At 71.8% G+C, this 57,192-nt stretch carries 51 protein-coding genes and 1 pseudogene (2 of these 52 cut by a window edge); 22 read left to right on the plus strand and 30 right to left on the minus strand.

Going from position 1 to position 57,192, the window contains the following annotated elements; translation table 11 throughout:
- From AB0O15_RS39470 to clpS, 3 genes and pseudogenes are all read right to left on the minus strand, one after another.
- Window positions 1–363 (minus strand): annotated as a pseudogene (locus AB0O15_RS39470) (M67 family metallopeptidase) (it extends 125 nt beyond the left edge of the window).
- Window positions 364–422: 59 nt separating this feature from the next.
- Complete coding sequence (locus AB0O15_RS39475) at window positions 423–923, minus strand: DUF2017 domain-containing protein (protein ID WP_364330302.1); 501 nt, start codon at window positions 921–923, stop codon at window positions 423–425.
- A 13-nt stretch (window positions 924–936) separates the two neighbouring features.
- A complete protein-coding gene (gene clpS, locus AB0O15_RS39480) occupies window positions 937–1,227 on the minus strand; it encodes an ATP-dependent Clp protease adapter ClpS (protein WP_364330305.1) in 291 nt (96 codons plus the stop codon).
- Between the two features lie 136 nt (window positions 1,228–1,363).
- Here clpS and AB0O15_RS39485 point away from each other — a divergent pair, with 136 nt between their 5' ends.
- From AB0O15_RS39485 to AB0O15_RS39505, 5 genes are all read left to right on the plus strand, one after another.
- The gene (locus AB0O15_RS39485; RefSeq protein ID WP_364330308.1) at window positions 1,364–3,973 is read left to right on the plus strand and encodes a LuxR C-terminal-related transcriptional regulator; all 2,610 of its coding nucleotides are present in this window, start codon (window positions 1,364–1,366) and stop codon (window positions 3,971–3,973) included.
- A 9-nt stretch (window positions 3,974–3,982) separates the two neighbouring features.
- A complete protein-coding gene (locus AB0O15_RS39490; protein WP_364330311.1) occupies window positions 3,983–5,260 on the plus strand; it encodes a nicotinate phosphoribosyltransferase in 1,278 nt (425 codons plus the stop codon).
- Between the two features lie 9 nt (window positions 5,261–5,269).
- Window positions 5,270–5,851 carry an isochorismatase family protein gene (locus tag AB0O15_RS39495; protein ID WP_364330314.1) on the plus strand — a complete coding sequence of 194 codons (582 nt, stop codon included), beginning with the start codon at window positions 5,270–5,272 and terminating at the stop codon, window positions 5,849–5,851.
- Window positions 5,852–5,920: 69 nt separating this feature from the next.
- Entirely contained in the window at window positions 5,921–7,291 is a 1,371-nt protein-coding gene (locus tag AB0O15_RS39500; RefSeq protein ID WP_364330317.1) for an MFS transporter, read from the plus strand.
- A gap of 477 nt (window positions 7,292–7,768) precedes the next feature.
- Window positions 7,769–8,008 (plus strand): hypothetical protein, encoded by a 240-nt coding sequence (locus AB0O15_RS39505; protein WP_364330320.1) that lies wholly within the window; start codon window positions 7,769–7,771, stop codon window positions 8,006–8,008.
- A gap of 19 nt (window positions 8,009–8,027) precedes the next feature.
- Here the strand turns inward: AB0O15_RS39505 and AB0O15_RS39510 are convergent, their stop codons facing one another.
- From AB0O15_RS39510 to AB0O15_RS39520, 3 genes are all read right to left on the minus strand, one after another.
- Window positions 8,028–8,693 (minus strand): uridylate kinase, encoded by a 666-nt coding sequence (locus tag AB0O15_RS39510; RefSeq protein ID WP_364330323.1) that lies wholly within the window; start codon window positions 8,691–8,693, stop codon window positions 8,028–8,030.
- Window positions 8,694–8,818: 125 nt separating this feature from the next.
- Window positions 8,819–10,579, minus strand: coding sequence for a cytochrome c oxidase subunit I (gene ctaD / locus AB0O15_RS39515; protein ID WP_364330326.1), 1,761 nt, complete (start codon window positions 10,577–10,579; stop codon window positions 8,819–8,821).
- A gap of 123 nt (window positions 10,580–10,702) precedes the next feature.
- Window positions 10,703–11,812, minus strand: coding sequence for an FAD-dependent monooxygenase (locus AB0O15_RS39520; RefSeq protein ID WP_364330329.1), 1,110 nt, complete (start codon window positions 11,810–11,812; stop codon window positions 10,703–10,705).
- Window positions 11,813–11,953: 141 nt separating this feature from the next.
- Between AB0O15_RS39520 and AB0O15_RS39525 the strand changes: the two genes are divergently transcribed.
- Window positions 11,954–12,343: a VOC family protein gene (locus AB0O15_RS39525; protein ID WP_364330332.1), complete on the plus strand. Its 390-nt coding sequence runs from the start codon at window positions 11,954–11,956 to the stop codon at window positions 12,341–12,343.
- Between the two features lie 111 nt (window positions 12,344–12,454).
- On the opposite strand, the gene AB0O15_RS39530 is transcribed toward AB0O15_RS39525, so the two are convergent.
- Window positions 12,455–13,123, minus strand: a complete 669-nt coding sequence (locus AB0O15_RS39530) for a helix-turn-helix transcriptional regulator (RefSeq protein WP_364330335.1) — start codon at window positions 13,121–13,123, stop codon at window positions 12,455–12,457.
- Between the two features lie 66 nt (window positions 13,124–13,189).
- On the opposite strand from AB0O15_RS39530, the gene AB0O15_RS39535 reads away from it, so the two are divergent.
- On the plus strand, window positions 13,190–14,260 hold the full coding sequence (locus tag AB0O15_RS39535) for a DNA polymerase ligase N-terminal domain-containing protein (RefSeq protein ID WP_364330337.1): 1,071 nt from the start codon (window positions 13,190–13,192) through the stop codon (window positions 14,258–14,260).
- Between the two features lie 138 nt (window positions 14,261–14,398).
- Entirely contained in the window at window positions 14,399–15,745 is a 1,347-nt protein-coding gene (locus tag AB0O15_RS39540; protein WP_364330340.1) for a trehalase family glycosidase, read from the plus strand.
- A gap of 3 nt (window positions 15,746–15,748) precedes the next feature.
- On the opposite strand, the gene AB0O15_RS39545 is transcribed toward AB0O15_RS39540, so the two are convergent.
- Together AB0O15_RS39545 and AB0O15_RS39550 are read right to left on the minus strand one after the other, a co-directional pair.
- Window positions 15,749–16,330: an MBL fold metallo-hydrolase gene (locus tag AB0O15_RS39545; protein ID WP_364330343.1), complete on the minus strand. Its 582-nt coding sequence runs from the start codon at window positions 16,328–16,330 to the stop codon at window positions 15,749–15,751.
- Window positions 16,330–17,415 (minus strand): S-(hydroxymethyl)mycothiol dehydrogenase, encoded by a 1,086-nt coding sequence (locus AB0O15_RS39550; RefSeq protein ID WP_364330346.1) that lies wholly within the window; start codon window positions 17,413–17,415, stop codon window positions 16,330–16,332. Before AB0O15_RS39550 ends, AB0O15_RS39545 begins: the two co-directional genes overlap by 1 nt.
- A gap of 280 nt (window positions 17,416–17,695) precedes the next feature.
- Between AB0O15_RS39550 and AB0O15_RS39555 the strand changes: the two genes are divergently transcribed.
- Window positions 17,696–19,876, plus strand: coding sequence for a TPM domain-containing protein (locus AB0O15_RS39555; RefSeq protein ID WP_364330349.1), 2,181 nt, complete (start codon window positions 17,696–17,698; stop codon window positions 19,874–19,876).
- 7 nt (window positions 19,877–19,883) lie between these two features.
- Here AB0O15_RS39555 and AB0O15_RS39560 read toward each other — a convergent pair whose 3' ends face one another.
- From AB0O15_RS39560 to AB0O15_RS39570, 3 genes are all read right to left on the minus strand, one after another.
- Entirely contained in the window at window positions 19,884–20,336 is a 453-nt protein-coding gene (locus AB0O15_RS39560; protein ID WP_364330352.1) for a MarR family transcriptional regulator, read from the minus strand.
- A gap of 197 nt (window positions 20,337–20,533) precedes the next feature.
- The gene (locus AB0O15_RS39565; RefSeq protein ID WP_364330355.1) at window positions 20,534–20,923 is read right to left on the minus strand and encodes a cupin domain-containing protein; all 390 of its coding nucleotides are present in this window, start codon (window positions 20,921–20,923) and stop codon (window positions 20,534–20,536) included.
- 41 nt (window positions 20,924–20,964) lie between these two features.
- Window positions 20,965–22,671: an EAL domain-containing protein gene (locus tag AB0O15_RS39570; RefSeq protein ID WP_364330358.1), complete on the minus strand. Its 1,707-nt coding sequence runs from the start codon at window positions 22,669–22,671 to the stop codon at window positions 20,965–20,967.
- A 320-nt stretch (window positions 22,672–22,991) separates the two neighbouring features.
- Here AB0O15_RS39570 and AB0O15_RS39575 point away from each other — a divergent pair, with 320 nt between their 5' ends.
- Window positions 22,992–24,590 (plus strand): restriction endonuclease, encoded by a 1,599-nt coding sequence (locus AB0O15_RS39575; RefSeq protein WP_364330361.1) that lies wholly within the window; start codon window positions 22,992–22,994, stop codon window positions 24,588–24,590.
- Here the strand turns inward: AB0O15_RS39575 and AB0O15_RS39580 are convergent.
- Together AB0O15_RS39580 and AB0O15_RS39585 are read right to left on the minus strand one after the other, a co-directional pair.
- On the minus strand, window positions 24,562–28,668 hold the full coding sequence (locus tag AB0O15_RS39580) for an AAA domain-containing protein (protein WP_364330364.1): 4,107 nt from the start codon (window positions 28,666–28,668) through the stop codon (window positions 24,562–24,564). The genes AB0O15_RS39575 and AB0O15_RS39580 overlap by 29 nt on opposite strands.
- A gap of 175 nt (window positions 28,669–28,843) precedes the next feature.
- Window positions 28,844–29,590: an SDR family oxidoreductase gene (locus AB0O15_RS39585; protein ID WP_364330367.1), complete on the minus strand. Its 747-nt coding sequence runs from the start codon at window positions 29,588–29,590 to the stop codon at window positions 28,844–28,846.
- A gap of 167 nt (window positions 29,591–29,757) precedes the next feature.
- Here AB0O15_RS39585 and AB0O15_RS39590 point away from each other — a divergent pair, with 167 nt between their 5' ends.
- Window positions 29,758–31,959, plus strand: coding sequence for a glycoside hydrolase family 9 protein (locus AB0O15_RS39590; RefSeq protein WP_364330370.1), 2,202 nt, complete (start codon window positions 29,758–29,760; stop codon window positions 31,957–31,959).
- A 145-nt stretch (window positions 31,960–32,104) separates the two neighbouring features.
- On the opposite strand, the gene AB0O15_RS39595 is transcribed toward AB0O15_RS39590, so the two are convergent.
- Window positions 32,105–32,773 (minus strand): hypothetical protein, encoded by a 669-nt coding sequence (locus AB0O15_RS39595; protein WP_364330373.1) that lies wholly within the window; start codon window positions 32,771–32,773, stop codon window positions 32,105–32,107.
- Between the two features lie 280 nt (window positions 32,774–33,053).
- On the opposite strand from AB0O15_RS39595, the gene AB0O15_RS39600 reads away from it, so the two are divergent.
- Complete coding sequence (locus tag AB0O15_RS39600; protein ID WP_364330376.1) at window positions 33,054–33,254, plus strand: hypothetical protein; 201 nt, start codon at window positions 33,054–33,056, stop codon at window positions 33,252–33,254.
- Window positions 33,255–33,295: 41 nt separating this feature from the next.
- Here the strand turns inward: AB0O15_RS39600 and AB0O15_RS39605 are convergent, their stop codons facing one another.
- The 6 genes from AB0O15_RS39605 to AB0O15_RS39630 all read right to left on the minus strand — a co-directional run bounded on the left by AB0O15_RS39605 (window position 33,296) and on the right by AB0O15_RS39630 (window position 37,354).
- A complete protein-coding gene (locus tag AB0O15_RS39605) occupies window positions 33,296–33,769 on the minus strand; it encodes a hypothetical protein (RefSeq protein ID WP_364330379.1) in 474 nt (157 codons plus the stop codon).
- A gap of 17 nt (window positions 33,770–33,786) precedes the next feature.
- Window positions 33,787–35,013 carry a WXG100 family type VII secretion target gene (locus tag AB0O15_RS39610; RefSeq protein ID WP_364330380.1) on the minus strand — a complete coding sequence of 409 codons (1,227 nt, stop codon included), beginning with the start codon at window positions 35,011–35,013 and terminating at the stop codon, window positions 33,787–33,789.
- A complete protein-coding gene (locus tag AB0O15_RS39615; protein WP_364330383.1) occupies window positions 35,013–35,360 on the minus strand; it encodes a type VII secretion target in 348 nt (115 codons plus the stop codon). Before AB0O15_RS39615 ends, AB0O15_RS39610 begins: the two co-directional genes overlap by 1 nt.
- The gene (locus AB0O15_RS39620) at window positions 35,353–35,718 is read right to left on the minus strand and encodes a YbaB/EbfC family DNA-binding protein (RefSeq protein WP_364330385.1); all 366 of its coding nucleotides are present in this window, start codon (window positions 35,716–35,718) and stop codon (window positions 35,353–35,355) included. Before AB0O15_RS39620 ends, AB0O15_RS39615 begins: the two co-directional genes overlap by 8 nt.
- Window positions 35,719–35,809: 91 nt before the next feature.
- The gene (locus AB0O15_RS39625; protein ID WP_364330387.1) at window positions 35,810–36,484 is read right to left on the minus strand and encodes an activator of HSP90 ATPase; all 675 of its coding nucleotides are present in this window, start codon (window positions 36,482–36,484) and stop codon (window positions 35,810–35,812) included.
- A gap of 27 nt (window positions 36,485–36,511) precedes the next feature.
- The gene (locus AB0O15_RS39630; protein WP_364330390.1) at window positions 36,512–37,354 is read right to left on the minus strand and encodes a bifunctional DNA primase/polymerase; all 843 of its coding nucleotides are present in this window, start codon (window positions 37,352–37,354) and stop codon (window positions 36,512–36,514) included.
- 84 nt (window positions 37,355–37,438) lie between these two features.
- Here AB0O15_RS39630 and AB0O15_RS39635 point away from each other — a divergent pair, with 84 nt between their 5' ends.
- Window positions 37,439–38,737 carry an AAA family ATPase gene (locus tag AB0O15_RS39635; protein ID WP_364330519.1) on the plus strand — a complete coding sequence of 433 codons (1,299 nt, stop codon included), beginning with the start codon at window positions 37,439–37,441 and terminating at the stop codon, window positions 38,735–38,737.
- Here AB0O15_RS39635 and AB0O15_RS39640 read toward each other — a convergent pair whose 3' ends face one another.
- The 4 genes from AB0O15_RS39640 to AB0O15_RS39655 all read right to left on the minus strand — a co-directional run bounded on the left by AB0O15_RS39640 (window position 38,738) and on the right by AB0O15_RS39655 (window position 42,537).
- Complete coding sequence (locus tag AB0O15_RS39640) at window positions 38,738–39,295, minus strand: hypothetical protein (protein WP_364330393.1); 558 nt, start codon at window positions 39,293–39,295, stop codon at window positions 38,738–38,740. It lies immediately after the preceding gene.
- A 4-nt stretch (window positions 39,296–39,299) separates the two neighbouring features.
- Window positions 39,300–40,712 (minus strand): hypothetical protein, encoded by a 1,413-nt coding sequence (locus tag AB0O15_RS39645; protein ID WP_364330396.1) that lies wholly within the window; start codon window positions 40,710–40,712, stop codon window positions 39,300–39,302.
- Window positions 40,709–41,755, minus strand: a complete 1,047-nt coding sequence (locus AB0O15_RS39650) for a hypothetical protein (protein ID WP_364330522.1) — start codon at window positions 41,753–41,755, stop codon at window positions 40,709–40,711. Before AB0O15_RS39650 ends, AB0O15_RS39645 begins: the two co-directional genes overlap by 4 nt.
- Window positions 41,756–41,832: 77 nt before the next feature.
- On the minus strand, window positions 41,833–42,537 hold the full coding sequence (locus AB0O15_RS39655) for a hypothetical protein (protein WP_364330398.1): 705 nt from the start codon (window positions 42,535–42,537) through the stop codon (window positions 41,833–41,835).
- A 152-nt stretch (window positions 42,538–42,689) separates the two neighbouring features.
- On the opposite strand from AB0O15_RS39655, the gene AB0O15_RS39660 reads away from it, so the two are divergent.
- On the plus strand, window positions 42,690–42,974 hold the full coding sequence (locus AB0O15_RS39660) for a DUF427 domain-containing protein (protein WP_364330401.1): 285 nt from the start codon (window positions 42,690–42,692) through the stop codon (window positions 42,972–42,974).
- A 47-nt stretch (window positions 42,975–43,021) separates the two neighbouring features.
- Here the strand turns inward: AB0O15_RS39660 and AB0O15_RS39665 are convergent, their stop codons facing one another.
- Entirely contained in the window at window positions 43,022–43,402 is a 381-nt protein-coding gene (locus AB0O15_RS39665; protein ID WP_364330404.1) for a hypothetical protein, read from the minus strand.
- Between the two features lie 61 nt (window positions 43,403–43,463).
- A complete protein-coding gene (locus AB0O15_RS39670; protein ID WP_364330407.1) occupies window positions 43,464–43,943 on the minus strand; it encodes a hypothetical protein in 480 nt (159 codons plus the stop codon).
- Between the two features lie 246 nt (window positions 43,944–44,189).
- Here AB0O15_RS39670 and fxsA point away from each other — a divergent pair, with 246 nt between their 5' ends.
- The 3 genes from fxsA to AB0O15_RS39685 all read left to right on the plus strand — a co-directional run bounded on the left by fxsA (window position 44,190) and on the right by AB0O15_RS39685 (window position 47,746).
- Window positions 44,190–44,375 carry an FxSxx-COOH cyclophane-containing RiPP peptide gene (gene fxsA, locus AB0O15_RS39675; protein WP_364330410.1) on the plus strand — a complete coding sequence of 62 codons (186 nt, stop codon included), beginning with the start codon at window positions 44,190–44,192 and terminating at the stop codon, window positions 44,373–44,375.
- 79 nt (window positions 44,376–44,454) lie between these two features.
- Window positions 44,455–46,026, plus strand: coding sequence for an HEXXH motif-containing putative peptide modification protein (locus AB0O15_RS39680; protein ID WP_364330413.1), 1,572 nt, complete (start codon window positions 44,455–44,457; stop codon window positions 46,024–46,026).
- 52 nt (window positions 46,027–46,078) lie between these two features.
- Window positions 46,079–47,746, plus strand: a complete 1,668-nt coding sequence (locus AB0O15_RS39685; RefSeq protein WP_364330416.1) for a bifunctional diguanylate cyclase/phosphodiesterase — start codon at window positions 46,079–46,081, stop codon at window positions 47,744–47,746.
- Here AB0O15_RS39685 and fxsT read toward each other — a convergent pair.
- The gene (gene fxsT / locus AB0O15_RS39690; RefSeq protein WP_364330419.1) at window positions 47,732–50,149 is read right to left on the minus strand and encodes an FxSxx-COOH system tetratricopeptide repeat protein; all 2,418 of its coding nucleotides are present in this window, start codon (window positions 50,147–50,149) and stop codon (window positions 47,732–47,734) included. The two genes, AB0O15_RS39685 and fxsT, sit on opposite strands and share 15 nt — an antisense overlap.
- 68 nt (window positions 50,150–50,217) lie before the next feature.
- Here fxsT and AB0O15_RS39695 point away from each other — a divergent pair, with 68 nt between their 5' ends.
- A complete protein-coding gene (locus AB0O15_RS39695; RefSeq protein ID WP_364330422.1) occupies window positions 50,218–50,520 on the plus strand; it encodes an STAS domain-containing protein in 303 nt (100 codons plus the stop codon).
- Window positions 50,521–50,560: 40 nt separating this feature from the next.
- On the plus strand, window positions 50,561–51,094 hold the full coding sequence (locus tag AB0O15_RS39700) for a GNAT family N-acetyltransferase (RefSeq protein WP_364330525.1): 534 nt from the start codon (window positions 50,561–50,563) through the stop codon (window positions 51,092–51,094).
- An 80-nt stretch (window positions 51,095–51,174) separates the two neighbouring features.
- Here AB0O15_RS39700 and AB0O15_RS39705 read toward each other — a convergent pair whose 3' ends face one another.
- Both AB0O15_RS39705 and AB0O15_RS39710 read right to left on the minus strand, forming a co-directional pair.
- A complete protein-coding gene (locus tag AB0O15_RS39705) occupies window positions 51,175–52,440 on the minus strand; it encodes an ATP-binding protein (protein WP_364330425.1) in 1,266 nt (421 codons plus the stop codon).
- A 118-nt stretch (window positions 52,441–52,558) separates the two neighbouring features.
- Complete coding sequence (locus AB0O15_RS39710) at window positions 52,559–53,968, minus strand: MFS transporter (RefSeq protein ID WP_364330528.1); 1,410 nt, start codon at window positions 53,966–53,968, stop codon at window positions 52,559–52,561.
- 19 nt (window positions 53,969–53,987) lie between these two features.
- Between AB0O15_RS39710 and AB0O15_RS39715 the strand changes: the two genes are divergently transcribed.
- From AB0O15_RS39715 to AB0O15_RS39725, 3 genes are all read left to right on the plus strand, one after another.
- Window positions 53,988–54,968 (plus strand): helix-turn-helix domain-containing protein, encoded by a 981-nt coding sequence (locus AB0O15_RS39715; protein ID WP_364330428.1) that lies wholly within the window; start codon window positions 53,988–53,990, stop codon window positions 54,966–54,968.
- A 49-nt stretch (window positions 54,969–55,017) separates the two neighbouring features.
- Window positions 55,018–56,685: a GspE/PulE family protein gene (locus tag AB0O15_RS39720; protein WP_364330431.1), complete on the plus strand. Its 1,668-nt coding sequence runs from the start codon at window positions 55,018–55,020 to the stop codon at window positions 56,683–56,685.
- A 119-nt stretch (window positions 56,686–56,804) separates the two neighbouring features.
- Window positions 56,805–57,192, plus strand: the start of a protein-coding gene (locus AB0O15_RS39725; protein ID WP_364330530.1) for a type IV pilus twitching motility protein PilT. Its footprint extends 743 nt past the window's final position; 388 of the gene's 1,131 nt are visible here — the first part of the coding sequence; the start codon lies at window positions 56,805–56,807; its stop codon lies beyond the right edge, outside the window.

The raw sequence follows: 57,192 nt of genomic DNA on the forward strand, positions 1-57,192 counted from the left end.
GATACGGAACGACCGGATCTCCTCAAGCTCGGGATCACGTGTCGAGACGAGCAGGTAGTGGGCGCCGGGCTCACCGGCGAAGGAGATGTCGGTTCGCGACGGATAGGCCTCGGTGGCCGTGTGGGAGTGGTAGATGACGACCGGTTCCTCGTCGTTGTCGTCCATCTCGCGCCAGACCCGCAGCTGTTCCATCGAGTCGAACTCGTAGAAGGTCATCGAGCGGGCGGCGTTGTCCATCGCGATGTGCCGGGTCGGCAGGTCGCTCCCGATCGGGCCGGCGACGACGCCACAGGCCTCGTCGGGGTGGTCCCGGCGGGCGTGGTCGACGATCGCCTTGACGATCGCGCTGTCGATGGTGAGCACGCTTTTCACATTACCGTGGGATTTCCGGTCGCCGCGCGTGGCCGTGACCACACGCCGCGCTAGTCGATCTCGGGCAGCGCGTTCAGCAGCGATTCCTGCAGATAGCCGAGGTACGCGTACACCGACAGCTGGAAGACCCGGCTGGAGGCGGGGTCGTGCAGCACCGCGTCGTCCAGCTCGTCGCCGAGGTCGGTGTCGGCGCTGACATCCAGGCGGGTGCCCATGGCCAGCCGCGCGTCGTTGATCGCCCGCAGCCAGGCCTCGGCCGTCTCGGCGTCGAGGCGAACCTCACCCGGGCCGTCGCTCGGCAGCGCGGCCAGGATCGCGCCGGCCTGGTCGATCTTGCCGGTCTTGAGCTCGCCCTCGGTGTACTGCCGGAACTCGGCCGAGTCTTCGGGCAGATCGGGGTAGATGTCCGGGAAGAGCCGGTCGACCACCGGGTCGGTCCGGTCGAAGCCGTCGGTGAGCAGGTCGACAACCTCACCGGCGACCTTGCGGAGCACCCGCACCTCGTCGATGGCGAACGCGGCCACACACTCGCCGCCGCTGCGTCGGAACATGTCTAGTCCACCCTCACGCCCGGTCGACCGTCGCCCACAGACCGTATCCGTGCAACTGCGAGGCGTCCAATTCCATCCGCTCGCGGGCACCGGTGGAAACCACCGCCTTGCCCTTGTGATGCACGTCCAGCATGAGCTTCTCGGCCTTTTCCCGGCTGTAGCCGAACTGCTTCTGGAAAACCCAGGTCACGTACGACATCAGATTGACCGGGTCGTCCCAGACAATCGTCACCCAGGGCCGGTCGTCCGCCGGTACTTCCTCGACCTCCGGCGTCTCAACGGGAGCGACCTGGGGCAGCGCCATGCCCACCATCGTGCCACCGGAAGGGCCGAACCGTGGAATGTGGCCCCTCAATCGCAGGTCACGAAGCGATCTACAGTCCGATTGCCAGAGCCACAGGTAGTGACATGACCGTGACGGATCTCGATATGCTGGCCGGGTGGGCAACTGGGACTTCGTCGGCCGGACCGGCGATCTGGACCGGTTCATCCGAGCCGCGGCCAATGCATCCTCCAGCACCGAAACCAGGGGCCTGATCCTCAGCGGCGATCCCGGCATCGGCAAGAGCCGGCTGCTGTGCGAGGCGACCCGGGTGCTGCCGGCCGATCAGTACGCGATCTTCTCCGCCTCGGCCACCATCGGCGCCACCGGCCTGCCCTTCGGCAGCCTGGCCCAGGTGCTCCCGGCCGACCCGCCGGTCGGGCTGTCCGCACCGGGGCTGCTGCGCTGGGCCGCCGACGCGCTCCGGGCCGGCGCCGGTGACCGCCGGGTGGTTCTCGCCGTCGACGACGTACACCTGCTCGACCGCACTTCCGCCGCGCTGATCCACCTCCTGGTCCGTGAGGGGGCCACGCTGCTCGGCTCCCGGCGCACCGGCGAGCAGGCGCCGGCCACGATCGCCGCGCTGTGGACCGAGGGCGTGGTCGAACACGCCGACCTGCTCCCGCTGAGCACCGAGGAGTCACGCCAGCTGCTGGTCACCATGCTCGGCGGGCCGCTGGAGGCCGGCTCGGCGCAGCGGCTGGCCCGGCTGGCCGGCGGCAATCCGCTGCTGCTGCGCGAGCTGGTGATGGCCGCCAGGCAGGGCGGCGAGATCACCCGCTCGTACGGCCTGTGGCGCTGGACCGGCAAACTCACCCTGGCCCCCAGCCTGGCCGACCTGGTCGACGCCCGGGTCGGCGGGCTGACCCCCGGCGTCCGCGACGTGCTCGAGCTGGTCGCCTTCGGCGAGCCGATCGGCCTGCACCTGGTGCTCCAGGGTTGCGTGCCGGCCGACGTCGAGGCGGCCGAGGTCCGCGGCCTGATCCGGGTGTACGAGGACGGCCGCCGCCGCGACGTGCGCCTGGCCCATCCGCTCTACGGCGAGGTGGTCCGCCAGCACTGCCCGGCCACCCGGTCCCGCCGCCTGCACGCCACCCTGGCCGACCTGGTCGAGGGCACCGGCTCACACCGCCGCGACGACCTGCTCCGGCTGGCCGTGTGGCGGCTCGACTCGGGCACCGGGCAGGACGGCGCCATGCTGCTCGACGCGGCGGTCCAGGCGTTCGGCCGGTTCGATCTGCGGCTGGCCCACCGGCTGGCCGACGCGGCCTGGGCCAGCGGCGCCGGCTACGACGCGGCCGAGCTGCTGTCCACCGTGCTGCTGTTCGCCGACCGCCCCGAAGAGGCGGTGACCGCGCTGAACCGGGCCGCCGACGGCCCGCCCGCCCGCCGGACGATCGCGCTGGCCACGGTGGCGTTCTGGGGGCTGGGCCGGGCCGACGCGGTCGACGAGCTGACCCGCGCGCGCTTCGACGACCCGGCCGACCGGGCCCGGGGCCGCGCCGTCGAGTCGCTGATGCGCATGCAGCTCCTCCAGCTCGCGCCGGCCCGCGGGCTCGCCGCCCAGGTCCTCGCCGACCCGGCCGCCGGCACCCCGGCCAAGGACATGGCCCGCTGCGTGCTGGCCTTCCTGGCCGCGGCCGGCGGCGACCCGGCGGCCGGGGTCGAGCTGCTGGCCGCGGTGGCCGCCGACACCGGCGCGTGGCGGCGGGACAACCCCACCCTCCAGTTCGTGCTCCCGATGGCGCTGGGCACCCGGGTCAGCGTCGCGCTCGACCTGCCCGGCATCGACCGGATCCTCACCGACGAGTTCGCCGACCTGGCCCAGACCGGCGGCTTCGGCGTCGGGTCGGCGTGGGTGTCGCTGCTCCAGGCCCAGGCCGCGTGGGTGCGCGGCCGCACCGACGTGGCCCTGGCCGCGTGCGAGCAGGCCTGCGCGGCGCTGGCGTCGAACCGGCTGTACGACGGCAACGTGCACGCCTACCGGGCCCACGTCGCGGCGCTGCGCGGCGAGACCGAGGTGGCCCGCGAGGCGCTCGCGGTCGCCGACCGGTCGCCCGGCTCCAACAACGGCCCCGACTACCCGTGGGTCACCTCGTCCCGGGCCTGGGTCGCGGCCTGCACCGGCGACTCGATCGGCGCCGTCAGGCTGCTGCAGGATCTGGTCCAGCGGCTGCGGGCGGACGGGTTCGCCGGGCACGAGCTGCTGGTCCTGCACGACCTGGTCCGGCTGGGCCGGCCCGAGCTGGCCGCCGACCGGATGGCCGCGCTGCTCGACGCGGTGCCCGGCGGGCCGGTCGCGCCGCTGCTGCTCCGGCACGCGCGGGCGGCCGCCGACGCCAGCGCCGAGGGGCTGCTGGCGATCGCCCGCGACTTCCAGGCGCGCGGCTACCTGACCTTCGCGGCCGAGGCGGCGGCCGGCGCCGTCCGCCTGTTCCGCGGCGCCCGCGACCCGCAGGCGCTGGCCGCGTCCACGCTGCTCGGCGACGTGCTGGCCCGGTGCGACGTGCTGCGTACGCCCGCCCTGCGCACCGTCCAGCCCGCGCTGACCACCCGGGAACGGCAGGTGGCGGAACTGGCGGCGGACGGCGCCAAGAGCCGGGAGATCGCCGATCAGCTCTTCCTGTCCCCGCGTACGGTCGAGAACCACCTCCAGCGCGTCTACGCCAAGCTCGGGGTCAACGGCCGGGTGGAGCTCGCCCCGGCGCTTCGATCTCTGCCGCAATAGAGTGAGCTGGTGAAGGACTATGCGACCGCGCTGCTGACCGACCACTACGAGCTGACCATGGTCAGTGCCGCGCTGCGGGACGGCACCGCCGCCCGGCGCAGCGTCTTCGAGGTCTTCGCGCGCCGGCTGCCGACCGGCCGGCGGTACGGTGTGGTCGCCGGCACCGGGCGGCTGATCGACCTGATCCGCGACTTCCGGTTCGAGCCGGCCCAGCTGGACTTCCTGCGGTCGGCCCGGATCGTCGACGAGGACACCATCGCCTGGCTGCGCGACTACCGCTTCACCGGCGACATCGGCGGTTACGCCGAGGGTGAGCTGTTCTTCCCCGGATCACCCATCCTGACCGTTTCCGGCACGTTCGCCGAGTGCGTGGTGCTCGAGACGCTCATCCTGTCCGTGCTCAACCACGACAGCGCGATCGCGGCCGCGGCGGCCCGCATGGTCACTGCCGCGCGCGGGCGTCCGATCATCGAGATGGGTTCCCGGCGTACGCACGAGAGCGCCGCCGTGGCCGCGGCGCGGGCGGCGTACCTGGCCGGCTTCGCCAGCACCTCCAACCTGGCCGCGGGCGGAACCTACGGCATTCCGACCACCGGCACCTCGGCCCACGCGTTCACGCTGCTGCACGACGACGAGGCGACCGCCTTCGCGTCCCAGGTGGCCGCGCTGGGCAAGAACACCACGCTGCTGGTCGACACGTACGACATCGCCCAGGGCATCCGCAACGCGATCGCGGTGGCCGGGCCCGACCTGCGGGCCGTACGCATCGACTCGGGCGACCTGTCGGTGCTGGCCCAACACTCCCGTGAGCTGCTCGACTCGCTCGGCGCCACGGAGACCAAGATCGTCGTCTCCGGCGACATGGACGAATACTCGATCGCCTCGCTGGCCGCCGAGCCGGTGGACATCTACGGCGCCGGCACGGCCGTGGTCACCGGTTCCGGGGCGCCGACCGCCGGTCTGGTCTACAAGCTGGTCGAGGTCGAGGGGCGGCCGGTGGTCAAGCGGTCCGAGAACAAGGCGACCGTGGGCGGGCGCAAGACCGCCGTGCGGCGCCACAAGCCGACGGGTACGGCCACCGAGGAGATCGTGGTCTCCCAGGGCGTACCCGATCATGAGGTGAACGACCGCCTGCTCCAGCGCGCGTTCATCGCGGGCGGCGACGTCCTGCCCGCGCCCACCCTGGCCGAGGGACGCGAACATCTCCGTCAATGCCTCATCTCGATCCCGTGGGAGGGCCTTAAGCTCTCCGCGGGCGACCCCGCCATTCCGGTCACGATCGCCTGAGGGGGAACCATGACCCGTGCATTGATCATTGTTGATGTGCAGAACGACTTCTGTGAAGGCGGTTCGCTCGCGGTGTCCGGTGGCGCTGCCGTGGCCGCCGGGATCTCGCTGGTGCTCGACCGCGCCGGTGACCGCTGGGACCACGTCGTGGCGACCAAGGACTACCACGTCGACCCGGGCGCCCACTTCAGCGACCATCCCGACTTCGTCGACTCGTGGCCGGCCCACTGCGTGGTCGGCACGCCCGGGTCCGAGTTCCATCCCGAACTCGCCACCTCCCGCATCGAGGCGGTCTTCGAGAAGGGCGCGCACGCGGCCGCGTACTCCGGCTTCGAGGGTTTGACCTCCACCGGGGACCGCCTGGCCGATTGGTTGCGCTCCCGCTCGGTGACGGAGGTCGAGGTGGTGGGAATCGCTACCGACCATTGCGTACGGGCGACCGCGCTCGATGCCTCGGCCGCGGGGTTCGCCACAACCGTGCTGCTGGAACTGACCGCCGGGGTGGCTCCATCGACTACTTCCTCTGCGCTCGACGCTTTTGCGGCGGCCGGGGTCGCGACGACCGGCACGCCCGTTGTCGACGTGACGTGATCCCCGTCTAACTCGCTCGAAACTTGTCGTACCGACCCGAGAGGATGTCTGACGGAGGTTAGGACCGTCATGACACTCACGCCTTACCGAGAGACCCTCGCCCTTCGCGGCATCAAGTCGCTGCTGGTGGTGGCCACGCTGGCCCGTGTGCCGATCACCGCCGGCGCGGTCACCATCACGCTGCACGTGGTGCAAGATCTCGGGCTGGGCTATTTCCTGGCGGGCCTGGTCGGCACGGCCTTCACGGTCGGCGGCTCGTTCGGCGCGCCGGTGATGGGCCGCGTCACCGACCGGCGCGGGCTGCGCCCGGTGCTGGTGCTCACCACCGTGGCCGAGGTGATGTTCTGGTTCTCGGCGCCCCACATGCCCTATTGGGCCCTGCTGGTCGCCGCCCTGATCGGCGGCTTCCTGGCCCTGCCGGCGTTCGCCGTGGCCCGCCAGTCGATCGCCGCCCTGGCCCCCGAGTCCCATCGCCTCCCCGCCTTCGCCCTCGACTCGATCACCACCGAGCTGAGCTTCATGGCCGGTCCCGCCCTGGGCGTCCTGATCGCCACCACGGCCGGCGCCCACACGGCCATGTATGCGGTGGGCAGCGGCATCCTGATCTCCGGCGTCGGCCTGTTCCTGCTGAACCCGCCGATCCGGGCCCACGACGAGGCCCCGCCGTCGGCCGGCGCCGCCCGCATCCCGCGCAGCCAGTGGCTGACCCCGCGCCTGATCGGCGTCCTGGCCATCACCGCGGCGTCGACCCTGGTCCTGAGCGGCACCGACGTGGCCGTGGTGGCGGTCCTCCGCGAGTCCGGCGAGATCGCCTGGACCGGCGCCGTGCTGGGCATCTGGGCCGCCTGCTCCCTGGTCGGCGGCTTCCTCTACGGCACGATCCGCAAGGGCCTGCCGCCCCTGCTGCTGTTCGCCCCCATGGCCGTGCTGACCATTCCGGTCGGCCTGGGCGGCGACCACTGGTGGCTGCTGGCCCTGCTCATCCTGCCCGCCGGCGCCCTCTGCGCGCCCACCATCACCGCCACCGCCGACGCGGTCAGCCGCATGATCCCCGCCGCGGCCCGGGGCGAGGCCCTGGGCTGGCACAACTCGGCCCTGACGGTCGGCGTGGCCCTGGGCGCTCCCCTGGCCGGCGTGGTCATGGACTGGCAGTCCCCACCGTGGGGCTTCGCCGCTGTCGGCGCCATCGGCGTCGTGGTGGCCTTGGCCGTCCTCCCCGCCGAACGCCGCCGCCGCCGAACCGCCGCCGCCGAGCCACTCTCCCGCGCCCCCACTCCGCCCCCTTCCGCCGCGGACCCGACCGCCGCGGACCCTTCCGCTGCCGACTCTCCCGCCGCCGCCCCTCCCGCCGCCGACCCTGCCGCCGCCGAGCCTTCCGCCTCCGGCCCTCCCGTCACGCCAGACCCGGCCTCGCCCGCCGAAACCGCCCCGCTGCGCTAAGCCGCGCCGCGCCGCGCCGCGCGTCCTTCAGGTCGGGGCGGGCGCTTCCACGGGACTGGACCGGGGCACGGGTGCGCCAGGCAGGTGTAGGCCCACGACCGTGGTTGCCGGGCGGCCGAGCGAGCCGACCACCGGCTGCAGCTGATCGAGCGTGACGGGAAAAGGGCCTGAATGGCGGGCGTCGGACGGGCGAGGATCGGGAGGTGGCGATCGAGCGGGTGGCGGAGGCGTTCGGGCTGGGCCGGCTGACCGGCGAGCCCGAACAGGTGACCGGCGGGCTCTCCAACGAGCTCTGGCGGGTGGTCACCGCCGACGGCGCTTTCGCGGTCAAGCGAATGATCGTCAAGCCACCGCGACCTGGACCAGCCCAACACCCTGCTGACCCCCGAGGGCGCCCTGCTGGCCGTCGACTGGGACGCGGCCGGCCCGATCGCCCTGGCCCACGAGGCCGTCGGCTTCGCCCTGGACTGGTCGCACGTGGACCCGGCCCGCTTCACCCGAATCATCCGCGCCTACCTCGACGCGACCGGCGCCGAGATCCCCGCCGAGCCCTGGGTCTTCGCCGGCTGGATCGACGGCCTGGGCGGCTGGCTCGACTACAACGCCACCCGCCGCCCCGACACCCCTCTGGGCGCCGCCGAGGTGACCAGCGCCCTGGCCCACCTGCATAACCTGGCCGCCAACCTGGACACCTTCCTCAACGCCCTCCGCCCCTGAATCGGCCCCCGGCCGCTCGTCAGCGTCTTCGGGTTTCCCACACCGGCTGCTGGGGCTCGTCGTTGTGGACGATGATGTCGACGTGATCGGCCGGGCGTACCGCAGCAAAGTAGAGCTGTTGGGCGGGGATGTAACGCTCACGCCAGCGCCGCTCGACCTCGGCCCGGGTTGACACCCGGCGCTCCCGGATCACGGCCCGTTCCACGGTCTTCTCGAGCGCCGTCGACACGAAGACGCGCAGATCCCACCGGTCGACCAGTTCCGGGCGCATGAGGAAGACCCCGTCGAAGAGCAGCACAGCGTCGGCGGCGACAGTCATGACCGGCGGGGAAATCGCGGTATCCGTTGCCCGGTCGTGGACCGCGTCCTGGACGCGTCGATCCCCGATCGGGCCGAGCGGATCGAGCAGCATCCGGTTCAGCGCGTCGTAGTCGTGGGTGTCGAAGTAGCAGCCTTCGGCCGAGTACTCACCGCGCGGATAGCGCTGGGCCCGCGGAAAGAGGAAGTCGTCGATCGTCGCGCGGATGACGTCGCGGCCCCGCGTGCGCAACACGACGGCCACCTCGTCGGCAAGCGTGGTCTTGCCGGCGGCGGGCGGCCCGTCGATGGCAACCCGAGTCGGGTGCGGAACCGTGACCGACCCGACCGCCTCAGCCAGTCGGCCGACCACCTCATCGCGGTCCATGTCCTGCCCCCGTCTGAAGGTCGCCGTGTCGAGCCGACCATATGCGCGCCCGCCACTAGCTGGGGGTCGTGACGCGAAACGACCCGCCGGGAAGCCGGCGGGCCGTATCGGGGATCGGGAGGGCGCTACTTCTTTTCGCCGACGTTGCTGCCCAGGTCTTCCTGGTAGGTCGCTCCGCCGTCGGATTCGCTGGTCAGCGGGCGGGAGCCGCCCTCGGGTGGGCCGGCCACGCTGGCGCCGGCGGCCAGTTCGGGGAACTTCGCGTCGAATGCGGGGCGCTCCGAGCGGATGCGCGGCATGCGGTCGAAGTTGCGCAGCGGCGGCGGGCAGGACGTGGCCCACTCCAGGGAGTTGCCGTGGCCCCACGGGTCGTCGACGGTCACCAGCTCGCCGACCTTGTACGACTTCCAGACGTTGTAGAGGAACGGCAGCGTCGACGCGCCGAGCACGAACGAGCCGATCGTCGAGAACGTGTTCAGGAACGTGAAGCCGTCGGACGGCAGGTAGTCGGCGTACCGGCGCGGCATGCCCTCGGTGCCCAGCCAGTGCTGCACCAGGAAGGTGGCGTGGAAGCCGATGAACGTCAGCCAGAAATGCACCTTGCCGAGCCGGTCGTCGAGCATTCGCCCGAACATCTTCGGGAACCAGAAGTAGATGCCGGCGAACACCGCGAACACGATCGTGCCGAACAGCACGTAGTGGAAGTGCGCGATGACGAAGTACGAGTCGGACACGTGGAAGTCGATCGGCGGGGCGGCGAGCAGCACGCCCGACAGGCCACCGAAGAGGAACGTCACCAGGAAGCCGATGGCGAACAGCATCGGGGTCTCGAAGCTGATCTGGCCGCGCCACATGGTGCCGATCCAGACGAAGAACTTCATGCCGGTGGGTACGGCGATGAGGAAGCTCAGGAAGCTGAAGAACGGCAGCAGCACCTGGCCGGTGACGAACATGTGGTGGGCCCACACGCTCATCGACAGCGCCGCGATCAGCAGGGTCGCCGAGACAAGGCCCTTGTAGCCGAACACCGGCTTGCGGCTGAACACCGGGATGACCTCGGTGATGATGCCGAAGAACGGCAGCGCCACGATGTACACCTCGGGGTGGCCGAAGAACCAGAAGAGGTGCTGCCACAGCATCGGGCCGCCGGTCTCGACGTTGAACACCTGGGCGCCGAGCACGCGGTCGGCGGCGAGCGCGAACAGCGCGGCGGCCAGGAACGGGAACACCAGCACGACCAGCAGGCTGGTCACGAAGATGTTCCAGGTCATGATCGGCATCCGGAACATCGTCATGCCGGGGGCGCGCAGCGTCAGGATCGTGGTGATCATGTTGACGCCACCGAGGATGGTGCCGAGGCCGGAGATCGCCAGGCCGACCACCCACATGTTGCCGCCGACGCCCGGCGAGTGCAGACCATCACTGAGCGGTGTGTACGCGAACCAGCCGAAGTCGGCCGCGCCGCCCGGCGTGAGGAACCCGCCGATCGCGATGGTGCCGCCGAACAGGTAGAGCCAGTACGCGAACGAGTTCAGCCGCGGGAACGAGACGTCCGGCGCGCCGATCTGGATCGGCACCACGAAGTTGGCGAAGGCGAACACGATCGGCGTCGCGAAGAACAGCAGCATGATCGTGCCGTGCATGGTGAACAGCTGGTTGTACTGCTCAGGGGACAGGAACTGCATGCCGGGACGGGCCAGCTCGGCGCGCATCAGCAGCGCCATCAGGCCGCCCAGCAGGAAGAACACGAAGGCCGTGATCATGTACATGATCCCGATCTGCTTCGCATCCGTCGTGCGCAGGATCCGCGCGATCGCCGAACCCTTGACCTGGGGTCGGACCGGCCAGGGCCGGGTCACGATCGGCTTAGGCGCGACGGTCGTCACGAATAGCCTCCGGTGTCTCGTTCGTCCCTCTCAGTACGCCAGAAGGAAAAGGCGTGCCTCGCAGGCAGAATAGTCCCCCGTCCGGTCTTCCCGGGCGCGGGGTGACCAAACCCCGGCGTGCCGTCAGAGGGGCTGCACGAGCTCCCGGTACTGATCAGCGAAGATCGCCTGGCCGCGGCTGCGGAGCATCGGGTCACGTTCGGCGGGCGGCACGTCGTGGGTCTCGTCCCGTTCCCGGGTCTTCGTGCGTACCTGCTCGCACCGGGGCCGCCGGCGTTCCTCGAACGCCGCCAGCGCGGCCGGGATGTCGTCGGGCGTGGCGCGCAGCACCTCGCCGAGCACGACGGCGTCCTCGAACGACATGGCCGCGCCCTGGGCGAGCGTCGGCGCGGTGGCGTGCGCGGCGTCGCCGACCAGCACCACCGGCCCGCGTGACCAGCGCTCGAGCACCACCTCGTCGGTCCGGGCGACCTGCACCTTCTCGACCGCGTCGAGGATGGCCGGCACCGGGCCGCCGAAACCGGCGAACAGCTCGCGCAGCCTCGCCCGCGGGTCGTCCGGGTTGGGCGTGCCGGGCTCGGGCGTCTCGTCGGCATAGCAGTACAGCCGCCGGCTGCCCATCGGCATCACGGTGAACGACGACCGCTCGCCCAGCAGGGCGGTCCAGTCGCTGAGCTGGGGACCGCCGTTGACCACGCTGCGGTAGACGATCTGGCCGGTGGACACCGCCGGCCCGCCCAGACCGGCCTTGGCCCGGACCGCGGAGCGCCGCCCGTCGGCCCCGATGACCAGGTCGTACTCGGCGATCTGGCCGCTGGAGAACTCGACCTTGGCGGCGCCGTCGACGATGTGCAGGTCGGTGACCGCGGTGTCGTAGCGCACCTCGCCACCCACGCCGGTGAGCAGCACCTGCTGGAGTTCGGCCCGGGCCAGGGCTCGCGACTCGCCCACGCCGGCCCACAGCGCCGCGACGTCGAGCTCGAAGAGCTGACCGCCGGTCGAGTCGCAGAAGACCTGCCGGAAGATGAGGTCGCCGAGCGGCCGCAGCGGCGCGTCGAGACCGAGCACACGCAGCGCTCGGGTCGCGTTGCCGGGCAGGTAGATCCCGGCGCCGGGCAGCATCGAGGCAGGCAGCTCCTCGACCACGTCGGGCCGGAAGCCGGCCACCCGCAGGCCCCTGGCCGCGGCTAGACCGGCGATACCGGCGCCGACGACGAGGATGCGCATGGTCATCGGAGCAACGCCTCCGAGGAGAGATGGACACGCGTCGGAGCCAAGACACTACCCGCCGCCACCGGGGCGGGGAACCCGCGATCAAGTCGGCGTCCGATTTGTTCAAGACGGACAGACGACACCGTTCGTAGTGTCATGGTCATGGCTCCTACTTTCAACGCGATCGGCCTGGCCGCCGAGGACCTGCCGGCGACCCTGGCCTTCTACCGTGCGCTCGGCCTGGACATTCCCACCGAGCAGGACGCCGGCCCGCACGCCGAGGCGGTTCTGCCCGGCGGCATCCGGCTGATGTTCGACTCGTACGCCTCTCTGAAGGAACTCGATCCCGAGTGGACGCCGATGCCCGAGGGCGCCGGCGGCCTGGCCTTCCTCTGTGACACCGCGGCCGAGGTGGACACCGTGCACACCGACCTGGTCAAGGCCGGTTACGCCAGCCACAAGGAACCGTGGGACGCACCCTGGGGCCAGCGGTACGCCCAGATCACCGACCCGGACGGCCGGATCGTCGACCTCTTCGCCTGGACCAGGTGAAGCCACGGATCAGGGTGAGCCGCGAATCAGGGTGAGCCATGGATCAGGGTCAGTCACGATCAGGGTGAGCCGCGAATCAGGTGTGAGTCGCGGCTCAGGCGAAGCCGCGGGTCACGTGACCAGCGAGCGTAGCGGCACGCCGGCCAACGCCCGGACATCACGCGACAGGTGGGCCTGATCGGCATAGCCGGCCAGCGCCGCCACCGAGGCGAACGGCGTGCCGTCGCGGGCCAGCGCGAGCGCCCGCTGCATGCGCAGGATGCGGGTCAGCATCTTGGGCCCGTACCCGAAGGCGGTCTTGACCCGGCGCTGCAGATGTCGCGCGCTGAGGTCGAGCCGCTCGGCGATCGCGTCGACCGGCCACCCGGCCCGCGCCCGCGCCGCGACCTCGACCAACGCCGGGTCGGGCGGCCGCCAGCGGGCCATGGCGACCGCGCGGAGAGCCTCATCGGGCGTCGGGGACTCGGCGACGCGGCGCACCTCGGCCGGCGACCAGACCTGGTCGAGCGGGACCTGCCGGTCGGTGAACTCGTCGGCCGGCACGCCCACCACCTGGGGACCCGTACCCGCCGCGAACCGCAGCCCGAAGGTCTGGCCCGGGACGCGGGCAGGATGATGTTGCACGGCGGTGTCGGGCCCGGCGATGAACACCTCGCCCTCGTGCCAGATCAGGTCCATGCAGCCGTCGGGCAGCACCCGCGTCTGGCGACCACCCGGCGGCCTGAGCGAGCGCCAGGCGATCACCTGTGGCAGACCGTCGGCGGGTCGTTCCGAGTACATGACCTGACCCTGGCACACACGTACGACAATTTCCTCCGCGGCACGGCGCGCGGGACAATCACCACCGTGAGCGACCGCCTCGACGAATACCGCCGCAAGCGGGATGCCAAGCGCACCCCGGAACCGGTTCCTGAGGCGAAACCCGAGGCCAAGGCCCTCGAGAACCGCTTCGTCATCCAGCAGCACCACGCCCGCGCCCTGCACTGGGACGTCCGGCTGGAACGCGACGGCGTCCTCGTCTCGTTCGCCGTCCCGCGCGGCCTCCCCCGCGACCAGAAGCGCAACAACCTGGCCAAACACACCGAGGACCACCCACTCGAGTACCTCGATTTCCACGGCGAGATCCCGGCCGGCGAGTACGGCGGCGGCCGGATGCTCATCCACGACACCGGCACCTACGAAACCGACAAATGGCGCTCGGACGAGATAAGCGTCACGTTCCACGGCGACCGCACCGCGGGGCGCTACGTCTTCTTCCAGACCGGCGGCAAGGACTGGATGGTCCGGCGGATGGATCCGCCGGAGCCCGGCTGGGAGAGCATGCCCGAGGTGATCGCGCCGATGACGGCCACGCGGCGGGCCGGGCTTCCACCCGACGACGAGGCCTGGGGGTACGAGCTGAGCTGGGCCGGGCGGCGCACGATCGCGTTCGTCTCCGGCGGCCGGCTCAAGCTGCTCGACGACCGCGCGACCGACGTCACGGCCTGGTACCCGGAGCTGCGCCCGCTCGGCGACGCGATGGCGCCCACCGAGGCCGTGCTGGACGGCGAGATCGTGGCGTTCGACGGGACCACGCCGTCGACGGCGCTGCTGGCCAAGCGGACCGAACCCAAGGACGCCGGCGCGGCGAAGCGTCAGTCCGAGCGGGCGCCGGTGCAGTTCCTGGCGTACGACCTGCTCTGGCTGGAGGGCCACAGCACGGTCGAGGCGGTCGGCTACGCCCAGCGACGGGAACTGCTCGAGGATCTGGGTGTGGCCGGCGACCACTGGCAGACGCCGCCGTTCTTCCCGGGCGGCGGCGCGTTCGCGCTGGACGCGGCCACGGCTCAAGGGCTCCCCGGCGTGGTGGCGAAACGCCTCGATTCCGCGTACCTCCCCGGCCGGCGAAGCCGGGACTGGTTGTTGATCTCCCCCTGACCCGGGCCGGTATTTCTCTGCAGCCGAGGCATGACCAGCCGATGACAAGGGAATGACGACGGTGTTACGGCGGGAAGGGTCTATGTTGAGATGCATCTAGCTACAGCCAGCCCGACGACCCGACCAGTGAACAACGTGATGTCTGCCGAACTCTGGAAATCCGCCGTCCACGTTCTCGATGCCAACTGGTCGAACGACCACATGGTCCCGTCCCGCCTCCTCTACCCACACCAGTGGAGCTGGGACGCCGCCTTCATCGCGATCGGACTCGCCTACTACAACCCGGCCCGCGCCTGGCGCGACCTGCGCAGCCTCTTCGAGGCGCAGTGGCCGGACGGCCGCGTGCCCCACATCGTCTTCGACCCCGCCGTGCCCGAGGGTGACTACTTCCCCGGCCCGAGCTTCTGGGACGTGCCGGCCTACGCCAGCCGGCCCGCGCGCGGGAGCACCAGCCTGGTCCAGCCGCCGATGCACGCGATCGCGGCGTGGGAGGTCTACCGTCGCTCCACGTCACACGGCGCGGCCTGTGCCCAGCAGGCCACCGAGGAACTGGCCTGGCTCTACCCGCGCCTGGTCCGGCAGCAGGAATACCTGACCGCCCGGCGGGACGCGGGCGGCGGCGGGCTGGCCAGCCTGGTCCACCCGTGGGAGTCGGGCGTGGACAACAGCCCGGCCTGGGACTCCGCGATGTCACGCGCGCCGGCCGACCTCGACCTGCTCCGCCGTTTCCACCGCCGCGACCTCGACGTCGCCGACGCCGCACACCGGCCGACCGACCTCGACTACGCCCGCTACATGCATCTCGTGGTGGCCTACAAGGAGTCCGGCTACTCGGATCACGAGCTGGCCCGGCGGCACGACTTCGTGGTCGAGTGCCCGGGCTTCAACTCGATCCTGGGCGCGGCCGAGGTGGCGCTGGCCAAGATCGCCAAGGTGGTCGGGGCCGACCCCGGGGTGCACAAGGCCCGCGCTCGGGCGATCACCGCGGCGATCGTGGACCGGCTCTGGGACGAGAGCGCGCAGACCTTCAAGGCCCATGACGTGCGTACGGGGACGCTCAGCCCCGCCCACTGCGTGACCGGGCTGCTGCCGCTGATCCTGCCCGGCTTGCCGTCCGAGTACGCCAAGGCGATCCTGGCCGAGGCCCGGTCGGCCCGGTTCGGGCTGCCCGGCGAGACCACGTTGCCGGTGCCGAGCTACGACCGCACGGCGCCCGGCTTCGACCCGCTGCGGTACTGGCGCGGGCCGATCTGGATCAACGTGAACTGGCTGCTGCGCCGTGGCCTGGCCCGGCACGGCTTCGCCGACGAGGCCGAGGACCTGCGCACCTCGATGTTGCGCCTGGTGCACCGGTCGGGGCACTACGAGTACTTCCACCCCGACACCGGCGAGGGCATCGGGGCGGGCCAGTTCAGCTGGACCGCCGCGCTCACCCTCGACCTGCTGGCCGACAAGTCGGTGCGGGCGTACGCGGCGGCCGCCTGACGATCAGACCGTCTCGTTGGCGATCAACGTGTCGCGGCCGTGGCCCGTGTGGACCACGGTCGCGGTCGGCAGGGTGAGCAGCCGCTCGCGGATCGACGTCACGATGGTGTCGTAGTCGCTGTACGACCGCCCGGTCGCGCCCGGCCCGCCGTGGAACAGCGTGTCCCCGGTGAACACGCAGCCCAGGTCGGGAGCGTAGAAGCAGACCGACCCCGGGCTGTGACCCGGCGTGTGGAGCACGGTCAGGCCGGCGATCTCCTGCCCGTCGGCCAGCGGCTCGGGCATCGGGCGGTCGGGATGGGTCAGCTTCCACAGCGGTTCCTCGGCCGGATGCAGGTGCAGCGACGCCCCGGTGGCCTCGGCGAGCCGGGGCGCCACCCGTACGTGATCGTCATGGGCGTGGGTCAGCAGGATCGCCGTGACCCGCCGGCCGCCGACCACGCTCAGGATCCCGTCGATGTCGTGGGGAGCGTCGATCACCACACAGGTGTCGTCGTCGCCGACCACCCAGACGTTGTTGTCCACCTCGAACGTGTGCCCGTCGAGCGAGAACGTCCCGTTGGTGACGCCGTGGTCGACCCGCATCAGAAGATCACCACCGAGCGGAGCACGCCGCCCTGGTGCATCTTGCCGAAGGCGTCCTCGACCTGGTCGAGCCGGATCTCCTCGGTCACGAACGCGTCCAGGTCGACCCGGCCCTGCAGGTAGAGCTCGGTGATCATCGGGAAGTCGCGGGTCGGCAGGCAGTCGCCGTACCAGCTGCTCTTCAACGCCCCGCCGCGCCCGAACACGTCGAGCAGGGGCAGCTCGATGGTCATCTCGGGCGTCGGCACGCCCACCAGGACCACGGTGCCGGCCAGGTCGCGGGCATAGAACGCCTGCTTGTAGGTCTCGGGCCGGCCCACCGCATCGACCACCACGTCGGCGCCGAAGCCGCCGGTCAGCTTCTGCACCTCGGCCACCACGTCGGCGCCCTTGGCGTTGATCGTGTGGGTGGCGCCGAACTTGCGCGCCCACTCCAGCTTCTGGTCGTCGGTGTCGACGGCGATGATCGTGGTGGCGCCGGCCAGCGCCGCGCCGACGATCGCGCCGTCGCCCACGCCGCCGCAGCCGATCACCGCGATCGAGTCGCCACGGCCCACGCCGCCGGTGTTGATCGCCGCGCCGATGCCGGCCATCACGCCGCAGCCGAGCAGGCCCACCGCCGCCGGGCGCGCCTTCGGGTCGACCTTGGTGCACTGGCCCGCGTGGACCAGCGTCTTCTCGACGAACGCGCCGATCCCCAGGGCCGGCGACAGCTCGGTGCCGTCTTCCAGGGTCATCTTCTGCTTCGCGTTGTGGGTGTTGAAGCAGTACCACGGCTTGCCCTTGGCGCAGGCCCGGCAGGTGCCGCAGACGGCACGCCAGTTGAGCACCACGAAGTCGCCCGGCTCGACGTCGGTCACGCCCTCGCCGATCGACTCGACGATGCCCGCCGCCTCGTGGCCGAGCAGGAACGGATAGTCGTCGTTGATGCCGCCCTCGCGATAGTGCAGGTCGGTGTGGCAGACGCCGCACGCCTGCACCTTGACCACCGCCTCGCCGGGACCGGGGTCGGGCACGACGATCGTGGTCACCTCGACCGGCGCGCCCTTGGCCCGGGAGATGACACCCTTAACCTGCTGACTCACGACGAACCACCTTTCCTTCGGAACCGGCGCTTGAATCCAATCACGGATCGCGCATGGGTCCCGAGTTATCCACAGGGGCTTCGCGTCGATCTGTGGGCCCATCCAAGGCCTGCCCCATCACCCGGCCAAGTGCGAGGCGAGGTCCAGAGTGTGGCTGACGTCGGCCGCGGAACGCCGTCATACCGGTGTTGTATGTCGGCGTCCCGCGGCTGCCGTCAGGCGCGCTCTGGGCCACGCCGCAGCCCTGGCCGGGTGATGGGGCAGGCCTTAGGTTGAGCTGGTGACTCAGACGTTCCGGCGCGGACTGCTGGCCCTGGTGGCGCTGGCCGCCGTGCTGTTGCCGCCCGCGCCCGCGCAGGCCGACCAGCCCTTCCGGCTCGCCACCCAGGTGGTCGACCGGGCCGGGGCGCTGGGCGGCGAACGCGCCACGGCCGACGCGGCGCTGGCCCGGCTCCAGACCGACACCGGCATCCAGCTGTTCGTGGTGTTCGTCGAGTCCTTCGACGGCACGCCGGCCGAGGACTGGACCGACGAGACGGTGCGGCTGAGCGACCTCGGCGATCGGGACGCGCTGCTCGCGGTGGCGACCGCCGACCGGAACTATCAGGTCTCGTTCCCCGCCGACGCCCGCATCACCGACGCCGAGCTCGACGACGTGGCGACCGGGAAGATCGAGCCCGCCCTGAGCGGCGGCGACTGGTCCGGCGCGGTGGTCGCCGCCGCGGACGGCTACCGCGAGGCGGCCACGTCGTCCGGGTCGACGACGCTGATCTGGGTGCTGATCGTGTTCGTCCTGGTGCTGGGCGGGGCGATCGCCTGGGTGGTGATCCGCCGGCGGCGGGCCGCGGTGGCCGACCGGCCGCAGTCCGCGCAACCCGAGGCGCCGGCCGGGCCGACCGTGGAAGACCTCACCACCGAGGCGAACGCGCTGCTCCTCGAGCTGGACGACGACCTGCGGGCGAGCGAGCGCGAGCTGCAGATGGCCACCGGCCAGTACGGTCCGGAGGCGACCGAGCGGTTCCGGGCGGCGTTGGAGGCCTCCCGGCAGGACGTGGCCGAGGCGTTCCGGCTGCGGATGACGCTGGACGAGTCGCCCGGCCCCGACCTGGTCACCCGGCGGCGCACGCTCAACGAGATCATCAAGCGCTGCCGGGACGCCGACGCCCGCCTGGACGCCGAGTCGGAGGCCTTCGACGAGCTGCGTGACCTGGAGGGACGCGCGGCGGAGGTGGCGGCCGAGGTGGAGCGGCGCCGGGCCGAGGTCGCCACGACGCTGCCGGCCGCGACGACGGCCCGGCAAACCCTGACTTCCCGGTACGCCGGGCCGGCCGTGACCGCCGTCAGCACCAACGTCGACCAGGCCGCCGAGAGCTTGGCGTTCGCGGCGACGGCCCTGACCCGGGCCCACACCGCGCTCGACAGCGACCCGGCCGCCGCAAACGAGCCGGCCGCCGGAAACGAGACCGTGGTCGCGGGCGGGAGCGATACGGCGCCGGGCGGGGGCCGGGCCGAGGCCGCGCTCGCCGTGCGCGCGGCCGAGCAGGCCGTCGACCAGGCCGAGCTGCTGATCGCGGCCGTGCACCAGGCCGTCGCCGACCATGACGCCGCGCGCAAGTCGGCGGACGCCCTGATCATGGAGGTCGAGGCCGAGGTCGCCGCCGGCCGGGCCGCCCTGACCAGCGCCACCGCGGCCCAGGCGGCGGCCAGCCAGGCCGCCGGGACCGCCGACGCGGCCGGCACGGCGGGCGCCGCGTTCGCCGCCGCCAACGCCGGGACGGCCGCCGCGGCGAGCGCCGAGGCCGGCGCCCTGAGCGCGGCGATGAGCACCGCCGAGCAGACCCTGGCCCAGGCCCGGGCCGACCTGGCCGGGTCCACGCCCGACCCGATCGGCGTCACCGCCCGGCTCCAGGCCGCCGACGCCGGGCTGGACCAGGCGCTCGCCGACGCGCGGGACGTGGCCGAGCGCGCCGCCCGGGCCCGCAGCCTGCTGGCCCAGGCCCTGCCGGTGGCGCGGGCCGAGGTGGCCGCGGCGAACAGCTACATCACCACCCGGCGGGGCGCGGTCAACACCAGCGCCCGGTCCACGCTGGCCGAGGCGGAACGGCACCTCGCCCTGGCCGAGAGCCTGGCCGCGGCCGAGCCGGTGACCGCCGTGACCGAGGCGCAACGGGCGCAGAGCCTGGCCGCGACGTCCAGCCGGAACGCGCGGAACGACGTGCTTCGCTTCGGCGAGGGCTACGTCCCGGCGGCCCCGGCCGGCGACGACTCGCTGTTCGGGGCGTTCCTGGGCGGGCTGCTGACCGGGGAGAGCAACAGCCGCGGCGGTTACCGGAGCCGGTCGCGCGGCGGCAGTTCGTGGAGCGGCGGCGGCTTCGGCGGCAGCGGCTCCCGGAGCCGCCGGACGAGCGGTGGCGGTGGCGGGCGCGGCGGCGGGCGGCGGAGCAGCGGGGGCCGCTTCTGACCCCGGGCTAGGAGGAGCCCTCGAGGAACTGGTCGCAGAGCTTGGCCAGCTGTTTGACCTGTGCGGGGGTCAGCCGGTCGAAGACGTACTGCTGCACGGCCTCGGCGTGGCCGGGCGCCGCCTCGACGATCTTGCGGTGCCCGGCGTCGGTCAGGACGGCGATCTGGACGCGGCCGTCCTCGGGGTCGCGCTCACGGCGTACCCATCCCTGGGCCTCGAGCCGGGCGACCACGTGCGACAGCCGGGAGAGCGAGGCCGTCGCCTTCTTCGCGAGCTTGCTCATCGCGAGGCGGCGGTCCGGCTCCTCGGACAGGCTGGCGAGCACCAGGTAGCCCATATGGGTCAAACCGGCGTCCCGCTGCAGTTGCCCCTCGAGTGCGGCGGGCAATCTGAACAGGACAGAAACGAACCGGCGCCAGGTCTGCTGCTGCTCGTCGGTCAACCACCGTGGCTCGTCCATGGATGGCAGGTTAGTTAAACGTCATCGTGGCGGCATCGCCCGGGTGGGCAGGTTGTGAAGCCGAGGTCGCACAAACGGGCAGCTCGATCGACATGGTTGAACGTCACAGTTACTCTGCTCGAGGACTCAACCCCAGGCACGGCGCCGGAACCGGCTGGCTGGGGGGCCTCGGCCGGTTCCGGCGCCGGTAACAACTGTTACGAGTTGGGCGGCTCGTCCTTGCCCTCCTCCTCGAGCCGGTCGGCTTCCTCCTTCGTCTTGTGCACCGCGCCGTCGGCGTGCTCGGCCGGGCCGTAGACGGTGTAGAGGACCAGCGGGTTCGGCCCGGCGTTGACGAAGTTGTGCTTCTTGCCGGCCGGCACCACGACCAGGTCGCCCTGCTCGACGTTGCGCGTCTCGCCGCCGACCTTGGCCTTGGCCATGCCGCTGACGAACGTGAGGATCTGGTCCACCTCGTGGACCTCCTCGCCGATCTCACCGCCCGGCGGGATCGTCATGACGACAAGCTGCGTGTGCTCGCCGGTCCACAGGACCCGGCGGAAATCGGGGCTCTTCTCGGCCTCGGTAGCGATCGTCCACTTCTCCATGCCTCCACGCATACCCCAAACGGGGCGCGGGAGAACCCGGTTCAGGACTGCCGAAGTCGCGCGGGTGAAAGAGGCGTCGGCCGGCCGACGTGGTAGCCCTGGACGAAGTCGACGCCCAGCTCACGCAGGAGGCGGAGGGTCGGCTCGTCCTGCACGAACTCGGCCACGGTGTGTATGCCGTACGCCTGGCAGACCTGCACCAGCGCCCGCACCAGCACCTGGTCCTGCGGGTTCTTCACCAGGCTCACGACGTACTCCCCGTCGATCTTGACCAGGTCGATCGGGAAGATCCGCAGGTAGCGGAACGACGCGTACCCCGACCCGAAGTCGTCCAGGGCCAGCTCGCAACCCAGGTCACGGACCCGGTCGGCGAAGTGTCGCGCCTCGGAGAGGTTGCCGATCAGCGCGGTCTCGGTGATCTCGAAGGTGAGCTGCTCGGCGTTCACCCCGTAGCGCTCGATGAGCCGCTCCACCTCGCCGGTGAGGCGCGGGTCGCCGACCGAGCGTCCGGACAGGTTGATCTGCAGGTTGAGGTCGTGGTGCTCGGCGGCCAGCTGCATCGCCCGCTCGACCACCCACAGGTCGATGTCGAAGATCGCGTCCAGCCGCTCGGCGATGTCGAGCACCTGGCTCGGCGACTGCGGCCCGTCGTGCTCGTCGAGGATGCGCAGCAGCAGCTCGTGCCGGACGACCTGGTTGGTCTGCAGGTCGAGGATCGGCTGGGAGTAGAGCGTGAAGCGATCGGTGCCGAGCGCGTCGGCCACCCGCTCGCGGTACGAGCCCTGCCGGTCGCGGGCGGGCACCGGGTGTGGCACCTGGGTGAGCGGCCGGTCGGCGTGCCGGGCCTGCCGCCACGCCTGCTCGGCGTCGATCAGCAGGTCGTGGCTGCCGGTGTCGCCGCCGGGCTGGAAGCGGACCAGCCCGGCCCAGGCCTTGGCCCGGGACCAGGCGTCCGGCAGCACGAACGGGTGAGCGCGCAGCGACTCGACGAAGAGGTCGGCCTGCCGCCGGGACAGGGCCCAGGACGCGCCGGCCAGGAGCACGCCGATCTCGCTGGGGCCGACCCGGCCGAGGAGATCGGCCGGGCGGACCAACCCTTCGAGTACGCGCGCCGCGCGATGGAGCAGGTCGGCGTTGCGTTCCGGCCGCTGCGTCCCGCCCCCGTCCCGCGGCCGGTCGTCCGGCTCGATCCGGATGACCAGCACCGCTCCCCCGCCGCTGCGCAGGGCCCGGTCGAGTTCGTCGGCGAACCCGGCCCGGGTCAGCAACCCGGTGGCCGGGTCGGGGTCGGAGATCGAGGTCTGCACGGTCTCGCCGCGCCGGGCCAGCCGGGCCACCTCGCGGCGGGCCCGTTCCCGGGCCGAGACGTCGGTGATGATGCCGCGGATGCCGCGGATCGTGCCGTCGGGGCCGGGCACCGACTCGAGCCGGACGTCCACGTCGAACCAGCCGCCGTCGGCCCGGACCAGCCGGACCGTGGTGTGCACGGTGTCGTGCGTGCTCCAGACCCGGGTCAGGGCGGTGAGCGCGGTGGCCTGGTCGTCGCGGTGCACGTACCGGGCCAGCACCTGCCGGCTGACCTCGTGCTTGTCGGGCGAGCGGCCGACCATCGTGCTGAGTCCCTCGGACCAGACCACGGTGTCGCCGGCCGCGTCGTAGGTGAACCAGGAGTCCATCGGGGCGGGTTTCCGGGCGCGGCTGCGGGGCGAGGGAAGGGTACGCGGAATGCGTTCGTTCGGTGCCGTCACGTACTCGCTCGCCCCCTCCTGCCTGTGTCGACCGTTGCCCTCACCTATTACGACCCGTCACGGCACGGGTTTACAGGGGGCATCGTGGCCAATATTTTCGCGGATCACCCAACAAAACAATGATCTGCGGTTTCTCGGCCGAACGGGGACCTGTTATAGCCGATCGGATGACCACCACACCGTGTGCCGCAGGTCTCCGTCTACCGTCGAATCCATGACAGACAGTCACAACGAGTGCCGATCGCGGAACCGAACGCTACACCCGCCACGCAGGGCACCGCTGGATGAGCGGAAAGTGACCGGGAGATAAGGTCGAAACCGTGGGCATCATCCGGGACATGCAGCGCGAGCACGCCACCCAGACCGCCGCACAGCAGCGGGCGGGCACGGCAGCGACGCAGCAACGTGAACTCATCCGCCGCAACCACGACCTGGCCGTGGCGGCCGCCCAGCAAGCGGCTCGGAACGCCGAGCGACAACGGGAACGCCAACGCCTGTACGCGGAGGCACGAAGCGCCGACGCCGCGTCACTGAACGCCGACGTGCGGGCCCGCCTGTCCGACCTCGACGCCCTGCTGTTGTCCACTCTCGACGTGGACGACCACATCGACCTCGACCGGTTCAAGAAGCCGCTGCAGGTGCCACCGTTCGACCCGGGCCCGCTGGGCCGGCCCCACCCCGAACCGTCATGGGACAGCTACGCTCCGCCCGAACCGCGCCGGCTCGGCAAGGTGCTGGTCGGCGAGAAGTCCCACCAGCAGCACACGGCGAACGCGCGGCAGGCCTACGAGCAGGCGCGCGAACGGTGGATGGAGGCGGAGACCCGCCGGCGGCAGCAACTGGCGGCGCGTCAGCGGGCGTACGAGCAGAAGATCAAGAAGTACGAAGCCAAGATCGCGACCTACAACGCCGAGGTCGACCGGTTCGCCGCGGCGGTGGCGAACGCCGACCCGGCCAGCGTGGTCGAGTACTTCGCGATGGTGCTCGGCAACTCCGTCTACCCGGACGACTTCCCCCAGCACTTCCGGCTCGCCTACCTGCCGAAGCAGAAGCACCTGCTGGTCGAGTACCACCTGCCGCCGGTCGAGGTGATCCCGGTGGTCAAGGACTACCGGTACGACCGGGTGCGCGACGACGTGACCGCGGTGCCGCGCGACGAGGCCGAGATCCGCCGCCGCTACACCGAGATCATCGCGCAGGTGTCGCTGCGGACCGTGCACGAGATCGTCGAGGCCGACCGCGGCGGACTGGTCCAGAACGTGTCCTTCAACGGCATCGTGGACACGATCGACCGGCGTACCGGCGAATTCGTCCGGCCCTGCCTGGTCTCCCTGCGTACCCAGCGCGAGGTTTTCGCGGCGATCAAGCTGCGCCGGGTCGATCCGGTGGCGTGCCTCAAACACCTGCAGGCGAACCTCTCCGAGTCGCCCGACGCGCTGGCCGGCGTGACCACGATCCTCGACTTCGACCGCGAGGCCGACCAGGACCTGACCGGCGAGTTCAACGTGCTGGCCGAGATCGACGAGCGGCCCAACCTGCTGGCCATGAGCGACGACGAGTTCGGGCAGACGCTGGCCGACCTGTTCGGCAACATGGGCCTGGAGATGGGCCCGGCCGGGCGGGAGGGCGCGGGGTCGCGCTGGTGGGTCGCGGTCGATCCGCGACCGGTCTTCGGCGGCACGATCGTGGTGTACGCGACCCGCGGCGTCCCGGCTGACGGCGAGACGGCCCGGGCGCTGGCCGAGGAGATGACCGCCACCGGCGCCACCAAGGGCATCCTGGTCACCACCGCCGGTTACGAGCCCGACGCGCTGGAGGTGGCCGCCGGTCGCCCGCTGGAGCTGATCGACGGCACGGCGCTGCTCACGCTGCTGTCCGAGTACAGCCGGCTCAAGGCGCGGCTGGAACCGCCGGACTGATCTCGAGCTCGGCGATGCGCTGCCAGACCGGGCGCATCGCCGCGTCCGGCTCACGGGCGAAGATGCTGCCCCGGATGCGGACGAAGACACAGTTGCCGACCCGCTCCAGCACGGCCTGCCGGCGCATGTCGCTCTCCCACTGCTCCGGCCCCTGGTACGCGTCCCCGTCGCACTCGATGGCCAGCCGCCGGCCGTCCGGCGCGTTCAGGACGAAGTCGATCCGGTACGCCCCGAGCCGGAACTGTGGCGTCGGCCGGTAGCCACGCTCGGTGAGCCGCCGGTGGACGTCGCGTTCGAAGTCGTTCTCCGGCTTGGCCTCCTGGACGGAAGCGGCGGCCGGCTCGTAGTTGAGCAGCAACGCCCGGGCGTCGTCGGCCACGAGTTGCGACGCCTGCACCGAGTGGTAGATCCACAGCTGGTCGCGGGCCCGGGACGCGGCGACGTTGATCCGCCGGTGGTACTCGCGCCGGGTGAACGCGGCCACCCGTCCGTCCTTCGCGGACACCACCATCGACACCAGCACCACGTCGCGCTCGTCGCCCTGGAACGTGTACGCGTCGCCGACCCGCAGCCGCCGCGCCTCCATCTCGTCCTCGCCGATCGCCTCGCGGATGCGCTCCAGCAGCAGGGCCGCCTGCCCGCTGGTGGACAGCAGGCTGATCACGCCGAGCGACTTGCCGCGGTAGGCGGGGTCGGCAACGATCGCGGCGACCTGCCCGACCAGCGCCTCGGCCTCGGCGAGATTCACCTCTCCGTACGGCTGAAGGGTCTGTCTCGTTCCGTCGACGGCGATCTTCCTGATCGGCGCCAGGGCCGGCCGGTCGGCGCGCAACGGCATGATCTTGCCGTCGTAGTAGTGCTTGGACGAGAACTCGATGATCTGCGGTACGCAGCGGAAGTGCTCGGTCAGCAGGATGCGCTCGGGCGAGCGGCGCACCGCGTGGTCGTACAGCGACGACTCGGGGTCGAAGTGTTCGGCCGACGGCACGTCTTGAAGATGACTGTGGATCAGGCCGGTCACCGAGCCGACGAAGCTGAGCTGCGGTCCGATCTGCTGGTCGTCGCCGACCACCACGGCCCGCTCGGCCAGCGCCAGCACCGGCAGCGCGAACAGGTCGGCCTGCGACGCCTCGTCCACGATGACCACGTCGAAGTGAGCCCCGCCGGCGAACTGCTCGATCGCCCGGTCGACCGACATGACCCAGACGGGCACGGCTTCGACGGCCGACTCCATGGCCCGCTGGGCGTGCGCCTGCCACGCCGCGGCCGTCCGGCCCGTACCCTTGCCGATCTTGCGAAGCGCCGTGGTCCAGTCGGCGAGGGCCGCGCGGCGCCGGTCGTCCAGCGCCCGGGACACCTCCAGCCAGGCCGAGGCGACCACCAGCTCGCCGGTCAGCAGGCGGATCTTCTCGCGCGCCGCCTCGACCCGCCGGCCCAGCACCGCCGGGTCCACGCTGCCGGCCACCACGTCGAACCAGGTCTGCGCCCGCCGCCAGGCCCACGCCCGCAGGCACGCGTCGCCGGACACCGCGGGCACCTCGCCGGCCTCGATCAGGTCGGCCCACTCGGGCGCGGCCTCGGCCAGCCGATTGCGCAGGCCGATGTACTGCTCGACCTCGGGGCGCAGGTCCAGCCGGCGCTTGATCTCCGCGCGCTGCTCGTCCCAGCCGTCGAGCTCCCGGAACGTGTGGCTGAACCGCGGCCAGCGTTCCAGCGCCCGGCTCGTCCCGGCGATCCGGGCGTCGACCTCGTCGAGATCAAAAACCGCGGGCCCCTCGCTGAGCAGGCTCTCCACGGCGGCCAGACGTTCGGCGTCCCGGTCCAGCTCTTCCTGGGGTACGAGCAGACGGAGCCGTGCCGACAGATCCGGCCAGTGCTTGGTGTCCCAGTCCAGCGACTGCGCGGCGTCGGCAAGCAGCGTGCCCGCCCACGACTCGGCGTCGGCGCCCTGCTCCGGGATGGCGAGCCGCTCGATCCACTCGGACCAGTGATCGGCCAGCCGCCGCCTCGCCTGCAGCCGCCTGACGTGATTTGTCGCGATGTCCACATCGTCGGTCGTGCGCAGCGGCTCGTCGTCCACCCGGGTTTCCGCCGCCAGCTTGTGCAGGCCCGGTTGCATCAGCCGGCTCACCGCTCGACCGGTCGCGAAACGCTGCCGTAGTTCGGCGAGCTGCGACAGCAACTGCTTCGGGGCCGCGACCTGCGCGGTCACCCGATGGCCGGCCAGGCCCCGGGACAGCTCGGCCAGCTCACCGAGCAGCACCGAGGTGGCGGCCACATGGTCGGACCACAGGCGCTGCCAGTGCGGGTCGTCGAGCAGGCGGCCGAGGCGGCCGGTCCACGAACCCTCCCGGCGGCGCAGCCACAGGACGGCCTCGTGCAGGTCGTTCAGCAGGTCGGCGTACGCGTCACGGCCGTGCTCGCGTACCGCATCGGGGTCGAGCCCTCGGGTCTCGAAGCTCTCGGTCTCGGCCAGGGCCGCGTCCCGCCGGTCTCGATCGTCCCTGGCCTCGCCCGCCGTCGGCAGCACCGCGACGTCGGGCAGGGGCCGCATGGCGGCGGCGCGATCACCCGCGTCGAGCCGGTTCGCGAGCTCCAGCAAGGTGGCGAACTCGTCGGCCCCCAGCGGCGGATCACCCGCGACCGGATCCGGGATGCCGCCGTCGGCCGGCGCGCGTTCCCGCAGCCAGGCGCCGACCTCGGCCGGCGACAGATCGGCGCCGTCGATCACATAGGTGGCCGCCTCGTTCTCGGCGATCGCGCGCAGGTTGCCCAGCGTCCGGGCCAGCTCGTCCTCGGCGTCCTCGAGCTTCCCGGTGAGCCGCTCGACCCGGGCCGCCTCGGCGCGTTTGTCCAGCGTGGCGGCCCGGTCGGAAAGCTCGCGGGCGGCCAGTTGCAGCTGCACGAGCTGGTCGGTGGTCCGCCCCAGCACGGCCAGGCACAGCGCGCGGATGCCCTCGGGCAGGCCGTCCCGCAGCACCCGCAGCGGATCCTCCTTCTGGGCCACGACCAGCACCCGCTTGCCGTTGGCCATGAGGTGGCAGATCAGGTTGCGGATGGTGTGCGTCTTGCCGGTGCCCGGCGGCCCCTGAACCGCCACGTTGCGGTGCTGGGCCAGCCGGCGGGCGATCGACTCCTGCGCCTCGTTGGTGGGCAGCGGCATGAGCAGCCGCTCACCGACCCGCGTCCAGTCTTCCGGCTTGTCGTCGGGCAGGACCAGTTTGGACGGCTCGTGCGCGACGATCGCGGACAGCGACCCCGGACTTCCACCGTTACGCAGCCGCTCACGCAGGTTCTCCAGGAACCCGCGAAGCTGCCGCTGCTTCGGCCGGGCGAAGATCACGCCGGTGTCGACGATCCGCGTCGTGCCCGCCGGCCCGTCGATCCTCTTGTCGTATCCCAGCCGGGCCATCGCCCGTTCGAAGAGCTCGCGGCGGTCCAGGTCGTTCCAGAGGTCGGCCTCGACGATGCCGCCCGGCCCCGCGATCGCGAGCAGCTGGGCCAGGTAGCGGTCGTCGGTCCCGGTCAGCGCATCGGTCTGGAGCCGGCTGGGCCCGTTCGGCGACACCGTGATCAGCGACCGGTCCGGCTCGTACTCGATCATCACCGGCGTGGCGACCAGCGGATAACGCACCTTCTGGTCACCGATCACGGTCTCCAGCACACCGTGCCCCCACACCAGTTCGGTAGTGGCGGCGCTCATGTCCAGCAGGTGCATCAGGTCGAACAGCCGCCGGTGCAGCACCCGGGTCTGCTCGATCTCGGCGGTCAGCTCCCGCCAGGGCCGCCAGTGCTCGTCCTTCCACCGCTCCAGCAGGGCGTCATCGGTGTCATTGCGCTCGAAGCCGTCGCGCAACTCAGCCGGCACGTCCACCGGCCCCGGCAGTTCCGGCAGCCCCACCCGCAGCCAGCTGGCCGTGCCCTCGGCGGGCCCACTCTCGACCCGCCCCGGCAACGCGTCGATCCAGACGGTGTCACCAGGCACAACGCGAGCCGGCCGCTCCATCGACGCCCGCACGGCCAGCAGGTAGTCGGCCACCGAAACGGCACGATCCCGAATGACCTGCGGCGACTCCATTCCCCCGAGGCTAGCCGACCGGGTCAGCCGCCTTCGCGGTGCCGGAGGCGGCCCGGCGGGCGCGGTTGACGTCGATCAGCTGGTCGAGGGACCCGAGCGTGCGGGTCAGCCCCGCGACATGGGTGGTGAGCCGTTCCTCGACCAGCCGCTCGAACGCCGCGTCCGACGAGGCCCGCTAGAGATCTTGTTCGTTCTCCTCCGGGTCGCGACCGACCGCTGAACGGCCGCCGTCGACCGGGAGCACGGCGCCGTTCAGGAAGGAGGCGGCGTCGGACAGCAGGAAAGCCACCACCTCGGCGACCTCGGCCGGCGTGCCCATGCGGCCCAGCGGCTGGAGCAGGCGGATCTCGCGCTCGAAGGACGACCGGTCGGCGGCGCCCAGGGACGCCAGGTGGGAGTCGGAGCGGTCGGTCGCGATCGAGCCCAGGGCCACCGCGTTGGTGCGGATGCCGGACGGGCCGTAGTCGACGGCCAGCGCTCTGGTCAGGCCCTCGATGGCGGCCTTCGCGGTCGCGTAGGGCAGGGCGCCTCGGACGGGGCGCTGCGCCTGGTGGGACGACACGTTGACGATCGCGCCGGGGGTGCGCTGGGCGAGGAAGGCCTGGATCGCCGCGGCGCTGCCCACGGCCACCGGCGTCAGGTTGCGGGTGATCAGGTCCAGGACCGGGCCGGCGCCGTCGTGGAGCCAGGCGTCGTGAAAGACCGCCGCGTTGTTGACCCAGCCATGCAGAGGGGTCGCTGATCCGGCTGCGCGTGCGGCCACGGCCGGGTCGGAGGCGTCGCCGATCACCGGGGTCATCTGCTCGTGGTCCCAGTCCAAGGGCGAGACGTCGAGTACGACCACCGGCGCGCCGGTCTGCAGGAGGCGGGTCGCTATCGCTCGGCCGATACCGCGACCGCCGCCGGTCACCACGTATGCCATGGCGGCGGATTGTCGCAGACGCGTGGCGCCCGCGGGCCGGTCCGGCCGAAGACCGCCCTCCCTGGCGGCTGCCGTCACTGCGGTTCGTGCTCACCTCATGGCCTAGCGCTATATTGTGCCGGATCAATGGAAGCGCTCCCAAACCTCACTCGTCCTGAGGAGCAACTGTGATCCGGCATCTTCTTCTCGCCGCGGCCCTCGTCGTGGCGCCCGCCTCTCCTTCCACTCCGGCCTTCCTCGCCGCCGAGTCCGAGCTGGTCGTCAACGGCGCCTTCGACGGCACCGTCGCACCCTGGTATTCCAGTCCACCGAACGCCATCGACCTCTCCTCGGGGCACGCCTGCCTGGCCGCGCCCGGCGGCACGGCGAACCGCTGGGACGTCTCGATCGGACAGAGCGGGCTCGGCCTCGTCGAAGGCACCTGGTACCGCCTCCGGTTCTTCGCCAGCGGCACCTACGTCGCCCGCGCGATGGTGGGCCAGTCGGCCTCGCCCTACACCACCTACTTCGAGGAGAACGCGCTGCTCACCGAGGGCGGCGGCACGTTCGAGTACACGTTCCGGGCGCCCCGGATCCTCGACGGCGACTCTCAGGTCGCCTTCCAGGTCGGCGGCAGCCCGGAGCCGTGGCGGTTCTGCCTCGACGACGTGTCCCTGGTCGCCGGCGTGCCACCCGCGCCGTACGCTCCCGACACCGGCCCGCCGGTTCGCGTCAACCAGGCCGGCTACCTGCCCTACGGTCCGAAGAACGCCACCCTGGTCACCGAATCGACCACGCCGGCCACCTGGGAACTGCGTCGCGGCCGCGCCATCGTGGCCAACGGACGCACCAAGCCGCGCGGCGTCGACGTCTCGAGCGGCCAGAACGTGCACTCGATCGACTTCAGCCGCTTCCAGGGGCGTGGCATCGGCTTCACCCTGACGGCCGGCGGCTTCACCAGCCGGCCCTTCACGATCGACCCTTCCGCGTACGACCGGCTGAGCACCGACGCGCTGAAGCTCTACTACACGCAGCGCTCCGGCGTAGAGATCCGTTCCGACCTGCGCCCCGGCTACGCCCGCCCGGCCGGCCACGTCGACGTGCCCCCGAACCAGGGCGACGGCAACGTCCCCTGCCAGCCCGGCGTCTGCGACTACCGGCTGGACGTCACCGGCGGCTGGTACGACGCCGGCGACCACGGCAAGTACGTCGTCAACGGCGGCATCTCGGCGTGGCAGCTGATGAACCAGTACGAGACCGGGGCATCCCGGGCCCGCTCCCTGGCCATTCCGGAGAGCGGCGACGGCGTACCCGACCTCCTCGACGAGGTGCGCTGGGAACTCGACTTCATGCTCGCCATGCAGGTGCCGGCCGGGCAGCCGCTGGCCGGCATGGTGCACCACAAGATCCACGACCGGAACTGGACCGGTCTCCCGCTCTGGCCGCACCTCGACCCCGAACTGCGCGAGCTGCACCCGGTGTCGACCGCCGCCACGCTGAACCTGGCCGCCACCGCCGCCCAGGCCGCCCGCCTCTACGGTCGCTTCGACCGCCCGTTCGCCGCACGGTCGCTGGCCGCCGCGCGTACCGCCTTCGCCGCCGCGGTCGCCAACCCCGACCGTCTCGCCTCCGACCAGGACGGCGTCGGCGGCGGCACCTACAGCGACGCGCAGGTGGGCGACGAGTTCTACTGGGCCGCGGCCGAGTTGTACCTGACAACCGGCGAGCAGCAGTACGCCGACCGGGTGCTCGCCTCGCCGTACCACACCGCCGACGTCTTCGGCCCCGGCGCGTTCGACTGGGGCAACACGGCCGCCGCCGCCCGCCTCGACCTGGCGCAGGTCCCGAGCCGGCTGCCCGGCCGCGCCCGGGTGGTGCGCTCGGTGGTGCAGGGCGCCGACAAGTACGTGGCCACGCAGAAGGCCCACCCTTACGCGGTCCCGTACGCGCCCCCGAACAACTCGTGGGACTGGGGTTCGAACAGCCTGGTCCTCAACAACCTGGTGGTGATCGGTTCGGCCTACCACCTGACCGGCCGCCCCGCCTACCGCGACGCCACCATCGAGGGCATGGACTACATCCTCGGCCGCAACGCCCTGAACATCAGCTACGTCACGGGGTACGGCCAGGTCAACGCCCACAACCAGCACAGCCGCTGGTACGCCCACTCGATCGAGCCGACCATGCCCAACCCGCCCGTGGGCACCCTGGCCGGTGGCCCCAACAGTTCCCTGCAGGACCCGTACGCCCAGAGCAAACTCACCGGTTGCGTGGCCCAGTTCTGCTACATCGACCACATCCAGAGCTGGTCGACCAACGAGCTGACCATCAACTGGAACGCCTCCCTCTCCTGGGTCTCCGCCTTCGTGGCCGCCCAGAACGGCGGCTGACCCCCGCACCACCCCGGGCGGTGGCCTCGCGCCGCCGCCCGGGCCGGCCCTTCCCTGCGAGCTCTTCGCGCTCTCGAGACCATGCTCGACATCGTGTCCCGCCTGGTCGACGGGATCACCGCGAAACAGTCCTGAGCCTTGCCCGTCAGGGGAACTGCATGCGCCGCGGGCGCGGGATCACCGGCGGGGGCAGCGGCAGGTCGTCGAGGTGGCTCCAGTTGAGGATGCCGTTGTCGGTCGACTTCACCTCGCCCAGGCAGGCGCGGAGCAGGCCGACGTGTGGCGCTCCGGCATAGCCGGCGATGACCACCTCGGGCTTGGGGTCGATGCCGGCGATGGCCGCGCAGATCTTGGCCACCTCACGCTCGTCGACCGCGTCGAGCGGCAACGGCGTCTCGGCGGGCGGCCGGCGCCACGGCGGACCGAAGCGGCGGAGCAGCTCGCGGGCGAGCCGGCCGAACGAGCGGCCGACCTCGGCGTCACGCATGGACTCACGAGCCGACTGGCCGTAGCACCAAGGCACCACGACATGTCCGTTGATCACCACGAGCTGGTAGATCGACTTCGGGACACTGATGATCTCGGCGCCCGGCAGCGTTCCGAGGAAGAGGACAAGCTCTTCGTACGGAAGCGGCCAACGCGGGTTGGCGAGGATCCGTTCGGTGGTCTGCGTGGTGTGGGGGTGAGCGTTCACTTCACGGTCGATCGCCGTGCTCAGCGCCTCGGGAACCCGGGTCCAGAGTTCGGCGGCGACCTTGTCACCGAACTGCTCGACCACCCATTCGCTCGGACCGACCAGAACGTCTGGACGCATTCCGTACCACCACCGTCCGTGTCGCTGGCGCTACTGCTGGCTAGAAGAGTTCCACCTCCGGTGATCGACTGGAAGAGGGAACCTGCGGCTTCCCAAAAACGCTCGTGAATGAAATCCAGTCGATCGCTCAATCCGCTGTTTCGACACTGGATCAGCAGGCCCCAGGGCCGCGAAACATGCAACTTGCACGGCGAACCGCTCGTGCAAGTTGCATGCCGGCTTCGCTATTCGCCCCAGCAGATCTATCCAACCGCACCCATATTTCACCATGGTGTCCAGCATGCAAACAAAGCTTCACCACGACTCTGCGCAGCACCAATGCTTCCACTATGCAATGATCACGAATCACTCAACCACCACAGTGGACAATGATCAAGGCGCCCGCGAGATCGCCGACCCACCGACGATCGACATCGACCGCTGTCACATTCCTGACACTGTGCATTTCCGGGCCGACATCACGCTCGCCAAGATCACTTGATAAGGCAATCAATTTCGGTCAGCCACAGGGCCCGGCAGCCATTAGGAAGGGTTCTTTCCGACCGGTAGATACGGCAGCCACAGGTCGCGGTGTTCGTCGTCCGGCGTAGTGCCCTCCGGCATCATGATCATGCCAAACTCCGGATGACTCACCGCAAGAAGCAGATCGAGCGACTGGACGAGCGCGGTCAAGATCGGAGCAGCGGACAGCTCGCCGAACAACAGCCTGGCCTCGGCCCGCTGGATCTCCTCGTCCCGTCCGGTGTAGCCAACGTCGAGGACGATCGGGAACGCGTCGATGAACGACCGCTCCGCGTTGGTCCGCCAGTCGGTTTCCACCGCGTTGCGGTACAGCTCGCCGCCCACCTCGCCCGGCCCCAGCCGAGCCGCCCGAACGAGAATCAACTGGTCACGACGCCCATGGCGGATCTCCAGCCCGGCGAGCGGCGCGATCTGGACCGCCAGCGCCTCGGGCGACAGCTCGGTCATCAGGTAGATGTGCTCCTGCGTCGACACGCGTCACACCACTCCTGTCATGGCATCTCGATCATCGTGCCATCGCCCAGGATGAAACGTATCCGATCCGGGAGGGCGGTCCCGTTCGAGGTGTGCTTGCCCAGCGCGCGGTGATAGCCGTGACGAGCCACCTCGTCGGAGAGGCCCACCTCGCGGCCGTCGAGCACGACGTTGCCTCCCCCACCCGGCGCGACCTGCTCACCAGCCAGGGTGATGTTCCGGCTCACCGCTCCGCTGGTCGCCGCCTGGAGCGTCTTGAACTCGGTGACTGTGCCCGGGTCTCGCGGCCCGGTGCGCACCATGGCGTCCGGATTCTTCAGGCCGTCCACCTCGATGCGTTCCCGTGGGTGGACCATCTCGCCCTCCACGGCCAGGCGCTCGGCGATCGCCGTCTCCTTCGGCTCGAATCGCCGCGCCGGATCATGCACTCCCGGACCGAAGTCCTCGCCGAGTGGCGCCTTGTGCAAGCCACCGTCGAAGCCCGGATCGCCGGGACGCGGCCCCTTGGCTCCGCCCGACCCAGCGTCACCACCGAGCGTGCGCTTCAGGAAGTCGATCAACCCGCGTAACCGCTCACCGTCACCGATCAGCTTCCGCAGACTGGCCAGCAGCCCTCGCAACCACCGAGCGATCCGCGCTCCCCACGCCGCGCAAAGGGTCGCGACCTGCTCGGCCACCAGCGGCGTCGCCAGCCCGCCCGTGGCGATCACCTCACCCGCGTACACCACCAGCCGCGACACCACGGTCGCCACCGCATCGCGGACCATCAGCCGAACCGTGCCGATCAGCGCCCCCGCACCTTCGGTGAGCAGCGCCATCGTCTCGGACGCCCGGCCCAGCGCCCGCAACGCCTGCTGCCGGCCCGAGGCCCAGCTCCGGTACGCGTCCCCCGCCGCGCCGGTCCACTCGGCGACCTCGTCCCGCACCGCCCGGCCGAGCGCCTCCGCCTCCCCGCCGAGCTTCGCCGCCACACCGCGCCACGCCTCCGCCTGCGCCGCGATCGCGACCGGGTCACCGGCCAGCCAGTCGAGCGCCTCAGAGAGCGGCTTGACGTGTTCGATCAGCCACGCGATGCCGTACTGGAGCAGCGCGCCGACCGGATCCGACATCAGCGCGAGCCCGTCCAGCCCGGCGCTGACCACGCCGATCGTGCCGTCCACCCAGCTGCCGTCGCGCACACCCCGGGCGATCAGCTCGATGTCCTCGGCGATCCAGACACCGGCCCACGGACTCGGCTCGCTCATCAATCCGACCCGGCCGGCCCCACCGAGCGCGACCGGGACCACGTGCCCGCCCACCGCACCGCCGACGCGTTCCCGACATCTGCCGCCCGGTAGTCGGCAGCCGTCGCCCGCAGCCGGGAACCGGTGTCGCGCAACGACTCCGCCGCCGCGTCGATGCCGTCGACCAACGTGTCCCGCATGACGTTGAGCAACGCGGGCACCATCACGCAGAGCTGCCCGTACGCGTCATCGCCGACCCGCGTGGCCGCACCCGCCCGCGCCGCCGCGCCCACCTGCCCCGCGATCGTCTCCACGCGGCCGGCGTGGGCCACGAGGTCGCCCGGACGCACCCCGAACCGCTCAGACATCGCGCGCCGCGTACGCCCCGAGCACAGCCCGGCCGGTCTCCGAGTCGGCGCCGACCGTCTCCTCGGTGCACTCCGTGACGAGCGTGGCCAGCCTCGCCCGCGCCGCCCGCACGGTCTCGAGGATCGCCGCCGCGGTCTGCGCCGCCGGCCGCTGCCGGATGCCCTCGGCCAGCTCGAGCGCGGTCACGCCGGTCGCGTTCACGGTCACCGTGATCAGCTTGTCGCGGCTCGCCGCCGACGCCGTCAGCCCGGTCAGCCGGGACGCCAGATCACGCGCCTCGGCCGCCCGTCTTTCCAGGCCGGCCTGCCACTCGTCCACCCGCCGCTCCGCGGCGTCCAGGTCGTCTCCGTCAAACATGCGCTCACGGTATTGAGCAACCATCCGACGTTCCGGTGCCCTGTGGACAGAAGCCGCCTGTGGACAACCCGCCCCCGCCGCAGGCGCCGTGCTATGCCGGGTCGGGCGAGCCGGCCACCGTGACCTTGGTGTTCTCGGCCGTGGCCGACCAGCGCTTGGCCCACCCGTCCCGGCAGGTCGCGAACTCCGCGTCGGACAGGCCATAGGTCGACACGATGACCTGCACGGCATTCGTCGTGGCGGAATCGAGCGGCCGGTTGCCCGCCGCCACGACCAGATGCCCGTCGGGGTCGACGGTCCAGGCCACGCGGGCGCCGACCCGCTGCCAGTCCGTGTCGGCCAGGCCCAGGGCCTCGCGGCCGGTGCTCTCGCCGGTCAGGTAGATCGTCCGGCGTACACCCGGCGGGTGGTGTTCGAGCAGGAAGCGCAACTGCACCAGGAAGGCCTTCCAGCCCTCCTCGATCGCGTCGAAGTGGTCGGGGCCGGTCGCCGCCGGGCCCTCCCGCACCGCACGCACCAGGCTGCCCGCGCCGTCCGCGACGATCTCCAGATAGGACCCGTCGGCCCAGCCCATCCGCTTCTCGCGGGCGACCTTGGTCACCGCTTTCACGAAGATCTGCTGGATCTCGGCGCCGAGCCCCACATAGTCCCAGCCGAACCACCGGTGCAGCACAGGCGGCTTGGTGACGGCCTCCCACACCCGGTCCCGACCGGCCCGGATCGGCATCTCGACCTCGTACGCCTTCAGTCTGCGCTCGTGAGTCACCCACCCATCCTGGCCAATCTCGATCGGTCACGCCACGCCGCGGCGGCCGGCGTCGATCGGCGAGCGCATCCCCGCCCGCAGCCCGGAACTGATCGTGGCCCGCGTCTCGACCCGCCCCAGGCCGCATCGCCACGCCGCCGTCCCCAGCTCGCGTCGCACGTCGGCCGCCGGCAGCAGCCCGGCGCCGACCAGCCGGCCCAGCCCGAACGCCGCCCGGTTGAGGGTGTCGTTGCGGGTGCCGATGGGAGCGTTGGCCACCCGCTCGACCGCCGCCGCCAGCGCCGCCTCGGCATAGCGTTCCGGGTGGCCGATCGCCTCGCCGGGCGGCTCGTAGGCCGGGCCCCGAACCAGATCGCGCAACGCCGCTGACGCCTCGGGCAGCGAGCCGCCCGGCCGCCGCAACCAGGTGTAGGCGGAGCCACTCGCGTGCCGCGACGGCGGCGCCACCACATAGCCACCGGCGCCACGCCAGTCGAGACCGGGCAACAGGCGCACCCGGTTCCCGTACCCCAGCGGCCGGAACCAGAAGTGCCAGCCGCCACCGCCCGTGCGGACCTGGGGACCCGGTGGCATCGCGCCGCCGAGGAGGTGGCGCAGCGCGTGCCACCCGGTCACCGAGTCGACGTCGGCGACATCCATCACCACGCCCGTGACCAGCCCGAGATTGGCTTGCGGCCAGCGCGAGAACCACAGCTCGATCTGGCGCGGGTCGGTGCTCGCGTCGCGCAGCCCGTGGCGCGGCAGCGGGTGCTTCCCGGGCCGGTCGCAACCGGGTCGGCCACATGAACAGCCTCCATCCGCGGCAGGGTTGTACACCGGCAGGACCGGGAGGCCATGCCGGGCGTAAGCGAGCGCCGCGGTGAGGGACATTAGAACAAATGTACGACGCCGACAAGTTGTCCACAGGTCCAAGGGGAACTGTCGGACGTACGAGTTACGGTCTCGTCCGTGCCCATCGCAACGCTGCCCCTGAGCCCATCCGTCGAGGCCGACCAGGTCGTCGGCGCGGTCCTGGCCGACCTCGCCACCGGCGACCACCGCGGCGTGGTCGTCGACTCGCCACCCGGCGCCGGCAAGTCCACCCTGGTCGTCCGCGCGGCCGGCGAGCTGGCCGCGGCCGGTGAGCCGCTGATGATCGTGGCGCAGACCAACGAGCAGGTCGACGACCTCATCGACCGGCTCGGCGCCAGGTCGCCCGAGACCCCGGTCGGCCGGTTGTCGGCGGTCGACTACGCGCCATCCGACCGGGTCCGCGACCATCCGCGCTGCCGGGTGGGCGCCAAGGTCACCGACCTGGGCAGCCCGGCGGTGACGATCGGCACGGCCGCCAAGTGGGCCACGGTCACCGAGGGGCTGTGGCCGTGGGCGATCGTCGACGAGGCCTACCAGATGCGGTCCGACGCCCTGCTGAGGGTGGCGCCCCGGTTCGCGCGGGCCTTGTTCGTCGGCGACCCCGGCCAGCTCGACCCGTTTTCCACGGTCGACGTCGACCGGTGGACCGGCCTGTCGTGGGACCCGATGCAGAGCGCGGTCGCGGTGCTGCTGCGACACAATCCCGATCTTCCGGTGCACCGGCTGCCCGTCTCGTGGCGGCTGCCGGCGTCCGCGGCGCCCGTGGTGGCCGAGGCGTTCTACCCGTTCACCGGCTTCCGCTCGGGCACCGGGCCGGGCGACCGCACCCTGTCCTTCACCCGGCCGGCCTCGTCACCGCTCGACGAAGTGCTCGACACGGCCGCAGCGACCGGTTGGGGATTGCATGAGCTACCGGCCCGATTCACCGTGCGCACCGACGCCGAGGCCGCGGCCGCCTGCGCTCAGCTCGCCGCCCGGGCGTTGTCGCGCGACGGGCATACCGAGGCCGCTCCGGTGACGCCGGCCCGGGTGGCGATCGGGGCCGCCCACCGCGACCAGGCCGCCACGATCCGCGCGCTGCTCCCGCCCGAGGCCGCGGGGGTCACGGTCGACACCGCGAACCGGCTTCAGGGCCGCGAGTACGACCTGACGATCGTCCTGCACCCGCTGTCCGGCCGGCAGGACGCGACCGCCTTCCACCTGGAGTCCGGCCGGTTGTGTGTGCTCACCTCGAGACACCGCAACGCGTGCGTGGTCGTGGCCCGGGCCGGCATCGCCGACCTGCTCGACGCCCACCCCTCGACGGAGCCGGTCCACCTCAACGTCCCGGTCAAGTTCCCCGACGGCTGGGAGGCGAACCAGGCGATCCTGGCCCACCTCGCCGCCGTGGCGCGGGCCTGATCATGATGCTCGTGGCCGCGGCACCGTCGACCTCACCCGAACCCCGGTCTCGGTGATGGTCGCCGTCCACCGGCCGTCGCCGGAAACGATCGCCGCCTCGGGATCGCCACCGGCCACCGGGCGGGCGCCGTCGAAGCTCAGGCGGGTTGTCCGGGCCGTGCAGGCGTGGGGCGTCTGGTCGGTCAGCTCGCCTCGGCGCGACCAGATGCGCAGCGTGCCGTCGGTGCAGGCGGTGGCGATCCGGGTGCTGGTCTCGTCGATCGCCACGGCGGTCAGGTCGGCCGGGTGCTGGCGCTTGAGAATCAGGCGGCCGGTGCGCAGGTCGCGAACCTTCAGGTGCTCGCCGCCGACCGCGGCAAGCAGCGTGCCGTCGGGGGCGAAGGCGACCGCGCGAACCGGGCTGCCGAGCAGATCGTGCACGAAGTGGCGCAGCGGCCGGCCGGTGTCCACGCGCCACAGACCGACCAGGCCGTTCGAGCCGCCGATGGCGAGCAGGGTCGCGTCGGGGCTGAACGCCAGGCTCTCGCAGCGGCAGTCCTCGAAAGTGACGGCGAACACACCATCACTCAACCATCGCGCCGCCGTGAGTCCAAGGGGTCTGTGCCGGATCGGGGAAGGCGGCGCCGGGGCGGAAGGCCTCGCTGAGCGTCGTCAGCAGCAGGCGCTCGCCGACCGCGGGGACGCTGCCCGGCTCGGCCACCAGCTTGCGGCCCATGCCACCGGAGAGCTCCAGCAACACCTCGGCCCCGTCGGGCGTGTGCCTGACCGAGACGACCTTGGCCTTCTGGGCGGGCCGAGCCGGCGAGGTGAGCGTGGCGCCGGCCTCGACACGCACGGGCTCGGTGCTGGCGACCATGATCCGCGGCCGCAGCACCGGGCGCTTGCCGGTGTCGTCGACCCGGTCGTCCTTGGCCATCGTCACGACCGCGACGAAGGCCGCGCCGGTCAGCCGGTGCTCGGCCATCACCAGCGGATCGTCGAAGGCGCGCTGGACGGCGTAGCGGGTGGCCGCGTTCTCCAGGCGGTGCAGGCGCGACGCCGCGGCCACCGCCCCGTCCCGGCGGGGCTGGGGCGGGAGGCCCTCCTCGATCCCGGCGACGAAGGCGGAGTAGCTGTCCCGGTCGGCGTCCCAGCGCGAGGCCACCCGCGCGCCCGGCGGCAGGGCCCGGAGCAGCGACAGCGCGAGCCACATCTGATCCCACGTCGGCTGGAGCACGTCACGCAGCGCCTCGGTCAGGCCCGGCACGTCGTCCGCCTCCATCAGCGGCGCGAGCACCTTGTTGTCGAACTCGGGGTCGGTGGCCGGGCCGGCCGCGGCGCCCTCCGCGGCCCGGGCGGCATCCCGGCCCGACATCCCGCGGGGCGGGGAGATCCAGGCGAGCTGGGCGGCCAGTTGCGCGTCCTCGGCGCCGCTCTGCCCGGTGGCCCAGTGCAGTCCCAGCGCCTGCACGGCGTTGAGCAGCATCGACGCGCCGGGCACCTCGGCCGACTGGGCGAGGAAGGTGAGCCATCGCCCGAGCAACGGCACCCCCGGCGGCACCGGATAATCGCCGTCGATCTGCCGGAACCGGGTAGACCGGCCGAGCAGCCGGACGAAGTCGACGCCGCCGGTGTTCGGCACCCAGACCTGCGGGGCGTCGACGAAGCGGTACCGCACGTCCCGCCCGCGATCGACGGCGATCGGCTCGGCCATGCCGGTGAACGAGTCCAGGTAGGGCAGGAGCACCTCGGCCAGCTCGCCGGCAAAGCGGAAGCGCTGGTCCCGGTTGCGCGGCTGGGGCACGACGAGCAGGGTCGGCGACATCTGCGAGGCCCCGGCCAGGGCGGCCAGCGGCGCGTTGGCCTCGCCGGCCATGGCCAGCGGGACGAAGACGAACGGCCGCCGGTGCATGTGCAGGTGGCGCACGGTGGCGATCGGCTCGGCCTCACCCGAGGCGGCGGCCTGGGCCCGGGCCAGGGCGGTGAGCGTGCTCAATGGCCGAGTGCCTCGGCTCGCAGCCGTGCGGCGGTGCGGAGCAGGGCGGCCGCTTCCTCCTGGTCCTCGTTCGCCGGGCGGGCGCCGCCGGCCAGGGCCAGCGCCTCGGCCACCGTCGCGACGCCGCCGAGCGCGTCGCGGACCGGGCGGCCCAGGGCGGCCGTCGTTCCCGCGGCCTCGTGCCGGCAATAGGCGGCCAGCTCGCACGCGGAGAGACACTCCGGCGCATAGCGAGCCGACACCTGAGCCAGGCCGGCCGCCAGCGTCTCGGGCGGCAGCGCGAGGTCGAACGACACTCCCGGGGGAAGCGCGGCGACCAGCGACGCGGCCGAGGCCATGCGGGTGAGCTGGCGGCGGAGCGTGGCGAGTTGCTTGCGCACGTCGAGCACGACCGCCACCGGGCTGAACGAGAAGTTCTCCGGGCAGACCAGCACGACCTCGTGACTGACCAGGTCCGGGTCCTGACCGAGCGAGGAGAGGAGGTCGCGAAGGGCGAGCACATAAACAGCGGCCTGGGTGGCCGCGGCGGAGACCTTCGCGCTGTCCGCCTGGCCGTCGATGATCGAGAACGACTTGATCTCGACGACCTGGAGGCGGCCGGCCCGCTGGAAGGCGATCAGGTCCGGTTCGAGGAAGACGGTCTGGCCGGCCACCTGCAGCGTGAGCAGGGGGTGGTCGATCAGGGCGGCGCCGGCCGCGTCGCCGAGCAGCGCCCGGGTGCGGGCGTGTCGCTGGGCGAGCGTCTCGTCGGCGTCGGCGCCCAGGTCGTCGTAGCCGACCTTGAGCGACGGAAAGCCGAGCGCGGTGAGCAGCAACGCGCCGTCGTCGGCCTTGAGCATGGCCTCGAAGCCGTTGCCGCGGGCCAGCGCGAACCGGGACTGGCCGAACTGGCCGGGGAAGCCGACCCGCTCGGCGAGCCGGGGCTTGTCGATGCCGGCCGCGTCCAGCACGGCGCGCCGGTTGCAGCCGGGGTTGCCGGTGAGCGCGGCGATCGTGCGGGCGTTGTGCCGTTTCCGGGGCGACGAGCCACGGAGCTGCTCGATGGCGGGGTCGGTCGAGGTGGCGGCGCCCTGCCGCTGGATCTCGGGCTTCGGCGCCGGCTGGCGCGCTCGGGTGTCGGTCACGCGCCGCCCCGCTGGTGCGGCACCGACGGGACGCCGAAGAGGCGGCGGTGCTCGTCGAGGTGGTCGGTGCGGGCGAGGGCGGCGGTGCGTGCCGGCCCCTCGGCAGCGGCGGCCGCGGCCAGGGCGGGGTCGTCCAGGGCGGCGCGCGCGGCCTCGGCGAGGTCAAGTGCCTCGGGACCGCCGGGCACCTCCAGGGCGAGGCGTTGCAGCAGCTCACGGGCGCTGGCACCGGGGCGGGCGGCGGCGAACTCGGCGATCCGCGCGGTCGCGACCAGGGCATGGGCGCGCGCGACGGCCGGCGTGATCAGCCGCTCGTCGAGCGACCAGGTCGACAGCGTGACGGTCCCCCGCGCCGGCGCGAGATCCGGGTGCAGAGCAGGACAGATGAGGTACGGGCGCAGCACAGTCCCGCCGTCGAACCCGGCCGAGTGCGTGGGCACGGCCGTAGCGGAACCATCCGGCCCGGCGGGTGATTCCGCGCGGGCGAAGAGACCGGAATCAAGCCCGGACGACGGGTCGAGGCCGGCTGCGAAGCGTTCGTCGTCGCGCATCAGGGCGGCCAGCGCCGGAACCGACAGGTCGCCGTCGAAGAAGGCCGCGTGCACGTCGACCACCAGCCGGGCCGGCGCGGGCACGCCCAGCAGGAGCAGAGCGTGCCGCGCCTGCTCTCGCAGGCCGGGCAGCGTGCTCTGGCGGGTCATCTCGGCAGCCTTCGTCGGGGGGTACGCCGGTCGACACTAGATCTTCGCGCACCGGACCGCCAATGTCCGTGCGACGCACCGCGATTCACCCCGCGGAGCTGAATAAACCCCGCATATCGGACCGCGGGCGTCGCACGCGCTACGTTCGAGCCATGCCGAAGGCCATCTGGAACGACGAGATCATCGCCGAGAGCGACGACACCGTGGTTGTCGAGGGCAACTACTACTTCCCGCGCAGCTCGCTGCGGGAAGACGTGGTTCGCCTCTCCGACACGCACACCGTCTGCCCGTGGAAGGGCAAGGCGTCCTACTACACGCTCGAGTCGGGCGACCACGTCACGCCGGACGCGGTCTGGTTCTACCCCGAGCCGAAGCCCGACGCCACGGCCGTTCGTGACCGGGTCGCCTTCTGGAAGGACGTCAAGGTCGTCGCCTGACGACCCTCGGCAGACCCGCCCTTGGACAACAACGACCGGAGGCCCGCTCACGCTATGCGCGGGTGGGCCTCCTCGATCTTGGTCACCTCGAGATAGTCGAGCATGTCCTTCTGCTCGGCCAGATCCAGCGCGTAGAAGGCCTCGTACGCCGAATTCCGCGCGTGTGGCGTCTCGGCCGCGAGCAGCGCGATGATTCCCGACCAGGCCAGTGACACCCGGTCGAAGAGCCGCGCCGCCCGCAGCGACGTCAGGCGGCTGAGCATCGCCACCTTCGTCGCCGCGTCGTCGTCGTGGGCGATCCGGTCGGACAGCTCGAAGAGCGCCTTGCCCCGGTACGGATGTTCCGACTCGATCAGCCGGGCCAGCTCCGCGTTGTTCATGTGCTCGACCGGCGGCGCCGGTCCACGGCTCGGCAGCGGTGTGCTCACTGCTTCCCGTCCCCTCTCACGATGTTCCTCCCCCTGGACACCGACCGTATCGGTCGGAAGCTCAACGTGCTCGGCTGTCGCGCCCGCTCTCGAAGCCGTTGCCGGGCACCTGATGGGGCAGCGACGGCTGGTTGCGGAAGGTCGGGAACGGCTTGGCCGGGGGCATCACCGGCGCGGCCGGGCCGTCGTCGGGGACCGCCGGGAACCTATGCGAGAAGCTCTCCAGGACGGCGCGTCCCGTTTCTGACTCGGGCCCGACGGTCTCGTTCACCGCCACCTCGACCTGCTCGGCCAGCCCGGCCTGGGCCCGGCGGATGGTCCGCAGGATCTCGGTGGCGAGCCCGGCGTCGGGCAGCTCGAGCGTGGTGATGGCGCCACCGCTGTCGACCCCGACCCGGATCACGCCGTCACCGCCGGTAGCCGAGGCGGACAGCCGGGCCACCCGGTCGGCCAGCGTGGCCGTCGCCTCCGCGCGCCCGGAAGGCGGCGAGTTCCAGGAACGCTCCGCCGCCTCCACGTCGTCCAGATTGCGACCAAGCACAGTTTGTCCTCCGTTGCCGACTTTCTTCTGTGTTGGCGTCCTATGAGATCACGGACGCGCAACTCAGCGTGACCCGGTGTGCGGGCGCGCCACGAGGTCACCCGACCTGGCGACCGTCTCGTAATGTATGCGTGGTTTCACATCCACATTCGAGGCGCTCGATCTGAGGCCGAATTCGAAACCAGTCCGGGCGATACATTAACGGTTGCCGGTGGGCAAACATCCCGACCGGCAGGAGGAGCCGCGTTGACCGACGAGGAATACCCCGCGCAATGGCGGTCGGAGATGGTCGATGTCTCCGGGCTGACGCTGACGGAACTCGCCGACCTCACCCAACGTGACGACTCGGTTCTGAGCCGTACGCTTCGCCGCCTGTCCCACGACCTGACCGACCCGGACGAGCCGATCGCCGGCTTCAACTCGGCGCTCTGACGTGCGGAGGCACGCTCTCACCGACCGCGATTTCGCAGCGTTGGGAGCGGGCCGGCCGTCACCATCCGTCATCGATGAGTTGCGGCGTGGTCAGCACGGCCGGAATCTCCTGCTGCTGCGCGCGCTGCCCGGCGACCACGGCGCCGAGGCCGATCTCACCGATCCCCTGTTCGGCGCCTGGGCCGCCGCCCGCCTCCGCGACCGCGTCACCGGCCCGCCGCCGGTCGATCGCCCCGACGTCAGATTTCTGACCGCCGAGCACGACACCATCAGCTTTTCGGTACGCCTGGAGGACCGCGACGACCGCCGAGGCCTGCTGGGCCTCACGCCGTCCGCGCCGCTGACCGACGCCGAGGCCGCGCACTGGCAGGAGTGCTTCACCGACGCGTGGCGCCTGCTGGTCACCCGGCACCGGGCCGCCGCGCTGCTGCTGGCCGACGTGCTGACCTGCGTCGTCCCGGTCGAGTCGGACGCGGGCGCGGCCGGGATCAGCGCGACGTCGGCCGACGCCTTCGGTGCGGTCGCGATGTCCCGCCCGGCCGACGCCACCGGCCTCGCGGTCGGCCTGCTGCACGAGGCGCAACACAGTGTGCTGAACGCCACCTCGTACCTCTTCGACCTGCACCTCGACCCGCGCGACCGGGGCTATTCGCCGTGGCGGGACGACCCGCGCCCGGCCTCCGGCGTGCTGCACGGCGCGTACGCCTATCTGGCCGTGACCCGCTTCTGGCGCACCGAGGCCGGCACGACCGGCGACCCGCTGGCGACCTTCGAGTTCTGCCGCTGGCGCGAGGCCGTGGCCGGCACCGCCGAACGCCTGCTCAGCACCGGCCGCCTCACCGCCGCCGGCCGCCGCTTCACCGGCGCGCTGCTCGACGAGGTCCGCCCGTGGCCGGCCGAGCCCGCCGACCCGCGCATCGTCCACCTGGCTCGCCTGGCCAACGACGACCACTACGTCCGCTGGCGCCTGCGCAACCTGCGGCCCGACCCCAGCCCCCTGGTGGCCGCCTTCCACCGTGGCGACCCGCCCCCACCCCCGACGTCCCAGCTGCGGACGGACAGCCGCCGCGCCCTCTCCCACTCGCCCCGCCTCAAGGCGATCCACGACCTGCTCCGCCGGGGCGAAGTGGTCGCGAGGTTGTCCACAGGCGCGCCGGCGGCCGACAGCCCTGTGGACAACTCCGCGGAACTGTCGGACCCACGCGCTACGTTGCCGCCCACCCAGAGGGGTGGGGGAGGTGGCGGTGGCCGCGCCGATTTCAAGATCGAGAGGAGCGGGGGAGACGGCGGTAGCCGCGCCGATTTCAAGATCGAGAGGGGCGGGGAAGGCGGCGGCCGCACCGACTTCAAGATCGAGAGGGGCGGGGAAGGCGGTGGCCGCGCCGATTTCGAGGTCGAGAGGGACCATGAGCGCGGCGCGCGCCACCCGAGCTCCGAGCAGACACGCGAAATTCGCCCCGCGGCCGTCGAGGCCGCTCTGCTCGCGGGTGATTACGGGACAGTCCGGCGCGCGTACACGGGCAAAGATCTTGATCTTGAATTGACGCCGTTGATCATCGCGGGTGGGGTGGGTGCGCGGGCCGAGGATGTTGCCGCGCTGGTGCGGGCCGGGTGTGCGCCGGGCCGGGTGATCGAGTGGATTGTCGGCTGACATCTCTCAGGTGAGCGCGACCGGGACCGATCTGGTCGCCTGGAGGTGAGCCATGGGGCAGAGCACGGGTATGAACCGGGTCCGGCGGGTGGTCGACGCCGCGATGGTCTTCGGCTCGTTGCTGGTGCTCACGTGGCCGGTGCTGTTCGCCGAGCGCACCAACCTGGCCGTACCGGTCGGTGTCGTGGCGTTCCTCGGGATCGGCGTGGTTCTGCTGGCCGAGCGGTGGCCGCTGCTGCAGTACGCCCCGATCGCGTCCGCGGTGATCTGCGCCGGCTGGTGGCACTATCGGGACGGCGCGATCACGCCGGAGCTGACCGGGCTGCTCATCGCCGTGTCGGCGGTCATCCTGGTCCGGCAGTTCCTCGGCGCCCGCACCAACGACCGGCTGATGCGCGACCTCACCAAGCAGCGCGCGATCCTGACCCGGCAGGCCTACTTCGACCCGCTGACCGCGCTGGGCAACCGCAAGCTCTTCATGAACCACGCCACCGACGCGCTGTCCGACGCCGACGACACGATCACCGCGATGATCCTGGTCGACCTGGACGGCTTCAAGGAGATCAACGACACGTACGGCCACGCGGCCGGCGACGAGCTGCTGGTGAGGACGGCCGAGCGGCTCAACGCGAATGTTCGGGGCAACGACACCGTGTCCCGGCTGGGCGGCGACGAGTTCGTGGTGCTGCTCCCCCGGCTGGCCGACGACACCATCGCCGACACCGTGGCCAACCGGATCCTGCGTGACCTGGCCGTGCCGCTGACCGTCGGCGACACCGTGCTCAGCATCCAGGCCAGCGCCGGCATCGCCTTCGCCCGGGGCGGCGGGTGGGCCGTGGACGCGGTCATGCGTGACGCCGACGTGGCCCTCTACCAGGCCAAGGCGGACGGCAAGGGTGTCGCCCGGCGGTTCGACCCGGCCCAGTTCGCGATCGCCGAGCAGCAGCGCCGGGACGAGGCCGAGCTGCGCCGCGCCGTGGACGAGCACGAGTTCGAGGTGCACTACCAGCCGATCGTCGACCTCGACGGCGAGCACACGGTCGGCGTGGAGGCCCTGGTCCGCTGGCGGCACCCGTCGCGTGGCCTGCTCGCCCCGGCCGCGTTCCTGGATCTCGCCGAGGAGATCGGGCTGCTGCCGCGGCTCGGCGGCTGGGTGCTCGCCGAAGCCTGCGAGCAGGCCGCCGCGTGGCAGCAGGCAAATCCCGGCTTCGAGCTGAACGTCAACCTCTCCGCCTCCCAGCTCGGCCAGCCCGACCTGATCGACGAGGTGCGCGGTGTGCTGGAGCGCACCGGCCTGCCCCCGCACCTGCTGGTGCTGGAGCTGACCGAGTCGGTCGCGCTGACCGACCTGGCCGAGTCGGCCCGGGTGCTGGGCGCGCTCAAGACCCTCGGCGTACGCATCGCGCTGGACGACTTCGGCACCGGCTTCTCGTCGCTCAGCCACCTGGGCGCGCTGCCGGTGGACGTGGTGAAGATCGACCGCTCGTTCGTGGCCACGATGCAGGACACGGCCGGCGCCTCGGTGGCCGAGGCGGTGCTCCAGATCGCCCGCACCTTCGACCTGTCCCCGGTCGCCGAGGGCGTCGAGGACGCGTTGCAGGCGGCCCGGCTGCGCGAGCTCGACTGCGGGCAGGCGCAGGGCTACCACTTCGCCCGCCCGATGCCGGCCGCCGACCTCACCGCGCTGCTGACCCGCCAGGAAGCCCTACAGGGGCGGTAGGTCGATCTCGGTCTCCAGTCGCAGGCCGGCGGCGGCGCGGGCCAGGATCGGATGATTCTCCCCGTACGCCTTCGTCAGCGCCGTCATCTCCTGTTCCTGGGCGGTCTCGTCACCCGCGTCCAGCGCCACGTTCCAGGCGCAGGCGGCGGTGTCCGGATGGTCCGGGCCGCGCACCGTACGGGAGCGCATCAGCGTGTCCGCCGCGATCTCCCGCGCCTGCTGCCCCTCGCCGGTCTGCAACAGGTCGGCGACCATGCCGTTGGCACAGGACAGCGTGAACGGGTGGTCGGGCCCGACGCTGCGCCGCAGCCCGACCAGCGCCTCGGTGTCGATCGTGCGCGCCTCCGGGAACCGGCCGGTCGCCCGCACCACGCCGGCCAGGTTGGCCGACGCGGCCAGGGTGAACGGGTGGTCGTCGCCGAGCACCGCGTGGTAGCGGGCCACCACCCGTTCCAGCAGCCGGTGGGCGCCGTCCAGGTCGCCGTCGGCCCGGGCGCAGTTGGCCAGGCCGACGATCGCGCCGAGCGTTTCCACGTTCAGGTCGCCGAACCGCTGCCGGAACCGGTTCACGTTGGCTTCGGCCAGCTTGCGGGCGTGCGCGAGGCCGCGGCGGCGGGCGGCCAGCGCCACGAACCGGCGCAGCAGCAGCACCATCGGATGGTCGGCGTCCAGGGTGTGCGGCAGGACCAGGATCTCGGCCGCGCCACCGAAGTCGCCCATCCCGATCAGGTCGAAGGCCAGCGCGCCCCGCGACGAGATGATCTCCGGGTGGCTCTCGGCCAGCACCGCCGAGCGGTGCTTGAGGGTCTGCTCGTCGAGCGCCTTGGCCCCCCGGAAGTCGCCGAGCAGCCGCAGGTCGGCGGCCAGGTTGTTGGCGCAGCGCAGGGCGGTCGGGTAGCTGTCGCCGTAGAGCCGGCGGTAGCGCACCAGGTTGTCCTTGTCGAGCAGCCGGGCCTGTTCGAAGTGGCCCTGCATGCGCAGGTCGGCGCCTACGCTGTTGGCCGTGGCCAGGGTGGTCTCGTCGTCGCCGCCGAGCGCCTCGCGCTGCAGCCGCAGCGTCTGCGAGTTGAGCGTGCGGGCGTCCGGGATCCGGCCCACCGCCCGCAGCGCGTTGGCCAGGTGGAAGGAGACCAGCAGGGTCTGCTCGTCGGCCTCGCCCACGGTTTCCCGCCACCGGGTGACCGCCTGGGTGGCGAGGTCGCGGCTGGAGTCGTAGTCGCCGCTCGCGTACAGATAGCGGACGCAGTGCACGACCAGCTGGCGGGACTCCTCGGAGGATCCGCCCAGGGCGTCCGAGTGCACCAGGTGCGGGACGATCTCGGCGTACCGCGGCCAGGCCGTGGGCGTGTCCGGGTCGCCCGGGTCGGCGGAGGCCAGCATCCCGCGGACGGCCCGGAGCTGCGCGGCGTGCCGGTCCGAGCTGAGCTCCTGGCTGAGCATGCCGCGGATCAGCGGGTGCACGAGCAGGCGTTCGCCGGACGGGTCGAGGTCGGCCAGCCCGTACCGGCCGATCAGCCGCATCGCGGCCCGCAGCCGGCGCTCCAGCCGGATCGTCGGCACCAGTTCCTCGGGCAGCTCGCGCCCGCGCGCCGCCCAGAGCAGCTGCCACGAGACCGGCGCGCTGGCCAGGAACGCGCACAGCTCCAGCAGCTGGGCGGCCGGCGCCGAGGCGGCCCGCAGCGCGTCGGTGGCCAGGCCCCAGGCCACCCGGATCGGGGTCGGGAAGGCCAGTTCGGCGGCGCGCTGGTCGTACCTTCGCAGGTATTCCGCTGTGGACCAGCCGGCCGCCACCCGCACCGCGGCCGCCTGGTGCAACGCCATCGGCACGTCCTGGAGCCGGTCGGCCAGGCGCTCGGCGTCGGCCACGGAGGCCTCGGGCAGGCGCCGGCGGAGGAAGTCCACACTGTCGGCCCGGTCGAACACCGGCACCGGCACCGCCTGCGCGATCTCCGACGTCCAGCGCGGGTTGCGCGAGGTGACCAGCACGTGACCGGCGCCGCTGGGCAGGTACGGCTTGATGTCCTCGGGCCGGTTGGCGTTCTCGAAGACGACCAGCCAGTTCCGGTACGGCTCGCCTCGGCTCAGCGCGTCGCGCACCGCGCCCAGGGTGCGGTTGATGTCGCGGGCCTCGGGCAGGCCCAGCCGCTGCGCCAGCCCGACCAGCGAGGCGCGCATCCCGGCGGTCTGCTCCGCGGGAATCCACCAGACAAGGTCGTACGTGTCGGCGTACCGGTAGGCATACTCAATCGCGAGCTGGGTTCGTCCCGTGCCGCCAAGCTGGTGCTCCGGCGCCGGCAGCAGCGCCACGGGACCGTTGCCGAGCAGGCCGCGAACATCGCTGAGCAGGTCTTCCCGCCCGGCAAAACGCGGGTTGCGCGGTGGCAGTCCACCACGGATAGGCACGGCAGCCCCTCTCGCACAGGAATATTGTCACTACGAAAGGTAAGGCCTCTCCGTTGTCCGAGGAAGTAGTGGCCAGACTGGACCGTACGACCGACACCGTGACCGTGGTCCTGACCGGCGAGGTCGACGTGCTCACCGTCGACCAGGTGCGGTCGGCTCTGGCCGAGGCGATCGCCGCCCGCCCCCGCTCGATGACCGTCGATCTGTCCGACTTGTCGTTCATCGACTCCACCGGTCTGGGCGCCCTGGTCTTCGGCTTCCAGCGGGCCCGGGACGCCGGCATCACGTTCCGGCTGTCCCGCCCCACCTCCGGTGTTCGTCAGATCCTGGTGGTCAGCGGCCTGCTCGAGGTCGTCGAGCTGGAGGACTGACGTGCCGTCCCTCGTCGACCCGGTCGTCCGCCCCGGCACGATGAAGTCCCGCCTCCAGCCCGACATCCACGGCGCCGGCCTCACCCTGCGCCCCTGGCTCCCGTCCGACCGCGCCACCGTGGTCGCCGCCTACGCCGATCCCGGCATCCGCCAGTGGCACGCCCGCTCGATGACCAACGAGGAGGCCACCGACTGGATCGCCCACTGGCCCGGCCGCTGGCGAGCCGAGTCCGGCGCCGGCTGGGCCATCCTCGACGAGGGCAAGGTGGCCGGCCAGATCAGCCTGCGCCGCCTCAACCTGCCCCTGGGCCTGGGCGAGGTGTCCTACTGGGTTCTCCCCGCCGCCCGCGGCCGCCGCATCGCCCCTCGAGCCCTGGTCACCGTGTCCACCTGGGCCTTCGAAACCCTGGGCCTGCACCGCATCGAGGTCGCCCACTCGACCGTCAACCAGCCGTCCTGCCGGGTGGCCACGACCGCGGGTTTCGCCCTGGAGGGCACCAAGCGCGCCGAGATGCGGCACGCCGACGGCTGGCACGACATGCACCTCCACGCCAAACTCTCCACCGACCCTTAAATCAAGATCAAATTCTGGATTTTCCCACGTCCGTCGTGGTCCAGACCGCTTGCTCCCGCGGGCTCCAGGTCCGTGCGTGGTCAGGCCGCCACAGGCGGCAGACCCACTTCCCAGAGCGCGCTGACCGGCACGGCCCGCAGCTTCTCGCCGAACGGCAGGGTCGACGTGCCGGTGTGGAGCACCACGCCGGCGACGAAGTCGTCGCCGAGACGGCCGGCCAGCCGGCGCAGGCCGCGGAAGTCGTCCGGCCCGACGGTCGTGGCCGCCTTGACCTCGATGCCGACGACCTGCCCGGACCGGTTCTCCAGAACGGCGTCGACCTCGAACTTGCTGTGGTCGCGGTAGTGCGACAGGTCGACGGCCGACGCCGACCAGGTGAGCTGGCGGGCAAGCTCGGAGATGACGAAGGACTCGAGCAGCGGCCCGAACGGCGCCCCGGGCCGGAGCAGGGCGCGGGCGTCCACACCGACCTCGTTGGCGGCGATGCCCGAGTCGACGAACACCAGCTTCGGAGCGGCGGTGGCCCGGGTGCCGAGATTGCGGGACCAGCCGGGAATCCGCTTGATGAGGAAGATCTCTTCCAACGCCTGGAGGTAGCGCGCGATCGTCGACCGGCTCAGGCCCAGTGCCGACTCGAGCGCGTTGGCCGCGATGATCGTCGCCGACCGGGCCGCGAGCAGCCGCACGAGCTTGCGCAGCTCGCCCTTGTGGTGGATGTCGGACAGCTGCCGGACATCGCGCTCGATGAGCGACTGCACGTAGGCGTCGAGGTATCGCTGCCGGCGCTTGGCGTCGTCGCGGGACGTGGCCTCCGGCAGGCCGCCGCGCACGATGCGGGCGGCGTAGCCGGCTCGCGTGACCGTCGACTCATGCCGGAGTTCGGGTCCGAGCGTGAAGATGGCGTCGACGAAGCCGTCCGGCTGGCCATCGAGCTCGCCCTGGGAGAACGGCCAGAGCTCGACGGTCTCCATCCGGCCGGGCAGGGCATCCGGAGCGGCGACCATCCCGAACAACCGCGACGAGCCGGTGAGCAGGAACCGGCCGGGCCGCGGATCGGCGTCGACCGACGCCTTGATGGCGAGGAGCAGGTCGGGGGCTCGCTGGATCTCGTCGATCGCCAGGAGCTCGGCGGAGTCGACGAAGCCGACCGGGTCGGCCAGAGCGGCGGCACGGTCCTGAGCTCGGTCGAGGTCACGCCGCTCGGCCACGCGGTCCCCGGCGACCACTCGCACCAGAGTGCTCTTGCCGGCCTGACGCGCCCCGCTCACCAGAACGACACGTGTGTCGGCCAGGGCGGCGGCAATCTGCGACTCGACGCGGCGAGGGAGGAGATCAAGCGTGGACACACCCGATCCTAACTGTCGCGACCGCCAAACTTTACATATGCGGCGGCGTAACTCTACATATGCGGCCGCCTGATGCTACATATGCGGCGGGACGGCGCTCGATCTGCGGCGCCGTTTCTCAGGCCGGCTTGGCCGGGACGGCCAGGCCGATGCCCGGGGCGACCGGCTTGAGGTGGCGGCCGGCCAGGAGGGCGAGGCTCAGCAGGGCGGCGAGGATGGCCAGGGCGCCGGCGCCGTACCAGGCCAGGTCGTAGTCGCCGAGGCGGTCGCGGAGGGTGCCGGCCACGACGGCGGCGATGGCCGCGCCGACCTGGTGCGAGGCGAAGACCCAGCCGAAGACCACGGCGCCCCGGTCGCCGAAGTACTCGCGGCAGAGGGTGACGGTCGGCGGGACGGTGGCCACCCAGTCCAGGCCGTAGAACAGGATGAACACCACCATGCTGGGGTGGGCGGTGGCCGCGAACAGGGACGGCAGCACCAGCAGGGACAGGCCGCGCAGGGCGTAGTAGCCGCCGAGCAGCAGGCGGCTGTCGACGCGGTCGGTGAGCCAGCCCGAGGCGATGGTGCCGACGATGTCGAAGAAGCCGACCAGGGCGAGCAGGCCGGCGGCGGTCGTCACGGCCATGCCGTGGTCGTGGGCGGCGGGGATGAAGTGGGTGCCGACCAGGCCGTTGGTGGTGGCGCCGCAGATGGCGAAGCCGCCGGCCAGCAACCAGAACGGGCCGGTGCGGGCGGCCTGGGTGAGGGCGCTCAGGGCGTTGCGGGCGGCGTTACCGGCGGGCGCGGCCGGCGGCGGCGAGGCGGACGCGGGCGGAGGCGGCGGGGCGGACGCGGGCGGAGGCGGCGGGGCGGACGCGGGCGGAGGCGGCGGGGCGACCGCACCGTAGGCGAGGACGCCCAGCTCGGACGGGCGGTCGCGGAGGCGCCAGACGACCAGCGGCACGACGGCCAGCGCGGCGAACGAGACGGTCAGGGCGGCGGTACGCCAGCCGCTGTGCGCCGACAGGTTGGCCAGGACCGGCAGGAAGATCAGCTGGCCGGCCGCGCCGCCCGCGGTGAGGATGCCGGTGACCAGGCCGCGGTGCTTGACGAACCAGCGGCCGGTGATGGTGGCCACGAAGGCCAGGGCCATCGAGCCGGTGCCCAGGCCGACGAGCACGCCCCAGCAGAGGATCAGCTGCCAGCTCGTGGTCATGAAGACGGTCAGCCCGGAACCGGCCGAGACCAGGAGCAGCGCGAACGTCACCACGCGCCGGATGCCGAACTGTTCCATCAGGGCGGCGGCGAACGGCGCGGTCAGGCCGTAGAGCAGCAGGTTCACCGAGACGGCGGCCGAGATCGTGCCCAGCGACCAGCCGAACTCGTCGTGCAGCGGGGTGAGCAGCACGGACGGGGTGGCGCGGAAGCCGGCCGCGCCGACCAGCGCGACGAACGCCACGACGCCGACAAGCCAGGCGGGATGGATACGACGAGTCACCAGGGAAGTCTGCGGAACCCGGCGACCAAAGACGAGTGGCCCGGAGGCCATCATGCGCAAGAATCAGGCCATGACTCGTCATCGTGTCGCCGTCCTCGCCCTCGACCAGGCCGTCACCTTCGATCTGGGCGTGCCCGGCCAGGTGTTCACGTCGGCCCGGGACGACCAAGGTCAAAGTCACTATTCGGTACGCGTGTGCGCGCCGCACCCGATCCGGACGACGGCCGGCTTCACCGTGACGGCCGACCACGGGCTCGAGGCGCTGGACGACGCCGACACGGTGCTCGTCCCGGGCGTCGGCCGGTCGTCCGATCCGGTGGAGCGCGGCTTTGTCGCACCTGAGGTGGCCGAGGCGCTCCGGAAGGCGTACGAGCGCAAGGCCCGGATCGTGTCCGTCTGCACCGGCGCGTCCGTGCTGGCCGCGGCCGGCCTGCTCGACGACCGCCCGGCCGCCAGCCATTGGGCCTACGCGGACCGGCTGCGAGAGCACTACCCGCGCGTCAAATGGGACTTCGACGCGCTGTTCCGGGACGACGGCGACGTGCTCACCTCGGCCGGGGTCGCCGCCGGCATCGACCTCTGCCTGCACATCGTCCGAAGCGACCAGGGTAGCGAGGTGGCCAACCGGGCGGCCCGCAGTTGCGTGGTGCCGGCCTTCCGGGACGGCGGGCAGGCCCAGTTCATCGAGCGCCCGGTGCCGGTCACCGCGGGCGCCGGCACCGCGCGCACCCGGGAGTGGGTGACCGGACGGCTCGGCGAGACGGTCGCCCTGGAGGAGATGGCGGGCCACGCGCGGATGAGCGTGCGCACGTTCACCCGCCGCTTCCGGGAGGAGACCGGACTGAGCCCGGCCCGATGGCTGCTCCAGCAGCGGGTGGCGCACGCCCGGCTGCTGCTGGAGTCGACCGACCTGCCGATCGACGTGGTGGCCCGGCGCGCGGGGCTGGGCAGCGCCTCCGCCCTGCGGCAGCATCTGCACACCGCGATCGGTGTGTCGCCCTCGGCGTACCGCCGGACGTTCCGGCTATCCACCACGCAAACGTCCGAATAACGGCAAGATTGAGCTAAGTACGCCGTATCGGCCGCCCGAAAAGGATGTCGTGGATCAGACCTTTCGCCCGCTGCTCGACGCCCTGAAGCAGATCGGCGTCGACCCCGTGGCGGTGGACGCCGCCGCGGAGGAGGCCCAGCGGAGCGGCCGGTCGGTGCGCGCGGTCCTGATCAACGACCAGGTGGTCACCGAGGAGCAGCTGACCGAGGCGGCGGCCAAGGCGTTCGGCATCAACACGCTCGACCTGGTCGGCTACAGCCCGGACCCGGTCGCGCTCAAGCGGATCCCGCTGCCGGTGGTGCTGCGGCACCGCGTGCTCGGCCTGTCGATGACCGACGGCGAGATCGTGGTCGGCGTGACCGACCCGGGTGACGTGGTCGCGCTGGACGACGTCCGGGCCGCGACCGGCCTGACCGTCCGGCCGGTGGTGGTGGCCCGCAGCGAGGTCCGGCGGATCATCGAGCGGCTCCAGCGCGAGGACAGCGACCTCGGCGACCTGGGCGACAACCTGCAGGACGACGCGGCCGGGATGGCCGCGCAGGCGGCCGGGGCCGACGACGTCCCGATCGTCCGGTACGTGAACAACCTGATCGAGCAGGCCGTCCAGAACCGCGCGTCCGACCTGCACCTGGAGCCCACCGAGGACGACATGCGGGTGCGCTACCGGATCGACGGCGTGCTGCACGAGGTGGACACGGTCCCGCGCAACGTCATGGCGGCGCTGATCTCGCGGCTGAAGATCATGTCGGGCGTCGACATCACCGAGAAACGCATCCCGCAGAACGGCCGGATCACCGCCCTGATCCGGGACCGGACGGTCGACCTGCGGACCGCGACGCTGCCCACCGTGTGGGGCGAGAAGATCGTGCTCCGGGTCCTGGACACCGGCGGCATCGACCTCGACCTGGCCAAGCTCGGGTTCACCGAGCACAACCTGAGCCGGTTCGCCGAGTCGTTCACCAAGCCGCACGGCATGCTGCTGGTCACCGGGCCGACCGGATCCGGCAAGTCGACCACGCTGTACGCGACCCTGGGCAAGATCAGCCGCCCCGAGGTGAACGTGATCACCGTGGAGGACCCGGTCGAGTACCGGCTCCGCGGCGTCAACCAGGTGCAGGTGAACGCCAAGGCCGGCCTGACCTTCGCCGCGGTGCTGCCGGCCATCCTGCGGTCCGACCCGGACGTCGTGCTGATCGGTGAGATCCGGGACGGCAACACCGCCCAGATCGCGGTCGAGGCGTCGCTCACCGGTCACCTGGTGCTCTCCACGCTGCACACCAACGACGCGCCGGGCGCGGTCACCCGGCTCACCGAGATGGGCATCGAGCCGTTCCTGGTCGGCTCGTCGCTGGACTGCGTGCTGGCCCAGCGGCTCGCGCGCCGGCTCTGCGACTGGTGCAAGGAGGCGTACTACCCGACCGAGGAGGAGCTGGTCGGCGCGCGCTGGCCGTTCCAGGACCTCAAGGTGCCGGACACCCTGTACCGCCCGGTCGGCTGCCGGAACTGCGCCAACACCGGCTACCGCGGCCGGATCGCGCTGCACGAGGTGATGCCGGTGTCGGCCGAGATCGAGTCGCTGACCATCCGGCGGGCGTCGTCCAACGAGATCCGCGAGGTCGCGGTCAGCCAGGGCATGTACGACCTCCGCGCCGACGGCCTGGCCAAGGCGTCGGGCGGCCTGACCAGCGTGCGCGAAGTCTCCCGCGTCGCGATCTGACGACGTTACCCCCTCGCTCCCGGTACCGCGCAAAAACGGCGGAATAGCTCCTAAACCTCGGTTCGGCCGTGCCGAATGAGGGGGGCGTCAGAACCCGCGAGAGATTGTCGGTGCCGCACATGTACCAGCTCGACCACGACGTGCCCCAGCAGGCGGCACCGGTGGACGCCGTGCCGGCGGACGACCTGGCCGTGCTCGACCAGATGCTCGTCACGCTGGTCGAGTCGCGTGGTTCCGACCTCCACCTGACGGTCGGCTCGCCGCCGATGATCCGGGTCGACGGCAGTCTGCGCCCGCTCCCCGGCTACGGCAAGCTCAACTCGGCCGACACCGCGCTGCTGGCCCGGGCCGCGGTCAACGCGGAACAGTGGGAGACCTTCCAGCGCGAGCACGAGATGGACTTCGCGCACAGCATCGTCGGCGTCTCCCGGTTCCGTGGCAACCTCTACATCCAGCGCAACTCGTGCGGCGCCGTCTTCCGGGCCATCCCGCACAAGATCAAGCCGC

Origin of the sequence: Actinoplanes sp. NPDC089786, from assembly GCF_040684855.1 — a bacterium.
Taxonomy (GTDB): domain Bacteria; phylum Actinomycetota; class Actinomycetes; order Mycobacteriales; family Micromonosporaceae; genus Actinoplanes.

What these genes read in the sequence shown, in the direction of transcription:
- AB0O15_RS39475 (WP_364330302.1), bottom strand. Translation starts at nt 923, where the DNA reads ATGTTCCGACGCAGCGGCGGCGAGTGTGTGGCCGCGTTCGCCATCGAC.
- clpS (WP_364330305.1), bottom strand. Translation starts at nt 1,227, where the DNA reads ATGGCGCTGCCCCAGGTCGCTCCCGTTGAGACGCCGGAGGTCGAGGAA.
- AB0O15_RS39495 (WP_364330314.1), top strand. Translation starts at nt 5,270, where the DNA reads ATGACCCGTGCATTGATCATTGTTGATGTGCAGAACGACTTCTGTGAA.
- AB0O15_RS39500 (WP_364330317.1), top strand. Translation starts at nt 5,921, where the DNA reads ATGACACTCACGCCTTACCGAGAGACCCTCGCCCTTCGCGGCATCAAG.
- AB0O15_RS39510 (WP_364330323.1), bottom strand. Translation starts at nt 8,693, where the DNA reads ATGGACCGCGATGAGGTGGTCGGCCGACTGGCTGAGGCGGTCGGGTCG.
- AB0O15_RS39520 (WP_364330329.1), bottom strand. Translation starts at nt 11,812, where the DNA reads ATGACCATGCGCATCCTCGTCGTCGGCGCCGGTATCGCCGGTCTAGCC.
- AB0O15_RS39525 (WP_364330332.1), top strand. Translation starts at nt 11,954, where the DNA reads ATGGCTCCTACTTTCAACGCGATCGGCCTGGCCGCCGAGGACCTGCCG.
- AB0O15_RS39530 (WP_364330335.1), bottom strand. Translation starts at nt 13,123, where the DNA reads ATGTACTCGGAACGACCCGCCGACGGTCTGCCACAGGTGATCGCCTGG.
- AB0O15_RS39540 (WP_364330340.1), top strand. Translation starts at nt 14,399, where the DNA reads ATGTCTGCCGAACTCTGGAAATCCGCCGTCCACGTTCTCGATGCCAAC.
- AB0O15_RS39545 (WP_364330343.1), bottom strand. Translation starts at nt 16,330, where the DNA reads ATGCGGGTCGACCACGGCGTCACCAACGGGACGTTCTCGCTCGACGGG.
- AB0O15_RS39560 (WP_364330352.1), bottom strand. Translation starts at nt 20,336, where the DNA reads ATGGACGAGCCACGGTGGTTGACCGACGAGCAGCAGCAGACCTGGCGC.
- AB0O15_RS39565 (WP_364330355.1), bottom strand. Translation starts at nt 20,923, where the DNA reads ATGGAGAAGTGGACGATCGCTACCGAGGCCGAGAAGAGCCCCGATTTC.
- AB0O15_RS39580 (WP_364330364.1), bottom strand. Translation starts at nt 28,668, where the DNA reads ATGGAGTCGCCGCAGGTCATTCGGGATCGTGCCGTTTCGGTGGCCGAC.
- AB0O15_RS39585 (WP_364330367.1), bottom strand. Translation starts at nt 29,590, where the DNA reads ATGGCATACGTGGTGACCGGCGGCGGTCGCGGTATCGGCCGAGCGATA.
- AB0O15_RS39595 (WP_364330373.1), bottom strand. Translation starts at nt 32,773, where the DNA reads ATGCGTCCAGACGTTCTGGTCGGTCCGAGCGAATGGGTGGTCGAGCAG.
- AB0O15_RS39600 (WP_364330376.1), top strand. Translation starts at nt 33,054, where the DNA reads ATGCAAACAAAGCTTCACCACGACTCTGCGCAGCACCAATGCTTCCAC.
- AB0O15_RS39610 (WP_364330380.1), bottom strand. Translation starts at nt 35,013, where the DNA reads ATGAGCGAGCCGAGTCCGTGGGCCGGTGTCTGGATCGCCGAGGACATC.
- AB0O15_RS39615 (WP_364330383.1), bottom strand. Translation starts at nt 35,360, where the DNA reads ATGTCTGAGCGGTTCGGGGTGCGTCCGGGCGACCTCGTGGCCCACGCC.
- AB0O15_RS39620 (WP_364330385.1), bottom strand. Translation starts at nt 35,718, where the DNA reads ATGTTTGACGGAGACGACCTGGACGCCGCGGAGCGGCGGGTGGACGAG.
- AB0O15_RS39630 (WP_364330390.1), bottom strand. Translation starts at nt 37,354, where the DNA reads ATGTCCCTCACCGCGGCGCTCGCTTACGCCCGGCATGGCCTCCCGGTC.
- AB0O15_RS39655 (WP_364330398.1), bottom strand. Translation starts at nt 42,537, where the DNA reads ATGACCCGCCAGAGCACGCTGCCCGGCCTGCGAGAGCAGGCGCGGCAC.
- AB0O15_RS39660 (WP_364330401.1), top strand. Translation starts at nt 42,690, where the DNA reads ATGCCGAAGGCCATCTGGAACGACGAGATCATCGCCGAGAGCGACGAC.
- AB0O15_RS39685 (WP_364330416.1), top strand. Translation starts at nt 46,079, where the DNA reads ATGGGGCAGAGCACGGGTATGAACCGGGTCCGGCGGGTGGTCGACGCC.
- AB0O15_RS39700 (WP_364330525.1), top strand. Translation starts at nt 50,561, where the DNA reads ATGAAGTCCCGCCTCCAGCCCGACATCCACGGCGCCGGCCTCACCCTG.
- AB0O15_RS39710 (WP_364330528.1), bottom strand. Translation starts at nt 53,968, where the DNA reads ATGGCCTCCGGGCCACTCGTCTTTGGTCGCCGGGTTCCGCAGACTTCC.
- AB0O15_RS39715 (WP_364330428.1), top strand. Translation starts at nt 53,988, where the DNA reads ATGACTCGTCATCGTGTCGCCGTCCTCGCCCTCGACCAGGCCGTCACC.